The 55,445-nt window shown below is 56.1% G+C and carries 60 protein-coding genes, 3 tRNA genes and 2 pseudogenes (2 of these 65 running past the window's edge); 34 read left to right on the top strand and 31 right to left on the bottom strand.

The window, feature by feature from the left end:
* From K6117_RS07995 to K6117_RS07980, 4 genes are all read left to right on the top strand, one after another.
* Positions 1 to 286, top strand: partial view of a DUF2924 domain-containing protein gene (locus K6117_RS07995; RefSeq protein WP_221793667.1) — the 3' portion only. 155 nt of this gene lie to the left of the window's left edge; 286 of the gene's 441 nt are visible here — the last part of the coding sequence; the start codon falls outside the window, past its left edge; its stop codon occupies positions 284 to 286.
* Positions 287 to 449: 163 nt separating this feature from the next.
* Entirely contained in the window at positions 450 to 1,979 is a 1,530-nt protein-coding gene (locus K6117_RS07990) for a recombinase family protein (protein ID WP_221793665.1), read from the top strand.
* Positions 1,980 to 2,130: 151 nt separating this feature from the next.
* A protein-coding gene (locus K6117_RS07985) for an IS5 family transposase (RefSeq protein WP_221793663.1) occupies positions 2,131 to 2,888 on the top strand; the annotation gives its coding sequence in 2 pieces (ribosomal slippage) (positions 2,131 to 2,464 and positions 2,464 to 2,888; 759 coding nt in all).
* Between the two features lie 451 nt (positions 2,889 to 3,339).
* Positions 3,340 to 3,651 carry a glycine zipper family protein gene (locus K6117_RS07980; RefSeq protein WP_246604939.1) on the top strand — a complete coding sequence of 104 codons (312 nt, stop codon included), beginning with the start codon at positions 3,340 to 3,342 and terminating at the stop codon, positions 3,649 to 3,651.
* A gap of 183 nt (positions 3,652 to 3,834) precedes the next feature.
* On the opposite strand, the gene K6117_RS07975 is transcribed toward K6117_RS07980, so the two are convergent.
* The 10 genes and pseudogenes from K6117_RS07975 to K6117_RS14435 all read right to left on the bottom strand — a co-directional run.
* Positions 3,835 to 4,263 carry a hypothetical protein gene (locus tag K6117_RS07975; protein ID WP_221793661.1) on the bottom strand — a complete coding sequence of 143 codons (429 nt, stop codon included), beginning with the start codon at positions 4,261 to 4,263 and terminating at the stop codon, positions 3,835 to 3,837.
* A gap of 82 nt (positions 4,264 to 4,345) precedes the next feature.
* A complete protein-coding gene (locus K6117_RS07970; RefSeq protein WP_246604938.1) occupies positions 4,346 to 4,654 on the bottom strand; it encodes a hypothetical protein in 309 nt (102 codons plus the stop codon).
* 162 nt (positions 4,655 to 4,816) lie between these two features.
* On the bottom strand, positions 4,817 to 4,993 hold the full coding sequence (locus tag K6117_RS07965; RefSeq protein ID WP_221793659.1) for a YegP family protein: 177 nt from the start codon (positions 4,991 to 4,993) through the stop codon (positions 4,817 to 4,819).
* A gap of 48 nt (positions 4,994 to 5,041) precedes the next feature.
* A complete protein-coding gene (locus K6117_RS07960) occupies positions 5,042 to 5,401 on the bottom strand; it encodes a hypothetical protein (RefSeq protein WP_221793657.1) in 360 nt (119 codons plus the stop codon).
* Positions 5,402 to 5,472: 71 nt separating this feature from the next.
* A complete protein-coding gene (locus K6117_RS07955; protein WP_221793761.1) occupies positions 5,473 to 5,739 on the bottom strand; it encodes a GlsB/YeaQ/YmgE family stress response membrane protein in 267 nt (88 codons plus the stop codon).
* Between the two features lie 45 nt (positions 5,740 to 5,784).
* Positions 5,785 to 6,489 carry an aquaporin Z gene (aqpZ, locus tag K6117_RS07950; RefSeq protein WP_221793655.1) on the bottom strand — a complete coding sequence of 235 codons (705 nt, stop codon included), beginning with the start codon at positions 6,487 to 6,489 and terminating at the stop codon, positions 5,785 to 5,787.
* 1,165 nt (positions 6,490 to 7,654) lie between these two features.
* A tRNA-Arg gene (locus tag K6117_RS07945) sits at positions 7,655 to 7,731 on the bottom strand.
* A gap of 816 nt (positions 7,732 to 8,547) precedes the next feature.
* Positions 8,548 to 8,841 (bottom strand): annotated as a pseudogene (locus K6117_RS07940) (integrase core domain-containing protein); the annotation flags it as partial.
* Positions 8,783 to 8,929: a hypothetical protein gene (locus tag K6117_RS07935; RefSeq protein WP_221793771.1), complete on the bottom strand. Its 147-nt coding sequence runs from the start codon at positions 8,927 to 8,929 to the stop codon at positions 8,783 to 8,785. The pseudogene K6117_RS07940 and the gene K6117_RS07935, both read right to left, overlap by 59 nt.
* A gap of 118 nt (positions 8,930 to 9,047) precedes the next feature.
* Positions 9,048 to 9,356: pseudogene (locus K6117_RS14435) on the bottom strand (transposase); the annotation flags it as partial.
* Between the two features lie 347 nt (positions 9,357 to 9,703).
* On the opposite strand from K6117_RS14435, the gene rfbA reads away from it, so the two are divergent.
* From rfbA to K6117_RS07880, 10 genes are all read left to right on the top strand, one after another.
* Positions 9,704 to 10,588, top strand: coding sequence for a glucose-1-phosphate thymidylyltransferase RfbA (rfbA, locus tag K6117_RS07925; RefSeq protein WP_221793653.1), 885 nt, complete (start codon positions 9,704 to 9,706; stop codon positions 10,586 to 10,588).
* Complete coding sequence (rfbC, locus tag K6117_RS07920) at positions 10,585 to 11,130, top strand: dTDP-4-dehydrorhamnose 3,5-epimerase (RefSeq protein WP_221793651.1); 546 nt, start codon at positions 10,585 to 10,587, stop codon at positions 11,128 to 11,130. The genes rfbA and rfbC overlap by 4 nt, the downstream gene beginning before the upstream one ends.
* Positions 11,127 to 11,996 carry a dTDP-4-dehydrorhamnose reductase gene (gene rfbD / locus K6117_RS07915; protein ID WP_221793649.1) on the top strand — a complete coding sequence of 290 codons (870 nt, stop codon included), beginning with the start codon at positions 11,127 to 11,129 and terminating at the stop codon, positions 11,994 to 11,996. Before rfbC ends, rfbD begins: the two co-directional genes overlap by 4 nt.
* The gene (gene rfbB / locus K6117_RS07910) at positions 11,989 to 13,098 is read left to right on the top strand and encodes a dTDP-glucose 4,6-dehydratase (protein ID WP_221793647.1); all 1,110 of its coding nucleotides are present in this window, start codon (positions 11,989 to 11,991) and stop codon (positions 13,096 to 13,098) included. The genes rfbD and rfbB overlap by 8 nt, the downstream gene beginning before the upstream one ends.
* Positions 13,099 to 13,227: 129 nt before the next feature.
* Complete coding sequence (locus tag K6117_RS07905) at positions 13,228 to 15,012, top strand: ABC transporter ATP-binding protein (RefSeq protein ID WP_221793645.1); 1,785 nt, start codon at positions 13,228 to 13,230, stop codon at positions 15,010 to 15,012.
* A gap of 183 nt (positions 15,013 to 15,195) precedes the next feature.
* Positions 15,196 to 16,302, top strand: a complete 1,107-nt coding sequence (locus K6117_RS07900; protein WP_221793643.1) for a hypothetical protein — start codon at positions 15,196 to 15,198, stop codon at positions 16,300 to 16,302.
* 29 nt (positions 16,303 to 16,331) lie between these two features.
* Positions 16,332 to 17,426 (top strand): Gfo/Idh/MocA family protein, encoded by a 1,095-nt coding sequence (locus tag K6117_RS07895; protein ID WP_221793641.1) that lies wholly within the window; start codon positions 16,332 to 16,334, stop codon positions 17,424 to 17,426.
* Positions 17,423 to 18,565, top strand: a complete 1,143-nt coding sequence (locus K6117_RS07890; RefSeq protein ID WP_221793640.1) for an ATP-grasp domain-containing protein — start codon at positions 17,423 to 17,425, stop codon at positions 18,563 to 18,565. The genes K6117_RS07895 and K6117_RS07890 overlap by 4 nt, the downstream gene beginning before the upstream one ends.
* Before the next feature lie 77 nt (positions 18,566 to 18,642).
* On the top strand, positions 18,643 to 19,734 hold the full coding sequence (locus K6117_RS07885) for a DegT/DnrJ/EryC1/StrS family aminotransferase (RefSeq protein WP_221793638.1): 1,092 nt from the start codon (positions 18,643 to 18,645) through the stop codon (positions 19,732 to 19,734).
* Between the two features lie 581 nt (positions 19,735 to 20,315).
* On the top strand, positions 20,316 to 21,437 hold the full coding sequence (locus K6117_RS07880; protein WP_221793636.1) for an FkbM family methyltransferase: 1,122 nt from the start codon (positions 20,316 to 20,318) through the stop codon (positions 21,435 to 21,437).
* A gap of 166 nt (positions 21,438 to 21,603) precedes the next feature.
* On the opposite strand, the gene K6117_RS07875 is transcribed toward K6117_RS07880, so the two are convergent.
* Complete coding sequence (locus K6117_RS07875; RefSeq protein ID WP_221793634.1) at positions 21,604 to 22,395, bottom strand: hypothetical protein; 792 nt, start codon at positions 22,393 to 22,395, stop codon at positions 21,604 to 21,606.
* 705 nt (positions 22,396 to 23,100) lie between these two features.
* Between K6117_RS07875 and K6117_RS07870 the strand changes: the two genes are divergently transcribed.
* The 3 genes from K6117_RS07870 (at position 23,101) to K6117_RS07860 (ending at position 24,559) form a co-directional block, all read left to right on the top strand.
* Positions 23,101 to 24,192, top strand: coding sequence for an OprO/OprP family phosphate-selective porin (locus K6117_RS07870; protein ID WP_221793632.1), 1,092 nt, complete (start codon positions 23,101 to 23,103; stop codon positions 24,190 to 24,192).
* A 77-nt stretch (positions 24,193 to 24,269) separates the two neighbouring features.
* Positions 24,270 to 24,425 (top strand): hypothetical protein, encoded by a 156-nt coding sequence (locus tag K6117_RS07865; protein WP_221793629.1) that lies wholly within the window; start codon positions 24,270 to 24,272, stop codon positions 24,423 to 24,425.
* Positions 24,422 to 24,559, top strand: coding sequence for a helix-turn-helix domain-containing protein (locus K6117_RS07860; protein WP_221793627.1), 138 nt, complete (start codon positions 24,422 to 24,424; stop codon positions 24,557 to 24,559). The genes K6117_RS07865 and K6117_RS07860 overlap by 4 nt, the downstream gene beginning before the upstream one ends.
* Before the next feature lie 4 nt (positions 24,560 to 24,563).
* Here the strand turns inward: K6117_RS07860 and K6117_RS07855 are convergent, their stop codons facing one another.
* The 8 genes from K6117_RS07855 to K6117_RS07820 form a co-directional block, all read right to left on the bottom strand.
* Positions 24,564 to 25,577 (bottom strand): LLM class flavin-dependent oxidoreductase, encoded by a 1,014-nt coding sequence (locus K6117_RS07855; RefSeq protein ID WP_221793625.1) that lies wholly within the window; start codon positions 25,575 to 25,577, stop codon positions 24,564 to 24,566.
* 73 nt (positions 25,578 to 25,650) lie between these two features.
* The gene (gene hisF / locus K6117_RS07850; protein WP_221793622.1) at positions 25,651 to 26,412 is read right to left on the bottom strand and encodes an imidazole glycerol phosphate synthase subunit HisF; all 762 of its coding nucleotides are present in this window, start codon (positions 26,410 to 26,412) and stop codon (positions 25,651 to 25,653) included.
* Positions 26,413 to 26,482: 70 nt separating this feature from the next.
* Complete coding sequence (locus K6117_RS07845; RefSeq protein ID WP_221793620.1) at positions 26,483 to 26,875, bottom strand: hypothetical protein; 393 nt, start codon at positions 26,873 to 26,875, stop codon at positions 26,483 to 26,485.
* Between the two features lie 84 nt (positions 26,876 to 26,959).
* Positions 26,960 to 28,480, bottom strand: a complete 1,521-nt coding sequence (locus K6117_RS07840; RefSeq protein WP_221793618.1) for a malonate--CoA ligase — start codon at positions 28,478 to 28,480, stop codon at positions 26,960 to 26,962.
* A 54-nt stretch (positions 28,481 to 28,534) separates the two neighbouring features.
* Positions 28,535 to 30,100 carry a DEAD/DEAH box helicase gene (locus K6117_RS07835; protein WP_221793616.1) on the bottom strand — a complete coding sequence of 522 codons (1,566 nt, stop codon included), beginning with the start codon at positions 30,098 to 30,100 and terminating at the stop codon, positions 28,535 to 28,537.
* Positions 30,101 to 30,217: 117 nt separating this feature from the next.
* Positions 30,218 to 30,748, bottom strand: a complete 531-nt coding sequence (ssb, locus tag K6117_RS07830) for a single-stranded DNA-binding protein (RefSeq protein ID WP_221793614.1) — start codon at positions 30,746 to 30,748, stop codon at positions 30,218 to 30,220.
* A 33-nt stretch (positions 30,749 to 30,781) separates the two neighbouring features.
* The gene (gene feoB, locus K6117_RS07825; RefSeq protein WP_221793611.1) at positions 30,782 to 32,674 is read right to left on the bottom strand and encodes a ferrous iron transporter B; all 1,893 of its coding nucleotides are present in this window, start codon (positions 32,672 to 32,674) and stop codon (positions 30,782 to 30,784) included.
* Positions 32,671 to 32,940, bottom strand: coding sequence for a FeoA family protein (locus K6117_RS07820; protein WP_221793609.1), 270 nt, complete (start codon positions 32,938 to 32,940; stop codon positions 32,671 to 32,673). The genes feoB and K6117_RS07820 overlap by 4 nt, the downstream gene beginning before the upstream one ends.
* A 121-nt stretch (positions 32,941 to 33,061) precedes the next feature.
* Between K6117_RS07820 and K6117_RS07815 the strand changes: the two genes are divergently transcribed.
* From K6117_RS07815 to dcd, 3 genes are all read left to right on the top strand, one after another.
* Positions 33,062 to 33,544 carry a UPF0262 family protein gene (locus tag K6117_RS07815; RefSeq protein WP_221793607.1) on the top strand — a complete coding sequence of 161 codons (483 nt, stop codon included), beginning with the start codon at positions 33,062 to 33,064 and terminating at the stop codon, positions 33,542 to 33,544.
* Positions 33,545 to 33,584: 40 nt separating this feature from the next.
* Positions 33,585 to 34,265: a GH25 family lysozyme gene (locus K6117_RS07810; protein WP_221793605.1), complete on the top strand. Its 681-nt coding sequence runs from the start codon at positions 33,585 to 33,587 to the stop codon at positions 34,263 to 34,265.
* Positions 34,266 to 34,336: 71 nt separating this feature from the next.
* Positions 34,337 to 34,891, top strand: coding sequence for a dCTP deaminase (gene dcd, locus K6117_RS07805; protein WP_221793604.1), 555 nt, complete (start codon positions 34,337 to 34,339; stop codon positions 34,889 to 34,891).
* Between the two features lie 112 nt (positions 34,892 to 35,003).
* Here dcd and hisA read toward each other — a convergent pair whose 3' ends face one another.
* The 6 genes from hisA to K6117_RS07775 form a co-directional block, all read right to left on the bottom strand.
* On the bottom strand, positions 35,004 to 35,738 hold the full coding sequence (gene hisA / locus K6117_RS07800; protein WP_221793602.1) for a 1-(5-phosphoribosyl)-5-[(5-phosphoribosylamino)methylideneamino]imidazole-4-carboxamide isomerase: 735 nt from the start codon (positions 35,736 to 35,738) through the stop codon (positions 35,004 to 35,006).
* Positions 35,735 to 36,355, bottom strand: coding sequence for an imidazole glycerol phosphate synthase subunit HisH (hisH, locus tag K6117_RS07795; protein ID WP_221793599.1), 621 nt, complete (start codon positions 36,353 to 36,355; stop codon positions 35,735 to 35,737). Before hisH ends, hisA begins: the two co-directional genes overlap by 4 nt.
* Positions 36,356 to 36,357: 2 nt before the next feature.
* Complete coding sequence (gene hisB, locus K6117_RS07790) at positions 36,358 to 36,945, bottom strand: imidazoleglycerol-phosphate dehydratase HisB (protein ID WP_221793596.1); 588 nt, start codon at positions 36,943 to 36,945, stop codon at positions 36,358 to 36,360.
* A gap of 64 nt (positions 36,946 to 37,009) precedes the next feature.
* Positions 37,010 to 37,522 carry a S24 family peptidase gene (locus tag K6117_RS14430; RefSeq protein WP_343211756.1) on the bottom strand — a complete coding sequence of 171 codons (513 nt, stop codon included), beginning with the start codon at positions 37,520 to 37,522 and terminating at the stop codon, positions 37,010 to 37,012.
* A 130-nt stretch (positions 37,523 to 37,652) separates the two neighbouring features.
* Positions 37,653 to 38,366 (bottom strand): uracil-DNA glycosylase, encoded by a 714-nt coding sequence (ung, locus tag K6117_RS07780; protein ID WP_221793594.1) that lies wholly within the window; start codon positions 38,364 to 38,366, stop codon positions 37,653 to 37,655.
* Between the two features lie 15 nt (positions 38,367 to 38,381).
* Positions 38,382 to 39,242: an LD-carboxypeptidase gene (locus tag K6117_RS07775; RefSeq protein ID WP_221793592.1), complete on the bottom strand. Its 861-nt coding sequence runs from the start codon at positions 39,240 to 39,242 to the stop codon at positions 38,382 to 38,384.
* Positions 39,243 to 39,290: 48 nt separating this feature from the next.
* Here K6117_RS07775 and K6117_RS07770 point away from each other — a divergent pair, with 48 nt between their 5' ends.
* The 4 genes from K6117_RS07770 (at position 39,291) to K6117_RS07755 (ending at position 42,252) form a co-directional block, all read left to right on the top strand.
* The gene (locus K6117_RS07770; RefSeq protein WP_221793590.1) at positions 39,291 to 40,682 is read left to right on the top strand and encodes a UDP-N-acetylmuramate--L-alanine ligase; all 1,392 of its coding nucleotides are present in this window, start codon (positions 39,291 to 39,293) and stop codon (positions 40,680 to 40,682) included.
* A 46-nt stretch (positions 40,683 to 40,728) separates the two neighbouring features.
* A complete protein-coding gene (locus K6117_RS07765) occupies positions 40,729 to 41,391 on the top strand; it encodes an RluA family pseudouridine synthase (RefSeq protein WP_221793755.1) in 663 nt (220 codons plus the stop codon).
* Positions 41,391 to 41,801, top strand: a complete 411-nt coding sequence (gene arfB, locus K6117_RS07760) for an alternative ribosome rescue aminoacyl-tRNA hydrolase ArfB (RefSeq protein WP_221793588.1) — start codon at positions 41,391 to 41,393, stop codon at positions 41,799 to 41,801. The genes K6117_RS07765 and arfB overlap by 1 nt, the downstream gene beginning before the upstream one ends.
* 190 nt (positions 41,802 to 41,991) lie before the next feature.
* On the top strand, positions 41,992 to 42,252 hold the full coding sequence (locus tag K6117_RS07755; RefSeq protein ID WP_221793769.1) for a hypothetical protein: 261 nt from the start codon (positions 41,992 to 41,994) through the stop codon (positions 42,250 to 42,252).
* A gap of 439 nt (positions 42,253 to 42,691) precedes the next feature.
* On the opposite strand, the gene K6117_RS07750 is transcribed toward K6117_RS07755, so the two are convergent.
* A complete protein-coding gene (locus K6117_RS07750; RefSeq protein WP_221793586.1) occupies positions 42,692 to 42,949 on the bottom strand; it encodes a hypothetical protein in 258 nt (85 codons plus the stop codon).
* A 196-nt stretch (positions 42,950 to 43,145) separates the two neighbouring features.
* Here K6117_RS07750 and K6117_RS07745 point away from each other — a divergent pair, with 196 nt between their 5' ends.
* The 3 genes from K6117_RS07745 to K6117_RS07735 all read left to right on the top strand — a co-directional run bounded on the left by K6117_RS07745 (position 43,146) and on the right by K6117_RS07735 (position 45,440).
* On the top strand, positions 43,146 to 43,820 hold the full coding sequence (locus tag K6117_RS07745; protein WP_246604937.1) for an extensin-like domain-containing protein: 675 nt from the start codon (positions 43,146 to 43,148) through the stop codon (positions 43,818 to 43,820).
* 95 nt (positions 43,821 to 43,915) lie between these two features.
* Positions 43,916 to 44,797 (top strand): LOG family protein, encoded by an 882-nt coding sequence (locus K6117_RS07740; RefSeq protein WP_221793582.1) that lies wholly within the window; start codon positions 43,916 to 43,918, stop codon positions 44,795 to 44,797.
* Between the two features lie 40 nt (positions 44,798 to 44,837).
* Positions 44,838 to 45,440, top strand: a complete 603-nt coding sequence (locus K6117_RS07735) for a TIGR02466 family protein (RefSeq protein WP_221793580.1) — start codon at positions 44,838 to 44,840, stop codon at positions 45,438 to 45,440.
* Between the two features lie 27 nt (positions 45,441 to 45,467).
* Here K6117_RS07735 and K6117_RS07730 read toward each other — a convergent pair whose 3' ends face one another.
* On the bottom strand, positions 45,468 to 45,752 hold the full coding sequence (locus tag K6117_RS07730; RefSeq protein WP_221793578.1) for a hypothetical protein: 285 nt from the start codon (positions 45,750 to 45,752) through the stop codon (positions 45,468 to 45,470).
* A 166-nt stretch (positions 45,753 to 45,918) separates the two neighbouring features.
* On the opposite strand from K6117_RS07730, the gene K6117_RS07725 reads away from it, so the two are divergent.
* The 4 genes from K6117_RS07725 to K6117_RS07710 all read left to right on the top strand — a co-directional run bounded on the left by K6117_RS07725 (position 45,919) and on the right by K6117_RS07710 (position 48,801).
* Complete coding sequence (locus K6117_RS07725) at positions 45,919 to 46,764, top strand: methyltransferase domain-containing protein (RefSeq protein ID WP_221793576.1); 846 nt, start codon at positions 45,919 to 45,921, stop codon at positions 46,762 to 46,764.
* 48 nt (positions 46,765 to 46,812) lie between these two features.
* Entirely contained in the window at positions 46,813 to 47,856 is a 1,044-nt protein-coding gene (locus K6117_RS07720) for an alpha/beta hydrolase (RefSeq protein ID WP_221793574.1), read from the top strand.
* Entirely contained in the window at positions 47,843 to 48,544 is a 702-nt protein-coding gene (locus tag K6117_RS07715; protein WP_221793571.1) for an OmpW/AlkL family protein, read from the top strand. Before K6117_RS07720 ends, K6117_RS07715 begins: the two co-directional genes overlap by 14 nt.
* 101 nt (positions 48,545 to 48,645) lie before the next feature.
* A complete protein-coding gene (locus K6117_RS07710; RefSeq protein WP_221793569.1) occupies positions 48,646 to 48,801 on the top strand; it encodes a hypothetical protein in 156 nt (51 codons plus the stop codon).
* Between the two features lie 82 nt (positions 48,802 to 48,883).
* Here the strand turns inward: K6117_RS07710 and K6117_RS07705 are convergent, their stop codons facing one another.
* From K6117_RS07705 to K6117_RS07695, 3 genes are all read right to left on the bottom strand, one after another.
* Positions 48,884 to 49,429, bottom strand: coding sequence for a hypothetical protein (locus K6117_RS07705; protein ID WP_221793567.1), 546 nt, complete (start codon positions 49,427 to 49,429; stop codon positions 48,884 to 48,886).
* A 184-nt stretch (positions 49,430 to 49,613) separates the two neighbouring features.
* Positions 49,614 to 49,688: transfer RNA gene (locus K6117_RS07700), tRNA-Val, on the bottom strand.
* Positions 49,689 to 49,846: 158 nt separating this feature from the next.
* The gene (locus K6117_RS07695) at positions 49,847 to 50,119 is read right to left on the bottom strand and encodes an HU family DNA-binding protein (protein WP_221793565.1); all 273 of its coding nucleotides are present in this window, start codon (positions 50,117 to 50,119) and stop codon (positions 49,847 to 49,849) included.
* A 236-nt stretch (positions 50,120 to 50,355) separates the two neighbouring features.
* Here K6117_RS07695 and K6117_RS07690 point away from each other — a divergent pair, with 236 nt between their 5' ends.
* Positions 50,356 to 51,669 (top strand): replication-associated recombination protein A, encoded by a 1,314-nt coding sequence (locus K6117_RS07690; RefSeq protein WP_221793562.1) that lies wholly within the window; start codon positions 50,356 to 50,358, stop codon positions 51,667 to 51,669.
* A 45-nt stretch (positions 51,670 to 51,714) separates the two neighbouring features.
* Here the strand turns inward: K6117_RS07690 and purL are convergent, their stop codons facing one another.
* Positions 51,715 to 53,853, bottom strand: coding sequence for a phosphoribosylformylglycinamidine synthase subunit PurL (gene purL, locus K6117_RS07685; protein WP_221793560.1), 2,139 nt, complete (start codon positions 53,851 to 53,853; stop codon positions 51,715 to 51,717).
* A 176-nt stretch (positions 53,854 to 54,029) separates the two neighbouring features.
* Here purL and K6117_RS07680 point away from each other — a divergent pair.
* Positions 54,030 to 54,114: transfer RNA gene (locus K6117_RS07680), tRNA-Leu, on the top strand.
* A 66-nt stretch (positions 54,115 to 54,180) separates the two neighbouring features.
* Positions 54,181 to 55,445 carry the 5' portion of a trigger factor gene (gene tig, locus K6117_RS07675; RefSeq protein ID WP_221793753.1) on the top strand. Its footprint extends 316 nt past the window's final position, so the window shows 1,265 of its 1,581 coding nt (coding positions 1–1,265); the start codon lies at positions 54,181 to 54,183; its stop codon lies off the right edge, out of view.

Genomic DNA, 55,445 nt, shown 5'->3' with positions numbered 1-55,445 from the left:
GGGAGGGCTATCATCACCTCATAGTCGTGAACTGACTCGGTTGGAAATGCGTTTTGCGAAGACCGGTACCGTTAATGTCGATCGTGCTGCCACACTCAAGGTCGGGACGCTGTTGGTGCGCGAATGGCAGGGGAAAACCCATCAGATCCTGATTCAGGATGAGGGGTATCTATATCAAGATCAGGTTTTTGGTTCTCTCAGTCAGGTTGCTCGCCATATTACTGGGACTCATTGGTCTGGACCACGTTTCTTCGGACTCACGGGGAAGGGGCGTGTATATGGCTAAGCAGCCAATGATCACGACACAGGCTCGAATTAAGCCTGTTCGCTGTGCTATTTACACGCGCAAATCAACCGAAGAGGGGCTCGATCAGGCGTTCAACAGCCTTGATGCGCAACGCGAAGCGTGTGCGGCCTACGTCATGAGTCAATGTCACGAGGGCTAGACGTTGCTTCCAGATTATTACGATGATGGTGGTTATTCTGGCGGCAATATGGATCGTCCCGGCCTGAAAAAGTTGCTGGCCGATGTGAGCGCCGGCAAGGTCGACGTTATTGTTGTGTATAAGGTCGATCGCCTGACTCGCGCGCTGTCGGATTTTGCCAAAATTGTCGATATCTTGGATGCGGAGGGAGCGAGCTTTGTCAGTATTACCCAGACTTTTAACACGACCACCAGCATGGGCAGGCTGACGCTTAACGTCCTTCTTTCTTTTGCTCAATTTGAACGCGAGGTGATCAGTGAGCGCGTGCGCGACAAGATCGCAGCATCGAAGCGCAAGGGGATGTGGATGGGCGGCCGCGTTCCGCTTGGATATAGCGCCAAGGATCGAAAACTCATCGTGCATGAATCGGAAGCTGAAATCGTACGTTACATTATGCAGAGATATGTCGGGCTGGGATCTGTAAAGGCACTAAAGCTGGCACTGGATCGTGAAAATATGCGTACCAAGGTGCAAACTTGGTCCAACGGCAAAAGCTCCGGTGGGAACCGTTACGGTGTTGGGCAGTTATACCATATTCTCTCCAATCGCATTTATCGCGGAGAGATTGTGCACAAGGGCGAAGTCTATCCTGGCGAGCATCAGGCAATTGTACGGGAGGACCTTTGGGCGGCAGTTCAGGCCAAGCTTTCTTGCAACAAGGTCGAGCGGCGTAATCAAGTGTGCGCCGAGCAGCCAAGTATATTGGCGGGAATGATCAGCGACATTTATGGTCGCCCGATGACGCCAAGCCATGCGAGCAAGGGGCCAATCCGCTATCGTTATTATATTTCGATGACGGAAGTGGGGCGCGCTGCAGGTTCATCTCGAGCAGTCCGCTTGTCAGCGGGGGAACTTGAGCCTGTAGTCATTGCTGGGTTCAAGGCGCTGTTAGATGATCGTGCGGCGTTAGTCCTGAATTTGCAGGTGTCAGACGGGGTGTCGTCGATCGTGCATGCAATTGATCAGTTGCGCGCGGAGATCGATGTGATGCCACCTTCGGCGTTGCGAGGGGTGTTGTTCGACTTAGGTCTCAAAATCGAAGCCGGGCGCGATGAAGTGGCGGCCGATGTCGATACGGTCATGTTTGCGCGTAAAATTGGGGTGGTAATCGCGGCAAATACACAGATCCCAAGTCGAATTCCGCTCCCAATTGCCAATGTGATTAAACGGCGTGGTCATGAATTGCGGATGGTTGTGTCAGGTGATTCTGATGGCCCATCAAAACGCGATGGCAGACTTGTTGCGTTTATCCTAAAAGCGCAGCAGGCGAAACGAAAATTGATGGAACTGAACGCTGATGAGATTCAGTGTGCAGACGAGTATAGCCTCAAACATCTCGCTCGGATGGCACGAATCGCCTATCTTGCACCTGACATCATCGCAGCCATACTCGACGGGACACAGCCGCAAACGCTCAATGCGCGTGGATTATTGCGGGCTGCCGAGGTGCCTCTTAGCTGGAACGATCAGCGTCGCATGCTGGGTTTCGGCTGATTTTGCGCAGCGTTAACATTTCATTGGATTTGTAACGTAAAATAATTTTTATGATGCCAAAGGTGGGGATGAATTCCGCATGGGCGATTAGGGTCAGGACCTATTGATTGAGTGACAGTGATGTGATTCAGCCTCCGCGAGGAGATTGATCATGAGCGACCTGTATTGGCTTACGGACGAGCAACTGGCGCGGCTTGCCCCGTATTTCCCCAAAAGCCATGGCAAGCCCCGGGTTGATGATCGGCGGGTTTTGAGCGGGATTATTTTCGTCAATCGTAATGGGCTGCGCTGGCGGGATGCGCCGCGCGAATATGGGCCGCACAAGACGTTGTATAACCGTTGGAAACGCTGGAGCGAGAAGGGCGTGTTCGGGCGGATGATGGCGGGCCTGGCCGCTCAGAGTACCGATCCCAAGACCGTCATGATCGACGCGACCTATCTCAAGGCGCACCGCACGGCCTCGAGCCTGCGGGTAAAAAAGGGGATATTGGGCGCCTGATCGGGCGCACGAAGGGCGGCATGAACACCAAACTTCACGCCGTGACGGACGCCGATGGCCGCCCCTTGAGCTTCTTCATCACCGCAGGCCAGATCAGCGATTACACCGGCGCGGCGGCCTTGCTGGATGATCTGCCAAAGGCGCAGTGGATGCTGGCCGACCGAGGCTATGACGCCGATTGGTTCAGAGATGCGCTTGAGCAGAAGGGCATAAAACCCTGTATTCCGGGCCGGAGATCCCGATCCTTGCCGATCAAATACGACAAGCGCCGATACAAACGGCGCAACCGCATAGAGATCATGTTCGGCCGATTGAAAGACTGGCGCCGCGCAGCGACCCGTTACGACCGCTGCCCAACCGTCTTCTTCTCCGCTCTCGCCCTCGCTGCAACCGTCCTCTTCTGGCTGTGATTAACGAGTCCTGACCCTAGGTAGGTCCAGACCAATGTACCTACCCAACGCGCCCCAACCACTTCCCAAACTGGGCGAAAATTAGATTTCGGTCGCAACCTAGTCAAAGCACTTTGGTAGGATAGCACATGGAAAAGCGACCTCCTTCATACCCATGCAGCGTCTCTGAAACGCGGACCATTTTCCTGACCCACTACTCACAAATCATCTGAAGTAGTGCAGGGCTTCATTCGACAACCATAACAATGAAAATGGCACCTCTCTTCAGTGAAAACCCTCTTAATCAATATGATGTCTAAATGTTCACATGGAGAATTAAGTTTGAAATATTTCATGTTTTAAGCTATTATTGCGGGCTTAACGTTCATTGCATGCATCCCTGTTATAATCGAACCTCATTCCCGGTCGATTTCAACACGTGCATGTCAAGCCTGAAAAAAGGAGAGACGTCATGCAAACATCTAGAATCGTCGAAGTGGCAGTCGTGATGAGCATTGCTCTCAGCGGATGTTCAACCAATGACCGTACGTTGCGAAATACAGCTGTCGGCGCTGGTGTTGGCGCTGCGGGCGGCGCAGTGGTTGGCGCTGTCGTCCCGGGTGTGAGCACCGTTGAAGGTGCTGCCATTGGGGCGTTGGCCGGGGCTGTGATCGGGGCTGTGTCGTCAGATGGACGCCGTTACTATTGGGATGATCGCGGCGATTGTTTTTACGTCAAAGACGACCGACGGATGTATGTTGATCGCAAGTATTGCCGCAACTGATCCCAACCACGTTCGTCATTCGCAAAAGCCCTCGGCCGCATGTCTCGGCTTTTCCTAGCCGAAGAAGCACAAATGTGAATGGTGTCGTTTGCATCCATTCTCAATCCATCAAAGCCCTGACCGGCATGAACAGGGCAGAGCGTTAACGAGTTGTACCTGCCTCCACGACAGTTCAGCAAAGCATCATGGTCCAGAAGCGACAACTTTAGCAGCCGACTTTTTCGTTTCCCGAGGCGGGATCGTGTGGATCGTGGAGGCATATTCAGCCGTCAGCACGAATAGCCAAAACTCGGTCCCCAGCCAGTTACCAGTCTTTGCCCCCTTGATGAGATCAAGGACCAAAAATCCAAGCGACAACATCCTGAATAAGACAGAGCTATAGGTCGGCATATCTGCACGCATCGAAGCCGTCACCATCAAGATGATGCTCATTCCGCCGAACATGATTGAGGAAAGAAGATTATCTGCGCGGTAAAACCCGTCCAACGCGGCAATGAACCATAATAGGCGAGATACTGCAAACTGGCTTTGACCGGTCACCTGACAGAGTTTGATGATAGGTGGCAGGAAAAATGTCTTGCCAATCCATAGGTCGATTTGTGTGAGGTTCATCTGCTCACATTAGTCGCGACGAACCTTGGATACTAGTATCGCCACTCCCCGGATCGGGGATAAGTATGTCGGTGTAGTCGGGTCACCTATCAACTATCGCGCTGACGCGGTGGAAAAATGGCTGATGCGGGGTCGGGCCGCGCTGGATATCATGGAACAAACCCGCCCCCAGTGTCGGCAGCATAGCCTCAATACCCATCACACTCTCCATATTCCGAACATCGATATGAAGATGGAGTTTACCGTCAAAATGTAAGCTGATCGCCGCATCGACAGGGCAAACCTCCCTCAGGGTACTGGTTATTTTGCTGAGTTCGTCAGTGACAAAGGATGAGCGCGTCTGGACCGGGAATGGCTCGACGCTGCTGGGCTGAATATTTTTGTGATTCATTGCATCCCCTCCCCCTTAAGTTTCAGGATAACTGAGCATAGTTTCCCCTAATTACCAGCATTTACGATGCTTATGCGGATTTGAGCACTTATTCAGACCTATCCCATCAAGCCGATCGACGGGGAGCAGTTCCCTGTCACACCGGCTTGACGTGATCCGCCGTCAGCTATTGTCTTCGACAGGCGCGCTCGGGCCATTTTTCTTGAAGGATTCAATCGCATTTAAGGCAGACGCCTTGCTCGCATAGCCCTCAGTCGCGAACATTGTTTCCGTGTTATATTTGAAACGAACGCGGAACTCTCCTGCCTTGTCCTTATATATCTCGAATTTATGCGCCATGTTCGATCCTCCTTTGCTTTGACAGACAATGTCAGCCTATCGCATCCATCAATTTTTCCCGAACAACCCTTTGGCCATGCCCAGCACGTCATTCAGCGGATTGCCATCACCATCCCGGTCAAGCTTTCCGAGCAACCCAGCCGCTTGCGGGTTGTTCTGCAGAAGCTCACTAAACTTGGCGAGAACGCCTTCGCCGCCGAGGCGATCGACGATTTGGGTCAACGTGCCGCTATCGATACCACTCGCTGCCGCAGCGGCGGTTACAGTGTCGCCGGACTGAGGATGCGCCGTAGACAAAGCGGTAACCGCCTTCTCCGCAAGCGCGGGATCAATACCGACTTTGGCCGCAAGACTTGCGATATCGACGTTGTTGCCGACTTGCCCCAAGATTCCATCCAACATACTCATTTCAATCTCCTGCTGATTACTTCGGCCTAAGCATTCCGACGAAGCTAGTCTCAAATTTCTCTCAATAGCGATCAGCGCACGCTGCCGCGCCGGAAGAAATTAACGATTCCGAGCAGGATGACCGCACCGACAAAGGCAATGATCAGTCCCGTCAGCGAAAATGCTTGCACACTGCCTCGGATACCGAACAAAGGCCCTGATAATGCGTTGCCGATCAGCGATCCGACGCAGCCGACCACGATATTCCATAAGATGCCCATCGAAGCGTCTCGATTCATGACCAAGCTTGCCAACCAGCCCGCGATACCGCCCACAAGCAATGCAATAATCCAGCCCATCATCGTTCTCCTTTTGAGATCAAAATCCTAACTCATTGAAGCGCCCTATGCTCGCTCCCACGTTTCATCTGCCTGCAACATATGGCGCCAGATCAACGCACCGACTGCCGCGCCGACCAATGGGGCAAGCCAGAACAACCAGAGCTGGCTCAGCGCACCTGTTTCAGCGAAAATAGCGACCCCGGTCGAGCGCGCAGGGTTCACTGACGTGTTGGTCACAGGTATCGAGATCAAGTGAATCAGCGTCAGTGCCAGTCCGATCGCGATGGGCGCAAATCCAGCTGGTACGGCCTTCGATGTCGATCCAAGTATCACGATCAGAAAGCCCGCTGTCAGAATGACTTCGATGATCAGCGCTGCCTGCATCGAATAGCCGCCGGGCGATAGCGTCCCGAAACCATTCGATGCGAACCCACTAGTCTGGAAGTCAGCCTTGCCCGATGCAATGGCATAGAGCACTGCGCCCGCAACGACGGCGCCCGCGACCTGCACGATCCAGTATGGCAGCAATTCCTCCCAGCTGAACCGATTGGCCAAGGCCAGACCCAACGAGACCGCCGGATTGAAATGTCCACCCGATATGCCGCCAACGGCATAGGCCATCGTCAAAACGGTCAGGCCGAATGCGAGCGCTACGCCCGTAAAGCCGATGCCCAACGCCGGAAAGGCGGCCGCCAGAACCGCCGATCCACATCCACCAAATACAAGCCAGAATGTACCAAAGAACTCTGCTGCCAGCTTTCTTGCCATTTGCCTCTCCATCACTTTTTAGAGTGCAGTGCACCCCACATTCACGACAAACTAAATCGTGTAAAAATAGATTGGAAGATGATTCCAATGCCGGCGCACGGTCAGTAAAACATACTTCATTTATGTAAAAAACAAAGTTTTTTATAGTATAGTATCGGCATGTTCTATTTACGAATATAGATAAAAAAAGCCCAGCCTAAATCTTGACTGGGCAGTTTGAACTCTCAACTATGGCCAAGAGCTTCGGGGAGAGGATAGGTAAAAATCTACATAGTGCATCCTCATCTCCGTAATCTGTAGGTGAATACCCTTAACTGCTTGGCGAGTTCCCGAGCAGCATGGATATCGATGCATGCACAGATCAAAACAGTGACTCGATCATGCTTGCTGGCCTTGGGACCACATGCCCAATCCAGTTAATCCAGTTCGTCGAACAGGGCAGCCATCTCAGCAGCGGTCTTGTCAGTAGTTACGAGTTTCAGGTGGTCATCATATCCTTTTAGGTAGCCCGGACCGCACGACGCTGGCGCACGGCCCGGAGAGTGAAATTTGAGATTTAAAATGTAAGATGTGTGGAGGACCTATCAGGCCCGCTTTAACGTGACGAATGGCTTGCGGGTTTCCAGGTTAGGCACAAGCCAAGGGCAGTTATCCCAGCGCGGCAGCTGCTCGATGATATCGATCGCCGCTTGAGCGTATGGCGGCTGTCCTTGGCGCTTTGGTTGAGCGGAGCGCAGCAAAAGAAGCCGCGGTTGATGAGCGGCTGCGTACACTGATTACGGAACTGAACCAGATAAGAGAAAAACTTAGTCGTCTCTATCAGGCGATCGAAGACGTAATTGTCGAAACGGATGAGGAGGTGAAAGAGTGTATTAATAACCTCAAGGCGAGGCGCGACGTTATCGACGCTTCACTTGGCCGCATTGCGGAGCAGGCATCTGTCAGCGCCGTCATTACACCCGATCGAATCTTTGTGTTTACTCTGGTGCGGCAAAAGCTTGATGACGGTGAGATCCTGGCGCGGAAGGCGTATCTTCGCGCCATCATCGCTCGCATTGAAGTAGATGACGATGAGGTAAGAGTTTTAGGCGACAAAACGGTGCTTGCCGAGACTGTTACTGGGCGCAGGGGTACCACAGGCAATGTTCGCGGTTTTGTTCGCAAATGGTGCACCCGAGAGGATTCGAACCTCTGGCCTCTGCCTTCGGAGGGCAGCGCTCTATCCAGCTGAGCTACGGGTGCGTGGCACGTTGCGGTGCTTGGGAAGGCGCTTAGCAAAGGCTGCGAAGGGATGCCAGCGGCTTTTTGTTTTTCTAGTGTGCAAATGATCTTGCCCGGTATGGCCATAGCCTCAATCGCGGCCTTACATATGGGCAGGGGCGGAATATGCGGGGCCGCCACGAGATTGTTGCGATCAAAGGCGGTGATGATCTCTTTGCCGAACTTCTTCGAGATTACATCCGATAACAGAAATGCAGCGTGTATTAACCCGTCGGGCGATCATTCTTTAGCAGTTGAACATGATGCGTGGCGAAGTTCTGTATGAGGTCCATCTTCACATAGCCATTGACGGCATAGGCGCCCGCTTTGATAGGGTTGGCATGCAACAGGTTTCAATTACTCTTTTCGCCCACGATCAGCACGAAGTTAAAATGCAGGTCGCACGGGTCCAGCAAGATCACGCGGCCGCCCGTACCATGCGGCGTGAAAATCAGGATGCTCTCGCGCCCCAGAAAATACTGCAGGACGGTCGTGGTGCTTTAGGGGGCGACGATGGGAGGCAAGGCTGCGCAAATAGGATAGATTCGCTAGCAATGCCCCGACAACAGCCCCCATTCCATGAAGGAAGTGCAGTAGCGGGGCCTTTCAGATTGCGGATCATAGGCTAAAATCGGGATAGGTGGACAGGACCTGCTGTACCTATGACCTGTGAGCCTTGCCCGGCGAGTTGCGGACTGCGCTAGGGTGTGGTCTCATTGCGTGGTGCACCAGAGGTGTGTGCAAATGAGTTTGATGGCAGCAAGTGACCGGCCCCCACTGAGTAGTCCGAGTTGATTGTTAGTGCATTTGCGCCTCCATCGCCAGTGTTGGCCGAAGGTGGAGCGTAGCGTAACCGGAGGGCGGCACTGGCGATGGAGCGGCTTCTGGTGCCGGTGGCCGGTAGCCCAGAGAGCTATGCGGGCGCACAGTGTTGTAATGTCGCCGCCAAGCTTCGATCAATATTTTAGCTTCGGCGAGGCTGTAGAAGATTTCGCCATTCAGCAGTTCGTCGCGAAGCGATCCGTTGAAGCTTTCATTGTATCCGTTCTCCCACGGCGATCCCGGCGTGATGTAGAGTGTGGTCACGCCGATCTCCGACCGACGCACCCTGCGCCAGTGCAATTTCTGCCTCACGCAGCTTGCCAATAATCTCTTCCGGCTTGTGCTTCTTGAACGGCATTCCTTGTCTCCTTCATGGTCCAAAATAACAGATATTTTGGACCACTCAGAAGGGGGAAGATCAGCTGGCGGATGTCCCTCAGCATGGACAAGAGTTGGTGAGACCGCCCCGGGAACGTCCCAGGCTGGTGGATGCGCACGCAGGGGGAATCGATCATCATCAGTTCGCCGTTGAAACCCTCAGAAACCGTCGCCAGCAGCAGGTCTCATGCCCCGACTGCACCAGCGGGCAAGTCGGTTGTCGTAGGTGGTCGGTGGTCCATAACGCTCAGGAATCACCGCCCATGATGAGCCAGATCGAAAGCGCCAGAGAATACCTTCAGCACCCGCTGATCATCCACCTGGGGCACGCCGCGTGGCTTGTTGGGTAGCAAGGGTTTAATGATGTGCCATTCTCTGCCTGTTAGTTCATACCGTTGCCGTGACATCCGCTCCTCTATTCATAAGTTGAGTGAATCACGCTGAGGCTTCGAATTCAATCTGCTTTTATAAGTTCACGCCCTAGTACTTTCTTTTTCGAAAGGCCGTAACGCGTGTTCTGCGCCATGGCATGAAAGATGGTGGTGTCATGTATAGATGCTGGCAAATCGATGATTTTTGATGTCCATGCCAAGGGGGGGGGTATTAAGAATTCTGTACTGATAGTTAACATGTAGGTCATATTACTACTTTTATAATGAGTTGATATTGTCGATAGAGTCAGTATATGCGTGGTCCATATAGTATCGGCCGATAGTTGGAATTGAAACTAGTTGTGATAAACTCTGGAAAAAACGTGTCGGCGCGTCGCGGCATCATCCTTGCGGGTGGGTCGGGCACTCGTTTGCACCCCTTGACGGTCCCGGTCAGCAAGCAATTGATGCCGGTCTATGACAAGCCGATGATCTATTATCCATTGTCGGTGTTGATGCTGGCGGGGATCAGAGAGGTGCTGGTGATCTCTAACCCGCATGATCAGTCCGCCTTTCGCAAATTGTTGGGCGATGGGTCGCAATGGGGCATGAGTATCGAATATGCGGTTCAGCCCAAGCCGGAAGGGTTGGCTCAAGCCTATCATATCGGGGCGGATTTTGTTGGCAATCGTCCATCTGCCCTGATCCTCGGCGACAATATATTTTACGGCCACGGCTTGCCGGAAATGTTGCAGACTGCGGATGCACGGCCTAGTGGGGCGACGGTGTTCGGCTATTATGTCAAGGATCCTAAGGTCTATGGCGTGGTATCCTTCGATGAGAACGGGCGCGCGGAAACGATTGAGGAAAAGCCCGAAGCACCTATGTCCAATTATGCCGTGACGGGCCTGTATTTCTATGATGGTCGGGCGGTCGAATATGCCCGTCAGGTGCAGCCTTCGGCCCGTGGCGAACTGGAAATTACCGATCTCAATCGCATGTATCTTGGACAGGGCATGCTGAATGTCGAACTGATGGGGCGCGGCTTTGCCTGGCTTGATACTGGGACGCATGGTTCACTATTGGATGCGGGCCTCTATGTCCGAATCACTGAAGAGCGTCAGGGCTTGAAAATCTGCTGTCCGGAGGAAATCGCCTGGCGCAAGGGCTTTATCGACGATGCCCAGTTTGAGGAGATTGCAGTGCCTTTGTGCAAAAGCGGCTATGGCGAATATCTGCTCGACATGCTGCGTAGGGGGGGGCGGTGATTGTTGAGTCGACCCGCATTCCCGATGTGAAACTGATAACGCCGCGTGTGTTTAGCGATGATCGCGGTTTTTTCATGGAGACATGGAATGCCGCCGCTTTTGCAGAGGCGGGTCTGGATGCGTATTTCGTGCAGGATAACCACAGCCGTTCGGTGCGCGGCGTATTGCGCGGTATGCATTATCAATTGCACCAGCCGCAGAGTAAATTGGTGCGAGTGACGGCGGGCCGGGCCTATGATGTGGCGGTCGATCTGCGCCGATCCTCCCCTTATTTCGGGCAATGGGTTGGGGCGGAATTATCGTCTGTTAACAAGAAGATGATGTGGGTGCCGCAGGGATTTGCCCATGGTTTTGTCACGCTTGAAGACGATACTGATTTTCTTTATAAATGCACTGCGTTCTACGACCCGAAGGATGAGTATTGCGTGCGGTGGAACGATCCAGTCTTGGGCATTGACTGGCCGCTGGGCGATATGACCCCAATTTTATCCGCAAAAGACGTATTGGGCCGTTCGCTGCAAGATGCGGTGACATTTTCATGAGAATAATGCTGACGGGCGCGGGCGGGCAGCTTGGTCATGCATTATGTCGGGCGCAACCATCGGGTGAAGACATCATTGCGCTCGATCGGGCAGGGCTTGATGTCGGCGATGCGGCGGCAGTGACGGCCATGATGGAGACGCTGCGGCCCGATCTCATTGTCAATGCGGCTGCCTATACTGCCGTCGATCGTGCTGAGCAGGAGTTGGAACTGGCCGAAAGGATCAACCATCAGGGGGTACGGTATCTGGCCAATGCAGCGCGCGCAATTGGCGCGCGATTGGTGCAGGTGTCGACAGATTTCGTGTTCGATGGAGCGAGTACCCGACCTTATCGAATAGATGACCTGCCTCGGCCCCTGAGCGTTTATGGCCGCACCAAATGGGCGGGTGAGCATGCGGCGCTGAGCGCGCCAGGCAGCCTGATCGTGCGTACTTCATGGCTCTATGGTGTGCAGGGCACCAATTTCGTCAAAACTATGCTACGCCTGATGGCAGAACGCGATGAAGTGCGGGTGGTGGCGGACCAGATCGGCACCCCGACCCATGCGGACTCGCTGGCGCGCGCTATCTGGGCATTGGCCATGCGGGGAGCAAGTGGCATTGCCCATGTGAGCGATGCAGGCGTTGCGTCTTGGTATGATTTTGCCGTCGCCATTCAGGAAGAGGCTTATGCAATCGGCTTACTGGATCGCATGATCCCGGTTCTCCCGATCGCGACCAGTAATTATCCCACCCCTGCAACTCGCCCGGCCCTGAGCGTTTTGGATAGGGATGCAACCTGGGTGCAACTGGGCAAGCCTGCTGCGCATTGGCGAGTTGAACTCCGTCTTATGCTGGCTCAATTGAAAGACATGACCTGTGGCTAATCTTCTCGTGACCGGCGCGGCCGGTTTTATCGGCGCCAATTTTGTCCGTTACTGGCGAGAGCAGAATCCCAAGGACGGGATCGTTGCGCTGGATGCGCTGACCTATGCGGGCAATGCCGCCAATCTGGATGGTATAAATCAGGTCGATTTCATCCATGGAGATATTCGCGATCAGGCGCTGGTCGCCCGGCTGATGGCGGATCATCGCATTGACACCTTGGTTCATTTCGCGGCGGAAAGCCATGTAGACCGATCCATCAAGGGGCCAGATGTCTTTATCGAGACCAATGTGCTCGGCACCCACGCTCTGTTGAAAGTGGCGCGGCGGCATTGGCTGGATAGTGGTTCCGGCCAGCCGCACCGTTTCCACCATGTATCGACTGATGAGGTCTATGGAACCTTGGGCAGGGACGATCCGGCCTTTACCGAAACCACGCCTTATGCGCCCAATTCGCCTTATGCCGCGTCCAAGGCTGCATCGGATCATCTAGTGCGCGCCTACCACTATACCTATGGGCTGGAGGTCACGACATCCAATTGCTCGAATAATTATGGGCCCTATCAGTTTCCCGAAAAGCTGATCCCGCTGTTTATCGCCAATGCCCTGCATGGTCGCGCCTTGCCGATTTACGGCGATGGGCAGCAAGTACGGGACTGGCTCTATGTCGAAGATCATTGCCGTGGCATTGAGCAGGTTCTGCGAAAGGGGCGGGTCGGTGAATGCTATAATATCGGCGGCGGGGAAGAACTGGCCAATCTCGTCGTGATAGACACTTTATGCGCTGCGATTGACAAGGCATTTGCGCATGACCCCATGCTGGCAGCTCGTTTCCCCGACTCCCCAGCGGCCGAGGGGAAGGCGACAGCATCGCTCAAGATCAATGTGGCGGACCGTCCTGGCCATGATCGGCGTTATGCTATTGATGAAAAGAAGATCCGGGATGAACTGGGTTATGCACCCGCCCATGGCTTTGCAGACTGGTTTGCCCAGACATTGCAATGGTACCTCGCCAATGAGAGTTGGTGGCGATCCATCATGGATGGCAGCTATCGCAGCTGGATAGCTGACAATTATGGCCACAGGGCCGGGGTGGCGGTCTGAAGCACATCTGCATTCTGTGTCCGGGATGCAGCCCTTCGTCAGTATCCATTAGAGCGGTTCTTTTGTGGCTTTTCCCGCGCGTCGTGACCGAGTAATGGGTGCAGGAATGCCGATGGAGCAAATTGATCAATGTGGAATACCCTCACTCGGACCATCGCCCTCATGACGCGTGAGGAAAAGCGACGCGGCGGGCTGTTGTTGATTCTCGTGGTCTTGATGGCGATGTTTGAAACTTTCGGCATTGCAGCACTTCTGCCCTTTTTCCAATTGCTCAGTGACCCCGATGCGCTTGAAACGAACAAGTTGGCGAAAAATGTCTATGAATGGAGTGGGCTTGACGGGCGGCACAATTTTTTGACGGCGGTCGGCTTTTTCGCCTTTGGCATCATCATCAGCGCTGCGACAATCCGCATCGTCACCACCTATGCTATGAACCTCTATGCGCAGGTGGGAGGGCATCATCTCGCGGAACGGTTGCTCTCCATGTATCTGCGCCAGCCCTATGAGTTTTTTCTAGAACATCACAGCAGCGACCTGACGAAGAAGATCATGCTGGATTCCCAGTCCTTGGTCTCCCAGATACTTCAACCCGGAATGTATGTGATTGCCTATACGCTTGTGCTGATGATCATGACGAGCATGATGCTCGCGCTTGATCCGGTGTTAGCGCTTGCGGTTGGCGGGGTAATTGGCAGCCTTTACGTGCTGATATACCAGACGATCAAGCGGTTGCTGTCACGACTGGGTCGTGATTTGGAAGTCGCGACCAAGGAACGATTTTCCGCCATTGACGTGGCCTTTGGCGGGATCAAGGACATAAAGCTATTGGGCCGCGAAAATGTCTATCTGGACCAGTTTCGTCCGGCCTCCCTGCGCTGCGCGCAACATCAGGCGACCAATGCGACCCTTGGTGAATCCCCGCGTTATCTGATTGAGGCTGTGGCGATTGGTGGGGCGCTGGCGCTGGCGCTGGTCCTGCTGGCTACTAGCAGCGGGTCCGGCATCGTCCTGCCGGGCTTGAGCGTTTATGCCTTGGCTGGATACAAGCTGATTCCGGCGGCGCAGCGGATATATAGCGGATTGAGTAACCTGCGCTTTGGTGAAGGCACACTGGATTCTATCACGGCTGATTTCAATGCCGAGATTGCCTTTACCCCTTTGCAGGAAGTCACGACTACCGCCATTTTGCCAAAGCTGGAAATCGTGCTCGATAATGTGGTCTTTGCCTATCCCAAGGCCAAAAAGAACGCCTTGAATGGAGTGGAATTGATTATCCCCGTGGGCGCCTCCATCGGCCTTGTCGGCGGTACGGGGGCAGGTAAGACGACTCTGGTGGACATCATTCTTGGCCTGTTGCGGCCGACGGATGGGCAGTTGATTGTCGATGGACAGGCGATTGACGATCACAACCTTCGGGCTTGGCAACAGGCGCTGGGCTATGTGCCGCAGTCAATCTTTCTGGCTGATGCATCTGTAGCGGAGAATATCGCTCTTGGCGTGGCGAAGCGCGACATCGACATGGTCAAGATCGAGGAATGTGCCCGCATGGCCCAGATCCACGATTTCGTCATGAACGAAATGCCTGACCAATATTACACCACCGTCGGCGAGCGCGGCGTGCGCCTTTCCGGCGGTCAGCGCCAGCGCATCGGCATCGCGCGCGCTCTGTATCATAACCCTTCCGTGCTGGTGCTGGACGAAGCTACGAGCGCGCTCGATTCCATCACCGAACAGGCGGTAATGGAATCCGTGCAGGCGCTGAGCCACCAGAAAACGATCATTATGATCGCGCATCGTTTGAGCACTGTGCGCGCCTGTGACACGATCTTCATGCTCGACCATGGGCGGTTGAGCGATCATGGGACGTATGACGAACTGCTGGCATCGAGCAAGAAATTCAAGGCGATGGTTTGAATGCTATTTTCAAACCCATTCAATGTTTGGATTCCTCTATAAGGAATGATATCAAAATTTCGAGATGTGAAATTCTAGAGATGTTAATTTATGATAATGCGCAAAATATATAAACTGTATGTGAAGCTTGTTTCGTTGTCTGGTAAAACAAAAGAGGAGAGGCGTCGAATTAAAAGGAGATTAATGTGGAAATACGATGAAAAAATATATAATTTCTCTGAAGAGCATATTTGCTCTTTAATGCAGAATATATCATTTCCAAATGAAGTTCGTGTCTCGAAAAAAATAATCGTAATGGTTGTGCCGGAGCATAACGCAATGAGTGGAGGGATATTTTCCTTCTTTTCTATTGTGGAGCAAATGCGTCGGCTTAAACGACATCATGGGTGTGAAATCATTATGATGACGCGTCCCACTGGGACTGGCGTAACCTATTATCGGAATACGAACTTTAGAAATTCTGAAAATGTATATCGTTTTTCTCAAATAACACTTTGTAAGGATGCAGAAGAAGTCTATCTTCATATTCCTGAATATGCGACGAAATATTTTTATAATGATTTGACCGGTGAGGAGTGTGAATATTTATTGAATCCAAAAAGAAAGATTTATATAAATATTATGAATCAAAATATTAAACTCATGCCTGATCGCAACAGTTTTGCGCCATTGAGGATAATATCCCACGATATCACTCAGTCGGTTGCGCATCACGCCTATTTCAGTCAGGAAATGACGGATCGTTATTGTCTGCCTACTCTATTGCTTCCGGCTTATACTGATTTGAGTGCTTATGCTCCTTCTCATTTTACTGAAAAAGAGAAGATAATTATCTATTCACCAGATAAGGCCCCGCACAAGCGGCAGATTCTTAGCAAGATTTCACGCGCTTTTCCAGACTTCAAGCTTATTGAGATTCGTGATATTACTTTTGATGCGTTCATGGACCTGGCAACTCGCTGCATGTTTTCGATTACATTTGGTGAGGGGTTCGATGGATATCTGGCGCAGCCTATACATCAGGGCGGGATAGGATTTTCGATTTACAATAGGGATTTTTTCCCTTCACCAGATTACCTGCGGTATAAAAATATTTTTCCGGACAAGGATAGTTTCATAGAAAATATATGTGATAGAATATATGAATTTTCTCATAGTGAAAAACTCTATGTTGATACAAACAAAGAGTTGGTAGACAGATATGATGACTTGTATTCAAAAGATGAATACATTGAAAAAATCAAGAGGCTAACTTTGCGTCAATTTGAGCTAATGCCGTCCAGAGGTTAGCATGTGAACTATTGGGTTATGGTGTAAGGATGAGTGAGAAGCTGAAATTTTTAGTTGTCGGAGCGGGCCTGATCGGCAAGCAGCATGCTCATTTGGTTCTTGGGCGGGAAGATTGCGCCCTTGCGGGCATAGTGGGGCCCGATACAGAGGATAATCGGCATTTTGCGCAATTCTGCGGCACGGATCTGTATGAGGAATTGTCAACGGCACTTTCCGAAAAAAAACCGGATGCAGTGGTGATCAGTTCGCCAAATCAATTCCACTTTGATCAAGCCATGGCTTGTATCGAAAATGGGGTGCCGGCGCTTGTCGAAAAACCGATGACCGATAATCTTGTTAGCGCGCAGAAACTGATGGAAGCATCTGAGGCATCTCAAATACCTGTTCTGGTGGGGCACCATCGAACCTATAGCCCTTTGCTCAATGTAGCCGACACTTTTTTAAAGGATAAACGATTTGGCCGACTAGTGGCGATGCAGGGCAGGGCTCTGTTTTACAAGCCGGCGCATTATTTCAAAGAGGGGGCTTGGCGCACCAGGATCGGTGGAGGCCCGATCTTGATAAATCTCATCCACGAAATAGGCTTGATGCGATATTTTTGCGGTGATATCAAAAGCTTGGTCGCCATTTCAGGTAATCACATTCGTAATTACGAAGTTGAAGATACGGTCGCGATATCGTTTGAATTTAACAATGGTGCGCTTGGTTCATTTCTGCTTTCCGATGCTGCTGCAAGTAGCAAGAGCTGGGAAATGACAAGTGGCGAAAATCGGTCATATCCTTATTTTCCTATGGGAAATTGCTACCATTTTGCCGGCACGAATGGGTCCTTGGACTTTCCCAGCATGCGCGCGAAATATTACGCGGATGGCGTGGATCCGTCCTGGTGGTGTGATTTTGAAGAAGTTGCATTCCAGCGTAACCCCGCTGATCCGCTCGCTCTACAGCTTGAGCATTTTATAGACGTAGTGCGAAATTTTACTCGTCCCAAAGTATCTGCGCGAGATGGTTATCTCAACATGCTGGTAGTGCATGCCATACAGAGGTCAATTGCGACCAACTCCATCATGTATATGGATCGCTTAATGGCTGAAACCCCTTCTCAATGCATGGATAACGCATGAAGATATTGCTTCTGGACGCCGCATTTTCCGCATTGCCCATCTATAAATCTCTAAAAGATTCTGGCCATGATGTCTGGGTCATGGGCAATCGGCCTACTGATATTTTGGCCGTAAAAGCCAGAGATAAATGGATTCAGCAAGATTACAGCAAAGTTGACGCTGTTTCTAAGATTATAGACCATCATGGTTTTGATTATGTTGTGCCGGGGTGCACGGATATCTCGATGGCGACATGCGTTAATCTTCAATTGAGCACGGGGCTCATGGATTCGCCCCAAAGCAATGAGGCGATCTCCAACAAATTCGCTTTCAGGCGCCTCTGCAAGGAGTTGGACCTGCCTGCGCCGAAATCTTTTATTGAAGCCGATTTTCCGATGAAGGGGCGCTATATATGCAAGCCAGTGGATGGGTTTAGCGGGCGAGGGGTTACTGTATTTTCTGGAGAGGACATTTGCGCCCTTCAAGAAGCTGTGCGATTGGCGAAAAACTCCACCCCATTATCAGATGTAGTTATTGAAAGCTTTATTGCAGGAGAGCTGCATAGCTGCAGCGCTTTTGTCGAGTCCGGTCGTCTGGTCAAGGTCTTTTATGTGCGGGAGGGGAGTTCAGCCAACCCATATGCTGTGGACACCAGCTATGTGGTTCATGATTTGCCATTGACGTGTACAACTGTATTGGAGGCTGGAATAATAAAGCTCTGTAGTTTTTTGAAGTTGAAAGATGGGCTTATCCATACTCAATTCATCATATCGGATGGGTGCCCGATGATTGTGGAGATGACCAGAAGGTGCCCGGGTGATTTATATTCAATGCTTATAGAATATAGTACGGGATATCCTTATGCATCTAAATTTTCTTCATATTTTATAAATAAACATGTCGAATTTTCCGCGAATGACATGCATAATTTCGTATTGCGGCATACGGTCACGTCAGATGTTCATAATGTTTATGAGGCTATTTATTTTAAAGAAAAAGTATGTGTAAAATCATTTTATCCGTTAAATTCTATCGGTGAGATTATGTTACCAAGACAGGGAAGTAGAGCTGGAATTTTGTTTGCAGAATATGATGGCTATAATATGATGCGTGATGGTTATGATGATTTTTTAAATAGAAATGTATACATTCTATCATAAATTTGTGAAATTATATATAAAATAAGTGCACATAATAGGGGTTTTTAATGTCCAGGCCGTTATATGTAACTCAGCCAATGCTGCCGGATTTGAATGATTTTCATCGGATGCTGGGCGATATTTGGCAGAGCAAGGCGCTGACGAATTGCGGCCCGTTGCATCAGCAGCTTGAGCGCGAGTTGCAGTGTTATCTGGATGTGCCCACGGCAATGCTGTTCAACAATGGCACCATTGCATTGCTGGTGGCCTTGAAGTTGTTCGACCTGCCCATAGGCAGTGAAGTGATTACGACGCCTCTCACCTTTGCGGCCACTGCGCATGCGATTACATGGAATGGCCTGAAGCCTGTTTTCGTGGATGTTTTGCCGCACACGTTGACACTGGATCCCGCTGCGGTGGTAAAGGCTATTACGCCACGCACTTCGGCCATTCTGGGCGTGCATGTCTATGGCAATGTGTGTGAGATTGAGGCGCTGGAGTGCATTTCCAAACAATATAATCTACGATTGTTCTTTGACGCGGCCCATGCATTCGGCGTCACCGTCAATGGGCGCTCTATTGCTTCTTATGGCGATGCTTCTGCATTTTCTTTTCATGCCACCAAGCTGTTCAATACACTTGAGGGGGGATTGCTGGCCACGAATAGGCCGGAAGATGCCGAGATCATTTATCATCTGCGGAATTTTGGTATCAAGAACGAAGAGGAAGTGGTTTCAGTTGGCATTAACGGGAAGCTAAATGAGATGCAGGCGGCGATCGGCTTGCTGAACCTTCCTTTGGTGGAGGAGGAAAAGCGTTCTCGCGCCGGGTTGAAGCAAAAATACAGAGAGTTGTTGAATGACCTCCCCGGCATACAACTGCCTCCCGAACAGCAGGGCGTCACAAGCTCGGAGCAATATTTCCCTATCGTGGTGGATCCAGCTACTTTTGGATGCACACGCGACGATCTTTATGACGAGCTAAAGGCGCGCCAGATTTTTGCGCGGAAATATTTCCACCCAATTTGCACGGATTTTGATCCCTATAAGGGGTTTCCCATATATTCTGTCCGGGATACGCCTTTCGTTGATATTATTAAAAATCGAGTTTTGTGCTTACCATATCACAGCGGTGTGGATGATACGGATTTAAGTGATATAATTTCTGTATTTTATAATAAAAATATATAATCTTATATTCTCGAAATGGTGATGCCGTGGTCAATTGGATGTTCAGTAAGCTGCAAGTGAAAATGAGAAAAATGCGCTTGTCTTACCGTATACGATTACCGATAGGGGGCTTCTTAAGACGCTGCTGGGCATGATGGGGGCGCTATAGTAGGTGGCGCGGAGCTAATATTGGAACGAGTAGGGTTTAATGTCGTTGCCAAGGGGAAATAAATATCCTGTCCCGATGCAGGTAACAGGTATATGCAAGATCTTTGTATGGGCCGAATATATTTCTATAAATTGATAATAATGGTGGATGATTGTGCGCGGTTATAGATTGAAAATCTAGTTAATATTTCCCATTTTTTTGAGATAGTGGTTGCGCCTCCTGCGTTTTTTTAACAAAGTGGTGATGGTGCTGCAAATACAATAGGATATATACATATCCGAATTGCATTGACTGTGCGAGATGTTATTCTATCTAACTATTTTTTAATGCCAAAAAAATTAAGCTAGGCAAGAGTTTTCGTGAAAAGCGGATAGTATTTTCTATGGGGAATGGGTAATATATATAATATTTTAAATAAGCTAAAGGAAGTTGCATGTTGCATCCGCACAGGGCCTATGAAGATGATACATTGAGCGTTCTGGCCAATGAATCAAGAGGCTCGTTCATTTTCAATTATGAAAAGACAATCAAATACTTGATGAAAAATCCATCAGGGTTGACGGATCCCCGTGTCAGGCTAAACATGCGCCCCGAACCATATCGGCCCTCTGCCGAAATAGAAAGCGATTCAACGCTTCTCTGTAAGCACGCACTGGCTATGGTGTCGTCAAATATTCAAAAGTGGGAATGGTTATATGACAATCTCGGTGATGCGGCGTCGCAGCGTTTGTTGCTGTTGGTGCTTGCTTATCGAGCATTGGGCTGGAAATATGTTCGCCTTCCTCTTGATAATGACAATTTTTGGAATGCAGTTTCTTCGCTTGGCCAATTAGGCGAACCAAATCGTATCCCTGAAGATTTTTCCAACAAAGATCTACAATATGCGAACTTGCGTCCTATTGGGCGGGATGTTGCAGTCTACAGTGATGCATTTGGTCTATTTAACGAATTTCTTTATCCGCAATATAGCTATCGAGGTCTCACAGAAATTCATACGGTTAAAAATGGTGATTATGTTATAGATTGCGGGGCTTGCTATGGCGGGACCAGTCTGAATTTTGCAGATTTGGCTGGCCCTACGGGGCGGGTTTATTCATTCGAGTTTATGCCGGAAAATTTGCTTGTTTACAGGCATAATGTAAATGAAAATATTAATCTGCAAAATAGAATTTCTTTAATCGAAAAGGCTGTATGGTCGCAATCAGATAAAATCATGTCGATTACCGGTTCCGGTCCGGCGGCACAGGTGCATCTTTCTGATATCGAGGGTGCAGCTAATATAAAATCCATAAAAATTGATGACTTTGTCAAAGAAGCAGGACTTCCGACAGTTAATTTTATCAAGATGGATATTGAGGGTTCTGAAATTGAGGCACTAAAAGGAGCAATGAACACAATTGAACGATTCAGACCTGTAATGGCGATATGCGTATATCATAATATTTCGGATTTCTATGAAGTTCCAAGGTTACTCAAGGGAATTCATGAAGATTATAAAATATATTTTGGCCATTCCACTATGCACGGGGATGAGTCCGTTATTTTTGCCGTCTAAACATGAGGGCATGTAAATTTCATATTGGTGACGAACTCTGTGCGTGTGACAGATTAGAGATGGATGGTGACGTGTCTGGTTCAATCTCCAGACACGTTTGTCCAGAACACTGTTATTCTACCCAGTATAATAGAAGCACCGGTTACATCAGGGCAATATAAGGGAGTTACTTAATAAAATTCAGAACCTTGAATTTTGCCTTTTTCAGACAGTCGCTGACATATTCCAGCCAATAGAGCATTTTGGAATAATGTTTTCGCCGCTGCATGTGCCTGCGCAGTGATACATAGGCTGCGTGTTCTTCCTGCAATAGTTGCGTGCTGAGAAATACTTGTTTCTGCGCACGCGCTTCGCGGGAGGAATAGCCTCTCGATAGCTGGTGGTGGACGAGGACGGACTCGTCGAGCACGGCAATCTTGTTTCGGGCATAGGCGGCGCAGATGAAGAGCCAGTCGATGCCCAAACCATAGAAGTTCAAACTGTAATCAGCTTCACGCATTCGTTGGGCGATGGCGGGAATCATGGAAAAGACAATGCCGTCCGTCTGGGCAACGATGCTCCAATCACTGTTGTTGATGCGCTCCATCCGGGTTTTTTCAAGCCGCCATGGAGTGCCCCGCATTTTCGGTGACCATATCGCCATATTGTCTAAACTGGCATGTGCATTCCGGCATTTGCGCAGGAGATCGCCCCAATCTTCACAGGCGCAATCGGCATGGATTACGAGCATGATCTCCTGCGGTGCACAATGATCGAGACAGGCGCGGAATTTATCTGACCAGAAAAGGCGGTCGTCGCGGTAGATGCGTTGGCAATCCAGCCCATCGAATGCTCCTGAATCCGGCCCGGAATAGACGATTGAGATCTTGTTCAGTCGGTTTGATAGGCATTGGGCAATATGGGCAGCGCGATCATGCTGGCCTCGCCAGGATATGATGAAAACATGGATGTCGCTCATTTCAATCCTTGTTCTCGGTCACTCATAAATGCTGGATTCTATCTGATCCATTGGCATCTAGCCATGCGAAAGGCCGGTTACAAGTCCTGAAAACTGTCGCCGAGCTGTCTGTAATGCATGTTTGATTGCTGTATCGGCCTGCGCTTTCTCTCGATATTGGGGGGGGGCAGCTCTTAGACGCGTATGATGGTATCCGATCAGCGAAGGGAGCCGCACAGCGATTGGTGGCTCGGCGGTTTGCCCAATTCAGCTTTGCGTCACAGGCGCTGCTTCCGCTATGAACTCCGAAGGTCCGGCGGACTTTATCAGTAGCACTACTAGGACAGATTAGGAAATCTAAAGGGTGATGACATTATGAATTATGCGCATAAACTGCCGACATTGTCGCTTTGCGTTTATCTTATGCTCTCCACGACGTCGGGGTTGGCGCAGGCAGTAGTTCCGGTACCACATTACGCTGCGGAGGACCTGCTACTACAACGGCTGGAGGCGTTAGAGGTGCGGGTTCGGCAGTTGGAAGCGCGCAATGTTGCTCTGGAAGCCGCTCAAACCGTAAAGCCCGCTGCTGCGGCCTCCGTGGCAGCGACCTTAGAATCCCCTCCGATCTCGGTAGCAATGAAGGCCGCTGTGCCCGTCGTATCCCTACCTGTACCTTCAGTGGCGCAAGTCCCTCTCGCAGCCGATTTCACGATCGGGCCCAAGGGCATGATTCAGGTTGATTATGCGGGCTATAATGCGCGCGCGGGCGGCTATGATTATAGCAATGGCACCGATATTCGTCGTGCGCGCTTTGGATTTGATGGCTCGGCTTATGACGCTTTCAAATGGCGCTTGTCCGCCGAATATGTCAAAAATAATGTGACGTTGCTGGATGCCTATCTCCAATATGCGTTGACGCCCAATTGGTCGGTTACCATCGGTCATGTGAAGACACCCTATGGCTTAGAGGGCGTGACCTCGGATGCCAATCAGACATTCCTGGAACATGGGATGGCAGGTAATGCTTTTACCGCCGTCGGTGCGGATCGACGGGTGGGCGCGATGGTCAGCTATCAATCGCCAAGGCTGAATGCGGCCCTAGGCCTGTTCGGATCGGGTGAGGCGATCAAGCGGTCTGAGGCAACCCCGGATGAGGGCTATGGCGTGAATGGCCGGGTGGCCTATGCCCCGATCCTGACCAAGGGTCGGCTATTGCAAATCGGCGTTTCAGGTTTCCATGCGACCAATTTGGCGGGGGGAACGGTTTCGATCGGGGATCGGCCCAATGTGCGGGTTGATGATGGAAAGTTGATCGAGGTGAAGTCGATCACGGGTATCGCATCGGCGGATTCCATCATGGCAGAGTTGATCGGCGCGCAGGGGCCTTGGGCGGTGCAGGGCGAATATGGGCGGTTAAAGCTGAACCGCGATGCGGGGCTGGCCGATCTCGATTTCGATGGTTTTTATGTTTTCGGTAGCTGGATTGCGACGGGGGAAACGCGCCGGGTGAAAAATGGCGTGGTAGAGCATATCAAGCCTAATGCCGATTTTAATCCCGATGCGGGCCATTGGGGCGCGGTTGAACTGGCGCTGCGTTATGATCAGCTCGATCTAACGGATCGCGGCCTTTCGCCGCTGAAGCGCAAGGCGGTGAGTTGGACCGGCGCGATCAACTGGTATCTGAACGCGCGGGCGACGCTGCTGTTCAATTATATCCGGTTCCGGGGAAGAAATTCATTGTTGGTCGTGACGCCATTGGTCAATGGCACAACAGCGCGGGGTGAGGCATTTGCCACAAGACTACAGTTCGACTTTTAGCGCACGGGCATCATCATCGGTTCCCCGGCGAAATGTTGAACGCATATGATCTCGAGGGCCTGATCGGCCAGTAGGGGATGCGCCTGACCAGCGGCAGCGCGTTGCGCGCGCGGGTGACACAGGATGACCTGCCTGACGCCGTCGCTATTCTTCCTGCGCCGCCGCCCGTTAGCTTTCACCCTCAGGCCCCGCGCGATGACGATCCGTTGATGCCGATCAACTGCTGGAGATGATGGAATTGGAGCGTATTCAGATGGCGCTCGATATGGTGGATGGCGTGATTTCCGAAGCTGCGCGCTTGCTGATGCTCAAGCGCACAACGCTGATTGAGAAAATGCGGAAATATGGGGTGGATCATCAGGCCTGATTGATCAGGCCGCCGCCTGCAATGTCCCTATATTGCGGGCCGCAGCGGCCACGATCTGCAACGACCGTCTGCGCGCGGCCTGATCATAGATGCTGCCGCACAGCACGACTTCATCCACGCCGGTGCGGGTGATGAAAGCGGCAAGGTCGCGTTCGATATCTGCCTGTGTACCGATGCTGATGCAGCGCAGCATCGAATGCAGCACCCCGCGCCCCATGGGGTCAAGGCTATCGACATAGCCCGGCACCGGGGGCGGCAGCTTGCCCGGCGTGCCAAAGCGGATCGAGACGAAATTCTGTTGCATCGACGAGGCGATCAATTGCGCCTCCTCCAATGTATCGGCGGCGAATGTATTGAACGCAGCCGCCGCATAAGGGCGATCCAGCGTCGGTGAAGGACGGAACTGGGCGCGATAGATGTCGAGCGCCTCTTCCAGCAAATCAGGCGCGAAATGCGAGGCAAAGGCATAAGGCAGGCCAAGGGCCGCCGCCAGTTGCGCGCCGAACAGGCTGGACCCAAGAATCCATAGATCGATCTTCGCACCCGCGCCCGGCGTCGCGGTGATGCCCAATTGGGGATTGCCCTCGAAATAGGCCTGCAACTCCATCACATCGCGCGGGAATTGGTTGGCGTCGCTGTTGAGGTTACGGCGCATCGCCTGTGCCACGCGCCCGTCCGAACCGGGGGCGCGCCCCAAGCCCAAATCGATCCGTCCCGGAAACAGCGCGTCCAGCGTCCCGAATTGTTCCGCGATCTGCAACGGACTGTGGTTCGGCAGCATGATCCCGCCCGATCCGATGCGGATGCGCGAGGTCGCATGGCCGAGATGGGACAGCACGACCGATGTCGCCGCGCCGCCGATCCCCGGCATGCCATGATGTTCGGCCACCCAATATCGGTTGAAGCCCAATTCTTCTGCCAGCGCCGCCTGTGCCGCGGCATTGGCCAGCGCATCGGCGATGTCATGGCCTTCGCGGATGGGGATCAGATCGAGAATGGAAAATTTTGTGTTCTTCATGCGGCCATCTTCGCCAAACGCGCTGTGGGCGCAAGCGGAAAGAAAATGGGGCTTAAGCTTCAGGCCCAGATCTTCAGGCGCGAACCGGCAGGCCCGCCGCGCGCAAGGCGGCGCGGGCTTCGGCGACGCTATGCTGGCCGAAATGGAAGATCGAAGCGGCCAGCACGGCGCTCGCATGGCCCTTGGTGACGCCAGCGACCAGATGATCGAGCGTACCGACCCCGCCCGAGGCGATCACCGGCACGGCAACCTGATCGGCGATTGTGCGGGTGAGTTCGAGATCATAGCCATCGCGCGTGCCATCGCGGTCCATTGAGGTGACGAGCAATTCGCCTGCGCCAAGTTCGGCCAGCCGCACAGCATGGGCGACGGCATCGATCCCGGTCGGACGCCGCCCGCCATGGGTGAAGATTTCCCATTTGCCTGCTGCTACCTGTTTGGCATCGACCGAACCGACGATGCACTGGCTGCCGAAGATATTGGCCATGTCCGCCACGATTTCCGGCTTGGCGACGGCGGCGGAATTGACCCCGACCTTATCGGCACCGGCGAGCAGCAATGCGCGGACATCTTCCGGCGTGCGGACACCGCCACCGACGGTGAGCGGCATGAAGCAGACGGCGGCGGTGCGCGATACGATGTCGAGCAAGGTTCCGCGCGCTTCATGGCTGGCGGTAATATCGAGGAAGCAAAGCTCATCCGCCCCGGCGGCATCATAAGCGCGGGCGATTTCGACCGGGTCCCCGGCATCGCGCAGATCGACAAAATTGACGCCCTTGACCACACGGCCATTGGCGACATCGAGACAGGGAATAATGCGGGTGCGGACGGTCATGAGGGGGCTTTAGAGTGATTTCGCGTGAAATGGAACATTGCGCGGCGCGGAAAATGCGTTGCGGGATGGATTAGGGGGCTGGGCTTGCGAGCGGCCCGCCATCTTCGGCCAGCGCCTGTTCGACTGCGCTTAATTGCTGGCCGCGTGCCGCCAGTTCCGCGCCGCATTCACCCGCCAATGTCTCGAGCTTTTCCGCGTCCAATCTGGGGAGTTCCGCTTTGACCGCCTGTGGTAGATCGATGGTCGGATTGCTGCCGAACAATTGGCCCGCGAAGAACAAAGAGGCCATATAGGCATTGCGGCTGAGGTCCGGGTCTTCGCTGCCGGTCAGGGTGACAGTGGCGATCAGACATTGGACATGATGCTGACGAGTGAGAGCGGCATCTCGCGCATGTGCCGCGCCCATGGGCAGCATCCCAGCCACTGCCGTCATCATCAGGCCGATGGCCATGTTACGCATCATTCATGCCCCTTTGCCGATGATATTGCGGTCTATGCGGTGGCTGGGCAATGAGATCGACCAATTTGGCGAGAATAAACCGGGCATTCAGGCGAACAGGCCCCGATATTGGTCGCGCAACGCGTTTTTCTGGACCTTGCCCATCGTATTGCGCGGCAGTTCGGGGACGAATTGCACTGATTTGGGCTGTTTGAACCGGGCAAGCCGGTCTTGCAGGCCGGTGATGATGTCCGCCTCGGTGAGTTCTACCCCGGCCAAGGGGACGATCACCGCAACCACGGCCTCGCCAAAATCGGGATGGGGGACACCGATGACTGCGCTTTCATTGACGCCGGGCAGGTCGTCGATTTCGGATTCGATCTCTTTCGGATAGATGTTGAACCCGCCGGAAATGATCAAGTCCTTGCCGCGCCCGATGATCCGGACATATTTCTTGTCGTCGATCATGCCGAGGTCGCCGGTGATGAAGAAACCGTCATCCCGCATGTCTTCGGCGGTTTTTTCCGGGTTGCGCCAATAGCCGGAAAACAGGTTCGGCCCGCGTACTTCGATCATGCCGATCTCGCCTTGCGGCAACGGGGAGCCGCTGGCCGGATCGGTGATGCGCAGATCTACCCCCGGTAGCGGGAAGCCGACTGTGCCGGGCTCGCGCGTGCCCTCATAAGGGTTGGACGTGTTCATCTGGGTTTCGGTCATGCCGTAACGTTCGAGGATGCAATGGCCGGTCTTGTCCGCGAACGCGCGATGCGTTTCGGCCAATAAGGGCGCAGAGCCGGAGATGAACATGCGCATGCCCTTGACCGCATCGGGCGTGAGGCCGGGAAGGGTGAGGAGCCGGGTGTAAAAGGTCGGCACACCCATCAGGCTGGTGGCGCGGGGGAAGAGGTGCAGCACCTCGGCGGCATCGAATTTCGGCAGGAAGATCATGCTGCCACCCGCCGAAATCAGCGTGTTGGTGGCGATGAACAGGCCGTGGACATGGAAGATCGGTAGCGCATGGATCAGCACATCATCCTTGGTAAAGCGCCATGCATCGACCAGAATCGCGGCGTTGGACGACAAGGCGCGGCGCGGGATGACCGCGCCCTTGGGCTTGCCGGTGGTGCCGGACGTATAGAGCATCGCCGCCGGGGCTTCCGGATCGTGACGGGGCGGGGCTTTGGATGTGGTGGTGACATGGGCCAGCAGGTCGGTCCAACTGCCCTTGCCCGATCCATCCAGCGTTTCGATCCGCAGGCTATCGGGTAAATTATCGAGCCGGTCACGCCAGAGCGGATCGACGATCAGCAGTGATGGTTCGGCATTATCGATGAACCATGCGACTTCCGATGCGGTATAGCCGCTGTTGAGCGGCATATAGACCGCGCCATGCCACAGGCAGCCGAGATAGAGCAGCATGGCGGGGACGGACTTTTCCACCTGCGCGGTGACGCGATCGCCGGGTTGGATACCGAGTTCGGCCAAGAGCGCGGCAATCCGGGCGGATTCACTGCGTAACTGCCCATAATCGAGCAGGATGTCGCCCGCCGCATTGCGCAGAAACGGGCGGGCCGGATCGGCATCGGCCAGTGTACAGATCGTATCGATGATATCAGTATAGGTCGTCATGCCGCTTTTCTTAGGAAATCGCGGGATGAAAAACCATCTGTTCTTCGCCAGAAATCAGCGCGGAATTCCGAAGCTGAGGAAGCTCGGCACCGGTCCTGCCCAATCGCCGGGGGCGAGGGTTTCGTCCACCGGCTGAATGCCTTGCGGTGCAGGATAACGCTGCGTACCACCAATGCCGGACGATGTGTCGGCTTCGGACTGACGACCGCGCGGGCCGCGCTCACGGCCAGATTGCTCACGACCGCCACGCTCACGGGCGGGCTTTTCACGGCTGCGTTCCGGGCGTGGAGCCTGTTCACGCGGGGCTTGTTCGACAGCCTCTGCGACCTCTGCGACGGGCGCAGCTTCTAGCGGTGTCTGTTCGCGCTCCACCTGTTGACGGGGCGCGCGTTCGCGCGGGGCGCGTTCGCGTGCTGGTCTGGCCCGGTCGCCGCGCGCTTTGCGGGCGCGGGGTTCGGCTTCGCTGGTTTCGCGATCATTCTTGTCACGGGGGGAGGCTGCGGTATCAATATCGGTGATCCGTGGGATCGGGCCGCCAGTCAGCTTTTCAATCGCTTCGATGGCTTCCTGATCGCTATCGGTCGCGATGGTGATCGCAATGCCGGTCGCGCCGCCACGGCCTGTGCGGCCAATGCGGTGGACATAATCATCGGCATGCCAAGGCACGTCGAAATTGAACACATGGCTGACACCCTTGATGTCGAGGCCTCGGGCCGCCACGTCGGAGGCGCACAGAATGGCGATCTCGCCCGCCTTGAACTTGTCGAGTTCCTTGATCCGCGATGGCTGGTCCATATCGCCATGGATCTGCCCGGCGGCCATGCCATGACGGTTCAGGCTTTCTGCCAACTCGCGTACGGTCGTCTTCCGATTGCAGAAGACGATGGCGTTTTTGATATTTTCCGACGCGATCAGGGCGCGCAGCACTTCGCGCTTTTTACGCGGGTTGGTGATCGCCAGCTTTTGCTCGATCATGATGTTGGTCGTGGCGGGGCGCGCGACCTCAATCGATTTCGGGCTGCTCAGGAATTTGTCGGCCAGCTTTTTGATCGGCGGCGGCATGGTGGCGGAGAACAACAAGGTCTGACGCGAGGTTGGCAGGCGCGAACAGATTTCCTCGATATCGGGGATGAAGCCCATGTCGAGCATGCGATCCGCCTCGTCGATGACAAGCAGGCTGCAACCGGTCAGCAGGATCTTGCCGCGTTCGAACAGGTCCTTCAATCGGCCCGGCGTCGCGATCAGGACATCGACGCCCTTTTCCAGCGCGGCCAATTGGTCGCCCATGCTGACGCCGCCGATGAGCAGCGCCATGTTGAGCTTGTGATATTTGCCGTATTTCTCGAAATTTTCGGCGACCTGCACCGCGAGTTCGCGGGTCGGTTCCAAAATCAGCGAGCGCGGCATGCGGGCGCGGCTGCGACCTTCGGCCAGAATATCGATCATTGGCAGGACGAAGCTGGCCGTCTTGCCAGTGCCGGTCTGGGCGATGCCGACGATATCCTTGCCCATCAGGACAGAAGGAATTGCCTGCTTCTGGATCGGAGTCGGGATATTATAGCCGGAGTCCTCAACGGCCCGCAGCAGGGAATCAGATAGGCCGAGATCGGCAAAACTCATCTATAACATCCGGAAATAGCGCGATCGGCCCCATTGGCTGATACGCTCGCGGCCATGGCGTGCATCCGGCATAATGTCAAGAAATACCCGGAAAGGCACGCCAAAGGGCCGAAGGTTTTAGAAGGGCACATCGTCGTCAAGGTCGCTGTCGAACGCGCGGCTGGGGGCCGAAGCTCCACCGCGTGACGCGCCGCCACCCATTGAACCGCCGCCAAAGCCGGTGTCGCCACCGCTATAGCCGCCGTCATTGCCCCAATCGCTGCTGCCGCCACCGCTGCTGCGGCCTGCGCCGCCTTCCGGCTTGTCGAGCAGGGTGAGCGTGCCGTCAAAGCCTTGCAGCACGATTTCGGTCGAATATTTGTCCTGACCGGACTGGTCCTGCCATTTGCGGGTCTGGAGCTTGCCCTCGATATAGACCTTCGAGCCCTTGCGGAGATAGCGTTCGGCAATGTTGGCAAGGTTCTCGTTAAAGATCGCGACCGAATGCCATTCGGTCTTTTCCTTGCGCTCGCCCGTGGCGCGGTCTTTCCAGCTATCGGTGGTTGCGATGCGCAGGTTCACGACCTTGCCGCCGTTCTGGAAGCTGCGGCTTTCGGGGTCGCGGCCCAGATTACCAATCAGGATGACCTTGTTGACGCTGCCTGCCACCGATTCGCTCCCCTTAGATGTGAAAATGCCGTCTTACAGGCCAAATGCCGTTGCCGACCAATAAGTGATACCAGCAGCGACATAAGCGAGCGCGAACAGATATGCCAGCAAGAATCCGGGCCATTTCCACCCGTTTGTTTCGCGCCGGACCACGGCGATGGTCGAGATGCACTGTGGCGCGAACACGAACCATGCGAGAAACGCGAGCGCGGTCGGTAGCGGCCATTTGCCGCGCAGCCGTTCGACCAGCGAATGTTCGTCGCCGCCATCGGATTCAATCGCATAGACGGTGGCCAGCGCCGATACCGCCACTTCGCGCGCGGCCATCGCGGGGATCAGCGCCAAGGCGATGTCGCGATCAAAGCCGATCGGTTTGAGCACTACCGCCAGCCCGTTCGCGACATTGGCGGCGATGCTGTAATCCACAGCCGGAATGGCCGGATCTGCATCGGCGGGGGGCTTGGGATAACTCAGTAACAGCCACAAGATGACAGTCGAGGTCAGGATGATCGTCCCGGCGCGTTTCAGGAAGACTTCTGCACGCTGCCACAGACCGAGCAGGAAATCGCGCAGCACCGGCATTTGATATTTCGGCATTTCCATCAGAAAGCCTTGGTCCGGCCCCTTGGTCACTGTCCGGCGCAGGACCAAAGCCACGATAAAGGCCGCAAGAATGCCGACGATGTAGAGGGTGAACAGCACTAGGCCTTGAAGACCGATGCCGGGGCCAACCGAGCTTGCGGGGATGAACGCCGCGATGATCACTGCATAGACCGGCAGGCGGGCCGAACAGGTCATCAACGGCGCGATCAGGATGGTCGTCAGCCGGTCGCGCGGTTCGGCCATGGTGCGGGTCGCCATGATGCCCGGCACGGCGCAGGCGAAGGAGGACAAGAGCGGGATGAAGGCACGGCCCGAAAGCCCCGCCCGGCCCATCAGCCGATCCATCAAAAAGGCGGCGCGCACCATATAGCCGCTGGCTTCCAGCAACAGGATGAAGCTGAACAAGATCAGGATTTGCGGCAGGAAGACGACGACCGAGCCGACGCCCGCGATCACCCCTTCAAGGATGAGATCGCGCAGGAAGCCAGCGGGCAACAGGTTCTGGATGGCATCGTGCAATGCGGAGATCAGCGATTCGATCATCTCGACCGGGCCTGTCGCCCAGGCGAAGACTGCCTGAAACATCAGGAACAATATGCCCGCGAGCATGATCGGGCCGACCACCGGATGCAGCGCGACATTATCGATCCTGCGGGTGATGCTGCGGCGCTTGTCCGTTTCGGTGGTGACGGCATCTGCGATGGCGCGGGCCTGTTTTTGCAGCGCGCGAATGTCGAGCGGGGGGAGCTTGCGGGCTTCATCTGCCGCATTTTCGACATGTGCCGCCGGGGCGACCTCGGCTAGCAAATCGCGCAGGCGATCAAGGCCGTGCCTGCGCACCGCAATGGTCGGGGCGACCCTGATGCCAAGCTGTTCGGACAGGGCGGCGATGTCGATTTCTAGCCCATCGCGTCGAGCAAGATCGACCATGTTGAGGGCGAGCACCATCGGCAGGCCCAAAGACTTCAGCTCAAGGATGAAGCGCAGGTGATTATCGAGATTGCCCGCATCGACCACCGCAAGGATGATGTCGGGCTTTTGTTCGCCCAATTGGCGACCCAGCAGCACATCGCGGGTGACGGCTTCATCCGGGCTGTGCGGGGTCAGGCTATAGGTGCCGGGCAAATCGATCAGTTCCGCCGGGCGGCCATCGCCCATCATGATCTTGCCCGCATGGCGTTCGACCGTCACGCCGGGATAATTGCCGACCTTCTGCCGCGCGCCGGTAAAGGCATTGAACATCGCGGTTTTGCCCGCATTGGGATTGCCGACCAAGGCGATGACGGGGGCGGATTCTGGGGCCGATGCGGGTGTCGGGGTCATGCTGTCACCTCTTCCGCTACGACCTTGATGAAATGGGCGAGTTCGCGCCGGATGGCCACGGTCATGCGGCCCACCTGACACGCCAAAGGATCGCCTCCATAGGGGCCTTGATGCAGCAATTCGACGGTAACGCCTTCGTCAAAGCCCATTTCGCGCAAGCGTCGCGCCTGTTCAATGCTGAGCAATTGCCAATCGACCGCAACGATGCGGGCGGGTTGGCTCATCTGGAATTGATCAAGTGCGATGGGGGGCGTGATTTGGGTCATTGGTGCGAGTCATTATCAATAAGAGTGTTGGAATGCCAGAAGAGATTGAAACAGAAGATCGTGTCAGATTGAATCGGGGTAGATTGATCTGCCACCCTGTTTGCCCCTATGGCTGATCCTTATGGCCGACCCCCGCATCATCGATGTTCAACTGGATGACCAGACGATTATCTGGCGCAATGCCGATGTCGAGCAAGAGCGGCGTATCGCTATTTTCGATTTGCTGGAAGGCAATTTCTTCAAGCCGTTGCGCGATTATCCGCAAGATTATGCCGGACCGTTCCGGTTGATGCTGCGGGTGATCGAGGGCAGGCTCGCGCTGGATATTTCGGCGGAAAATGGGGAGTTGCTGGAGACGCTGGTTTTGTCGCTGACCCGGTTTCGGCGGCCGATCCGCGATTATTTCGCCATTTGCGACAGCTATTTTCAGGCGATCCGCCAAGCCACCGCCCAGCAGATCGAAACCATCGATATGGCGCGGCGGGGAATTCACAATGAGGCAGCGCAATTGTTGATTGATCGGCTGGAAGAGAAGATCGAAGTCGATTTCGACACGGCGCGGCGGCTGTTTACCCTGATTTGCGTGCTGCATATTCGCGGTTGATTGAGGGGCTTGGGGCCGGAAGATTTGGGGGGAGTTGTGTATGCGTAGGATTGATGCACGGGCCTTATTGGCGGCAATGGCGGGGCTGTTATTTATCCTTGCCGTGTGGTTTTACGCGATGGGCTGGACGCCGTCGCGCGATAAATATCCGGTGCAGGGCGTGGCGATCACCAGCGATGCGGGCGATGTCCAATGGCCGACGGCACAATCGGCGGGCGTGGATTTCGCCTATTTGCGGGCGACCTATGGCGTGACCGGACGGGACGCGGGCTTTGCGACCTATTGGGCGAATAGCCGCACGGCAAAGGTGCGGCGCGGGGCGTGGCATGCCTATTCATTGTGTCAATCGGCGGATGCGCAGGCGAATAATTTCGTCGCCGCTGTGCCGCGTGAAAAGGTGGCGCTGGCCCCGGCTATCCGTCTCGATTTCATGGATGATTGCCCTGCAAGGCCCGGCAAGGCGGCGGTGCTGGATGAAATCCGGTTGTTGGTGAAGGCGGTTGAACAGCAATCGGGCAAGCCGGCGATTTTGTGGATCAGCGCCAATTTTGACGATGTCTATGGCGTGTCGGCAGAGATCAAGCGCGAGCTGTGGCTCGATAATGGCTTTTTCCAGCCCAATTATGGGGCGCGGGGTTGGGCAATCTGGCGGGCGAGCGATCGCCGCCGGGTCGATGGCATGCAGGGCAGCGTTGCGTGGAATGTGGTGCATCCCCATTAAGATTGGGGGTTTGCCATCGCGAGCGGCTAGGTTAGGACGCTTCGACGAAATTGAAGGGGGAAGACGCAGCAATGGCGATCCAGTCGGACCGTTGGATCAGGGAGCAGGCGCTCAACAACGGCATGATCGAACCGTTTGTCGAGGCGCAGCGGCGCGGGGATTCCATCTCCTATGGCCTGTCCTCTTATGGCTATGATGCGCGGGTAGCGGATGAATTCAAGATCTTCACTAATGTCGATTCGGCAACGGTGGACCCGAAGAATTTCGATTCGAACAGCTTTGTCGACCGCAAGACCGATGTCTGCATCATCCCGCCCAACAGCTTTGCGCTCGCCCGCACGGTCGAATATTTCCGTATCCCGCGCGATGTGCTGGTGATCTGCCTTGGCAAATCGACCTATGCACGTTGCGGGATCATCGTGAATGTGACGCCGTTGGAACCGGGTTGGGAAGGGCATGTCACGCTGGAATTTTCCAACACGACGCCGCTACCCGCCAAAATCTACGCCAATGAGGGCGCGTGCCAGTTCCTGTTCTTGCAGGGCAATGAGCCGTGCGAGGTCAGCTATGCCGACCGCGCGGGCAAATATATGGGCCAGCAAGGGGTGACGTTGCCGCGGTTGTAAAGTGTTTGTTGAGCCGCAGTCGCCGGCGACAGCATCCGCTGCCTTAGGCTTTCGCGCCGTTGGTGGCCATCTCTAAGGACTGCGCGTTACAACTGCCATCAACGGCAGGGCTTCACCCCTTGGCGGCGATTTCCAAGGCGGTGGCCAGATCAAGCCGTCCATCATAGAGCGCGCGGCCGGTGATGACGCCTTCGATGCCGTCCTTGGCGTGGATCGCGAGCATGTGAATGTCGCTCACCCCTGCGACGCCGCCAGAGGCGATGACCGGAATGTCGGTCGAACGCGCCAGATCGACCGTGGCTTCGACGTTGCAGCCCTTAAGCAGGCCATCGCGGCCCACATCGGTGAACAGCAACGCGGCGACGCCTGCATCCTCAAAACGATGGGCCATGTCGATGATCGACACGGTCGATACATCTGCCCAGCCCTTGGTTGCGACCATGCCATCGCGCGCATCGACGGCGACGACGATGCCGCCGGGGAAGTCGCGGGCGGCCTCGCGCACCAGATCGGGGTTTTCCAACGCCGCCGTGCCGATCACTACACGCGATACGCCAAGGTCGAACCAGCGTTCAATCGCGGCGCGATCACGGATGCCGCCGCCCAATTGAACATGGCCGGGGAAGGTTTTGACGATGCTTTCCACCGCCTCGGCATTGACCGCGCGGCCCGCAAATGCGCCATCGAGATCGACGCAATGGAGGTGCTGTGCGCCAGCCTGTGCAAACAGCATCGCCTGTGCGGCGGGGTCGTTGCCATAGATGGTGGCGCGGTCCATATCGCCCTCGGCAAGGCGCACGACTTGGCCGCCCTTCAAATCAATGGCGGGGAAGATGATGAGGCTCATGGTTGCCACTCCAGAAAACGCTTGAGAAAGGCGAGGCCATAGGCCTGGCTCTTTTCGGGATGGAATTGCGCGCCGATCATATTGTCGCGCCCGATAGCCGCGATAATCGATCCGCCGTGATCGGTCGTGGCCAGCACATGTTGGTCCGGCACACCCGTCACGGCAAAGCTGTGGAGGAAATAGGCCTCGCCCGCCACGATCAGCGGGTGCGGGGTGGTCGGGACGACATCGTTCCAGCCCATATGCGGGACTTTTACCGAGGGATCGGTCGGCTCGATCAGCTTGACCACGCCGTCGATCCAGCCCAGCCCCTTGTGGCTGCCGAGCTCTTCGCCATGATCGGCCATCAACTGCATGCCGACGCAAATGCCGAGGAACGGGCGGGCGTTTTTCAACACCGCCTGTTCGAGCGCCTCGACCATGCCGTCGATGCCGGACAGCGCGTTCATGCACGCGCCGAACGCGCCAACGCCGGGCAGGAGAATGCGGTCGGCGCTGACTACCGTTTCGGGATCCGAGGTGACGAGCACCTGGGTCGCACCCGCCGCGAACAGCGCGTTTTCGACCGATTTCAGATTGCCCGCCCCATAATCGACGAGCGCCACCTTATCATGCACGGTCAGAGCATTCCCTTGGTCGAGGGGATGCTATCGGCTTTGCGCGGATCGATTTCGACCGCGACGCGCAGTGCACGGGCGAGCGCCTTGTAACAGCTTTCGACCACATGGTGATTGTTGCTGCCATAGAGATTTTCGACATGCAGCGTGATGCCGGCGGCACCGGCAAAGCTGTGGAACCAATGTTCGATCAGTTCGGTATCCCATGCGCCCAATTGCGGCATGGTCAGATCGACCTTCCACACCAGATAAGGCCGCCCGGAAATGTCGAGCGCGACGCGGGTCAGCGTTTCGTCCATCGGGGCATAGCTATGGCCATAACGGGTGATGCCCTTGCGATCACCCAAGGCTTTGCTCAATGCCTCGCCAATGGCGATGCCGGTGTCTTCGGTCGTGTGATGTTGATCGATGTGGAGATCACCATCGCACGCGACCTTGAGGTCGATCAGCGAATGGCGGGACAATTGTTCCAGCATGTGATCGAGAAAGCCGATGCCGGTCGAGACTTCATACACGCCGGTGCCGTCGAGGTTGAGTTCGACCCGGATGCTGGTCTCGGAGGTTTCGCGAGTGATAGTGGCGGTGCGCATGGCGTTTCCTATAGCGTGATTGGCGATTTGCGCAATGTTGTGCGCGGGATTTTGACCCGGTGCTTCAGGAAATGCGACGACCGGACCAGATCACCCGGCCAACGATATGGATATCGGCGGCGGCGCAATCGGGCCAGACCGGATAGGCGGAATTGTCGCTGCGGATCGTGAAGCGGCCATTTGCGGGGTTGAGGGCGAGGCGTTTGACCACCAGCACATCATCGCTGCGCAGGGCATAGACGCCATCGCGCGCCCGATCTGCCGCATCGCCGCGATCAACCAGCATGTCGTCGCCGTCGATCAAGGTCGGCACCATGGAAGCGCCCTCGACCCGGATCATCGACAATTGCCCCGCGCGCGACCCAGTGAGCTGGCGCAGCCATGTCGGGCGAAAGGCCATATGACCTTGCGCGGCCTCCCCTGTGTGTACCGCGCCGGGGCCGGCGGACGCACGAACGTCATAGCGGGGGACGAGGATCAGGTCGTTGGCGGGCTTTGAGGAGGCTGGAGTATAGGAATTTTCCTTTGAAGGGGCGGGGGGCTGTGCATCGCCCTGCGCCAGCCAGCTTTCCGGCACGCCGAAATATTCCGCGAGGAGTCGGCGGTCGACCTTGTCCAGCTTACGCGGCGCGGCGCGTTTGATAAATTGTTGGATAAAGTCGCTTGAATCATCGATGCATGCTGCCGTTGTTGGATATAGGCCGATTCTAAATCAGCGGGCCGCATTCTTCCGGCAATTTCCAGTCAATCGGTGCCATGCCGTGCGCTTCCAGAAAGGCGTTGGTTTTTGAGAAGGGGCGGCTGCCGAAAAAGCCATTGTGCGCCGATAAGGGCGATGGATGGGCGGATTTGAGGACGAGGTGAGGGCCGCCTTTGTCGATGCTATGCACAAATGCCGCTTTTTTCTGGGCGTAATTGCCCCAGAGGATGAACACGACCGGGTGATCAAGGTCGTTGACCGCGCGGATGATCGCGTCAGTGAATTGTTCCCAGCCCTTGCCCTGATGGGATGCGGCCATGCCCATTTCGACAGTGAGCACCGCGTTCAGCAATAACACGCCCTGCTGCGCCCAATGTTCGAGCAGGCCATGGGAGGCGGGTCGGATGCCGAGGTCGGTTGCCAATTCCTTGTAGATATTCTTCAGCGATGGTGGGAGGCGGGTGCCCATCGGCACGCTGAAGCTCAGGCCATGGGCCTGGCCCTCGCCATGATAGGGGTCTTGGCCCAAGATCACGACCCGGACCCTGTCGAGCGGGGTGAGATTGAGCGCGCGGAACCAGTCGGATTCCGGCGGGAAGATGCGCTTGCCCTGTGTCTGTACCGACTTGAGGAAGTCGCTCAACGCCTGCATCTGCGGGGTTGCAAAGGCCGGGGCCAATGCAGTGCGCCAATCGGGGTTGAGCGTATCAGGCGGGGTCACGGACAGTGCGGGCCGTTAGAGTTTCAGGCCGAATGGCACGATGCGGTTGTCCGGATCATGGCCGATGTCGGCGCGGCCCAGATAGGGGATGCCTGCGCGGGCGCACCAATATTTGACCATGTCCTCCGCCTCTTCACCAAAGGGAATGTCGTTTTCCGGAATGTCGCTGACCCGGCCCAGCATGATGCCGCTTGCGCGCCGCACATTCGGGCTGGAGGTGATGTGGAACAAGGCGCGGTCGATGGCGTAGAGATGTTCGGAGACTTCCTCGATCATCAGCACATGGCCGGTGAAATCGGGTTCGAGCGGGGTGCCGAGCATTTCGCTCAATATCGCGAGGTTGAACGCGAGATAGGCCGTGCCGGACTGCATTGCCGGATCGGTCGCGCTCGGATCGCCGGAGTTGAGCCAGTTGAGCGCGCAGCGGAGCGCCTTGTCGCCGCCGATGCGGGTGATGTCGGCGACCATCGGGCCATGGGCGACATGGCGAAAACCACGGGCATAAAGGCCGCCCAGCAGGAAACCGGCGTCGCTATAGCCGAGCCATGTTTTCTTGCGCGCGGCGAGGCCGAAGCGGTCGATGGCTTGTTCGGCGATGCGGCACGCCCCATAGCCGCCGCGTGCGATCCAGATCGCGTCGATGGCCGGATCGTTCGCCATTTCGACCAAGGCTTCCAAGCGCACCTCATCCGGCCCGGCAAAATGGCCGTAATCTTCCAGACATTGCGGATGGAACAATAATTCCGGGGCGGATGCGCCGAATGTCTGGCGGGCGAGGCTGGTCGCCTTTACGGCCCATTCCTCTTCCAGCCGACGGCCAGGGGCGATGATGCCGATGCGCCGGGTGGCGGTGGGTGCGTCTGATTTTGTGGTCATGATGGGCTGCGACTTGCTGTTCACGGGAAAAACGTCAATAGCCAGCCTATGGATCAGGACAAAGGCTATTTTTTCTGCGGAATCGGCGGCAGCGGGATGCTGCCCCTTGCGTGCATCATGCAGGGCCGTGGATTTTCCGTGGCGGGATCGGATCGGGCGCTGGACCAAGGGCTGGTCAGCGGCAAATTCGCGTTCCTGCGTGATCGTGGCATCGCGCTGTTTCCACAGGATGGCAGCGGGTTGACGCGTGCCGATCAGATATTGGTGACCTCTGCCGCCGTTGAAGACAGCGTGCCGGATGTGGTGGCGGCGAAAGCCCTTGGCGCGCCGATGATGCGCCGGGCGAATTTGCTAGCGGAACTGTTCAACGGATCGAAGATCAGCATCGGCGTGGCCGGGACGAGCGGGAAATCGACCGTTACTGGGATGATCGGCTGGATGCTGCATGCCTTGGGCCAAGACCCGACGGTGATGAATGGCGCGGTGATGAAGAATTTCGTCACGCCCGATATTCCTTTTGCCAGCGCGCTTGTCGGCAAGGGCGATCATTTCGTGGCGGAGGTCGATGAGAGCGATGGCTCGATTGCGCTCTATCGCCCGACGGTGGCGGTGCTGAACAATGTCGCGCTTGATCACAAGAGCATGGAGGAATTGCGCGCGCTGTTCGCCGGTTTCCTTGGCCGCGCGCACAAGGCGGTGGTGAACGCCGATCATGATGAGGTCGCCCAATTGGCTGCCGAACTGTCGCAGGATCATGTGGTGAGTTTCGGCATCGAGAATGCGACGGCCAGCCTCAATGCGACCGATGTGGTGGAGCGGCCCGATGGGGTGTCGTTCCGTGTCAATGGCATCGCGACCAATTTGAAGGTGCCGGGTCGGCATAATGTCGCCAATGCGTTGGCGGCGTTGGGGGCGATTGTGGCGTTGGGCCTGCCGCTTGATCGGGCGGCGGCGGCTTTGGGTGATTTTGCCGGGTTGAAGCGGCGGCTGGAATTGGTTGGGACGGCGCAGGATGTGACCGTCATCGACGATTTTGGCCATAATCCCGATAAGGTGACGGCGACGCTCAACACGCTGCACGCGTTTCCGGGGCGGTTGTTGATCCTGTTCCAGCCGCATGGCTATGGCCCATTAAAGCAGATGGGCGAGGAACTGGCCGCGACCTTTGCGCGATTGCTGACGGATGAGGATCGGTTGGTTATTCCCGACCCCGTCTATTTCGGCGGCACGGTGGACAAGAGCCGGGGCAGCGATTGGCTGGCGCAGATGATTGCGGGGTTGGGTAAATCGGCGCTGCATATCGCGGACCGCGAGGCGGCGGGCGCGGCGTTGGTGGCGGAGGCAAGGCCGGGCGACCGGATCATCGTGATGGGCGCGCGCGATGACCGCTTGTCGGAGCTGGCGGTGCAACTGCTGCGGGAGATTGATGCGCGGGGGTGAGCGTGAAAAGATGGACGTACGGCCCACCAACTGGCATGGCGACCGCATGATCCTTGCTGACCGAGTCCTGTTCCTTGATGGCGAGGCCATCATTCTCGATAAACCTGCCGGTTTACCGGTAGATCGCCCGCGCGACGGCACATTGTCGCTCGAAAACTTTCTCGAGTCGTTGACCTTCGGGTTCAAGCGCTGGCCTGCGGCGGTGCATCGGCTCGACCGCGATACCTCGGGTTGCCTGTTATTGGCGCGCAATCCCAAGGCGCTGGGGAAATTCGGGCAGGCGTTCGAACAACGGCGCGTGGGCAAGCGTTACCTTGCGGTGGTCGATGGCCAGCCGGAGGGCGATGAAGGCACGATCGATCTGCCGTTGTTCAAGGTCAGTTCCGAAGCCAATGGCTGGCGGATGATCGTCGATGCGCGTGGCAAATCGGCGGTGACGCATTGGAAGGTGCTGGACCGCAAGGGCGACCGCGCCTTGGTGCAGTTCGAGCCGGAAACGGGCCGTACCCATCAGATTCGCGCCCATGCGGCTTATGGCCTGCATTGCCCGGTGGCGGGCGATCCGGTCTATGCATCGCACAAGCCCGCTACGGGTGAGCCGATGCTGTTGCACTCCGCATGGCTGCGGATCGAACGGGACGGCAAGCCGCCGGTCGAAGCGACTGCGCCCTTGCCCGATAGCTTTGCCAAGGCCGGTTTTTCCATCTGATGACCCAGCGGGGTTCGCCCTTGCCGGAAGATGCGCTGGAAGAAAAATTTCTGGCCGCGACCGGACCCGGCGGGCAAAATGTGAACAAGGTGGCGACGGCGGTACAACTGCGGCTGGATGTGTACGCGCTGCGGCTGCCGCCTGCCGTTTATCACCGCCTGAAAATCGCCGCCGGGAGCCGGTGGACATTGGAGGGCGAGATCGTGCTGGTCGCCCGCAATTCCCGCACACGCGAGGCCAATCGCCAAGACGCGCGGGCGAGGATGCAGGCGCTGGTCGATGCGGCGTGGATCGCGCCGGTGAGAAGGATTGCCACCAAAGTGGGCCGGGGTGCGAAGGAGCGGCGGCTGGAAGGCAAGGCCAAGCGCAGCAATGTGAAGCAGGGGCGCGGGCCGATCCGTCTCGACTGATCATGAGCCTGCCATTCTAAGCATCAGTAATATTGATCATTTGTTGTGATTAAGCTTAGGTTAGGCTAAATGTGTATAGTTTTGCGATTTCTTTTTTGGTTAAGATTTGGGATGGCTGGGCCGGGACGAGTTTGACGCTTAATCATTTGATCGATGTGTTGATCGCGTTCCGGGTGTTAAGTGTGAGTATGTGTCTGTGCGTATGGCGTTGGCGAAACTTTGTGCATGTGCTTGTGGTGGCGCCCTGATCGGTGGCGGCGCAGCGCAGGTGGTGCAGCCACCGAAACCGGCTGGATATGCCGTGGTCAAGTCGCATCATGCCACGCCGCGCAAGCGTGTTTTGATCAAGAATCCTCAAATTCTTCAAGCAGCCTATCGGACATCGGCGGCGGATGATCGCAAGGGTGTCGATCCGCATTGCGGTGATCGCTTGACGGGCGGCAAGGGGTAGCGATGGTCGCACGTGCTGCCTTGGCTAAATTATGCGCCTGCGCCTGTGGCGGTGCCTTGATCGGCGGCGGTGCCGCGCAGGTGGCGCATCCCCCGAAAGCAGGGACGCATGCGGTGGCAAAGCCGAAGCTTGCCAAGCCGCATCATGCACAGCGCAGGCTTACATCCGCTACCAAACCGCCAACGCCGCGCGTGCGTAAATTAAAGCGCGGTTTGAGTTTTGCCCAAACGCATTGCGGGGTCGGCAATATTGCCTTGAACGGGCAAGAGATACCGGCGTTCGAGAGTTCATATTACTCACCCCAGACTTTGATCGGGGCGGGTGGTGGCGGTGGCAAGTTCGCGAATGTGATTGGCGGCAGGACTGGCCATATTGCCGCGAGCAGCGGTGGTTCCATAACGGGTGGCACGACCAGCGGCGGGGTGTTTACCACTGCCGGTCAGATTATTCCCGCCACGTCCACCTCCACTAGCGGGTCAAGTTCATCAAGCGGAAGTAGTTCGACGAGTACGAGCACGACTTCGACGGGTGGCACGACGAGTTCGAGCACGTCCTCGACAGGAGGCACGTCGAGCACGAGTACGTCTTCGACGGGTGGTTTGACGAGTACGAGCTCTTCCTCGTCTGGCGGTTCTTCATCAAGTGGAGGCGAGGAGATTGATGTGCCTGCGCCGCCGGTGACATTGCTGTTCGGCATTGCGGCGATGGCGCTGCTGGCGCGGATTCGGTTGGGCAGGCGTGAACGCGCAAGGGGGTGATTTGTGCCTCGCTCCCGCACGGCTTCACAATATTGCCTGCCAGAACATGGCCGCCGGATGGATGTGCGCCAGATAGATGGGCATGGGGAACTTTTTCATTCGCGACAAATATGCGATAGCGTTGCCATGAACCGGATGCCGCCTTTTATAGTCGCATGGGCCTTGGCGTCGCTGTTGATTCTGGCGGGCTGTGTGGGATCGGGGGAAAAACGGGATGCCCATTCCCCTCGATCCGGCGCAGATGAGGTGACAGCGGGGCGCTTGCCGTCCAATTCGCCGCAGACACGCCAATGCCTGACGCAGTTGCGACGGCTTGGCGCGGCGTTCGAGCCATTGCCCGACCGTCGGTTTGGCGGGGGGTGCACGGCGCTTTCCAGCGTCAAATTGCTGGATATTGGCGCTTCATTTGCCAATTTGACGGCGATTACCTGCCCGATGGCGACCAATTTGATCGCGTGGAATCGGTCGATTGCCCAGCCTGCGGCGCGGCGGTTTCTGGGCGCGGACATTGCGCGGATCGACACGATGGGCAGCTATTCCTGCCGACCGGTGAACGGGCAGGCGGGCAATCAACTGTCGGAACATGGCCGGGCCAATGCGATTGATATTGGCGGATTTACGCTGGCTGATGGCCGTCGCATTTCGGTGTTGAACGACTGGAATGGCCGGGATAATCGCGTGCGTCAGTTTCTGCGCGAAGTGCATCGGGGCGCGTGTCGGAATTTTCAGATCGTCTTAGGGCCAGATGCCAATCACTGGCATGCGGATCATCTGCATTTCGATATGGGAAAAGGGCCTTATTGCCGGTAAGGCGCGTGATCACGACAGGGTAATAAGTGAGTATGGGCGGTGGCCAATTGGCACGGTTCATGTGCCTGTCACGTATATTGGATATGAAGGGCAGTATGACAGAACCGATTTCGACCCCGCCAGAGCGGCTTTTTCCCGATGCCCGTACCGATGTACAATCTGCCCGACTGGAAACCATCACCCCGCAGACCGCCAGCCCGGCCTATCAATTGGCGTTTCAGGACAAGGATTTCCTGCTGCGCGAAGATTTGCGGCCGGTGCGGTTTCAGCTTGAATTGTTGAAGCCGGAATTGCTGTTGGATGAAGCGGGGATCAAATCGACCCTCGTTTTTTATGGGTCGGCCCGGATTCCTGCGCCGGATGAGGCGGATGCGCTGATCGCAGTTGCCCCCAATCCCACTGCGCGCGCGATTGCCGAGCGGTTGAAGGCCAATGCACGATATTATGATGAGGCGCGGAAATTGGCCTTTATTGCCAGTTCGCAGCCGCCGCTCGATCAAAATGAGCGCCATTATGTGGTCTGTTCCGGTGGCGGGCCGTCGATCATGGAGGCGGCCAATCGCGGCGCGGCGGAGGCAGGGCAGCAAAGCATCGGCCTCAATATCGTGCTCGCGCATGAACAGGTGCCAAACAGCTATGTCACGCCGGAACTGAGCTTTCGTTTCCATTATTTCGCGCTGCGCAAGATGCATTTCCTGATGCGCGCGCGGGCGGTGGCGGTATTCCCCGGCGGCTTCGGCACGCTGGATGAACTGATGGAATTGTTGACCCTGGTGCAGACCGGCAAGATGGAGGCGCTGCCAATCGTTTTGTTCGGCAAGGCGTTCTGGGATCGGATTGTCGGTTTTGATGCCTTGGTGGAAGAAGGGGTGATTAGCCCCGACGACCTGAACTTGTTCCGCATGGTCGAAACGGCGGACGAAGCCTGGGCCTATATCGCGGATTTTTATGAATCGGACGGCGCGGACTGCAATTGAGCGATTTGCGCCCTGACCCTGAATTAAGGTGGTTAAGCACATGACGACACGCACCCTGTTCGTGACCCGATTTTATGAAGACCAGATCGCCGATGCGCGGTTACTGGAGGAATTGGCGCATAGCTGCCGCATGCTGGCCGAGGATGATCGGGCGGGGCGCGCATGGGCGAAGGAAAATGCCTATCAGGGCTATACATCTTATGCGTCGTTGAATGATCTGCCGATGCGCGATCCGGTGTTTGCGGACCTTAAGCGGAAAATCGATGCCCATGTCCGCCAATTTGCCAGCGACACGCATATGGAATTGCATGGGCGCAAGCTGAAGCTCGATAGCCTCTGGGTCAATATTCTGAAGCCGGGCGGCAGCCATAGCAGCCATATCCACCCCCATAGCGTGGTGTCCGGCACGGTCTATGTCGAGGTGCCGCCGGGGGCCGGGCGGTTGAAGCTGGAAGATCCGCGGTTGCAATTGATGATGGCCGCGCCGCCGCGCCAAGTCGATGCGCCGGAGGAAGAGCGCAGCTTTTTCTATGCCGAACCGAAGCCGGGGACGATTTTCCTGTGGGAGAGCTGGTTGCGTCATGAAGTGGTCGCGAGCAAGGCCAAGACCGACCGGATCAGCATCAGCTTCAATTATAGCTGAGGCGAGGACTTGGGGTGGCGCGCAGGATCAGCGCCGCCATCCCCGATATTGTAAGGCACCGCAGCGCGGGCAGCGCAGCGAACGGGCGAGAATTTTCTCCCCGCATTGACGGCAGTTGCGGCTCGCATGTTGATCGAGATAGGGGCGGTCGAATTCGTCATAGGCGGTCGGGATCAACAAGGCGATCACCAATGCCAGCGGGCCGGTGAATGCGCCGAGCAAAAAACCGTCAAAGCCGCTGCGGCCCTTGCTACACCAGATGATGACCGCGATGACGCCAGTGGTAATCCATATGATGTGGAATAAATGCATAATCAGAAGTTCACCATGTTTTCTGGCGAGAAAGCTATACGGGTTTTCCGAATAACTGAATAAAAAGCAATGTTTATTAATTGTGTGGGCCGGATAAGAGGGGGCATGAAATTACATATTGCGATATGGCCGCTGGCGACACTATGACCTGTTCGACTTATTTATCATGAGGAGTTCCATTTTGTCCGGTGAAAGCAACAAGACACTTGATCGGCAATTGGGAGCCTTTGCTAATGTCGATAATACCGATCACGCGGATTTCATCGAACGTCTCGATGAAATGCACGGGCTGGATTCATTCAAGGCATATAAATTAGAGACGTTTCGGCTGATGCGGGTCGCTCCCGGCATGGCCGTGGCCGATGTCGGCTGCGGTACGGGGGAAGATGCGCGGGGCTTAAGCAGCTTTGTTGGCGAGACGGGACATGTGACCGGATTTGACCTGAGCGAAGCGATGATCGCCAGTGCCAAGTCACGCCATGCCGAGGTGACGGGCCTTGGGTTTCAACAGGCGTCTGCGGATGCGCTGGGAATCGCGGACAATAGCCTTGATGCGATCCGCGCCGATCGCGTGTTGATCCATGTTCCCGATCCGTCAGCCACCATTGATGAAATGATTCGCGTCACGCGACCGGGTGGCCGGATCGTGATCAGCGAACCGGATATGCCGGGTTTCTGGGTCGCGAGCGACGATCATGCGACCACCGGCGTGTTGGTGGGCGCGATTTCGAAATCCTGTCGCCATCCGTATTTGCCGCGCGATCTATGGGCCTTGTTCCGTGACAAGGGGTTGAAGGACCTTGAAATAACGGTGCGCACGATCACATCGAATGAAATCGGGGCCATTGCCAAAGTGCTTGATTTGCAGGCGGTGATGACGCTGGCGACCCAGGCGGGCTTGGTCGCACCGGCCACTGCCGAGGCATGGATGCAGGATGTAATGGAGCGGGCGCAGACCGGCAGATTTGTCGCCGCGCTGAGCATTGTCATGATGTCGGGAACGAAATCTTAACCAATTTTCACTTAGGTTAATGGGATGCAAACGCATTCTAAACCTAAGTTGGCCAAATCGAAGTCGGCCAGACCTAAGTCTGATGGTTACGCCATCGGGTGGAAAACCCTGTCTGCATATGAGCTTGCGCTGCGTGCGTTGACCCGCGATCCGGCGCCGGATCTGGATTTCACTTCATTTGCGCGCATTTCTGCAATCAACAGCCGGCAATTGCCAACCGTACGGCAATTGCCGGTCGCGAATGGCAGTCTTGGCTATCGTTGTTATGATGCGGCGACCGATGTGTCCTTGATTCTGGTCCATGGCTCTGGTGGGTTTGGCGATCAGTTTCATGCACTGGCGCATGCGATTGCCGAAGCCGGACTGGCGCGGGTCTATACGCTCAATATGCGCGGCCATGGCCAGTCTTCCGGTGAACGCGGCCATGCGGTCGACTATCCACGGCAGTTGCTGGATGATGTGGCGGAGTTCGCACATTATGTCCGTCACCAATATCCGACCGGGCGAATTATCCTTGGCGGCCATTCGGCAGGGGGCGGGCTGGTGCTCGGCTTTTCGCGCAGTGCGGCGGCATCGCTGATTGACGCTTATGTGTTTTTCGCACCGTTTCTGGGACTGGGTTCACCAACGGTGCGCCCGCATTTCGGCGGATGGGTACAGGTGCATAAGCCGAAGCTGCGTGAAACGGCGATGGCCAATTTGCTCGGGGTTCAGAAATTCAACAATCGCACGGTGCTCGATTTCAATATCGAGGCCTGTTTGCACGACCCACGTTATGTGCGGAGTTGGTCGTATAATACGATGCTCGCCTTTGGGCCGGGGCGATGGCTCCCCAAGGCGGCGCCGATTTCGTCTGGATGCCCGGTGCTGTTGGTGGCGGGCGGGCGTGATGAGTGTTTCACACCATCGGCCTATCCCGATGCGCTGAAGATCGTGGCGCCGCATGGCGATGTCGCCCTGTTCGACGGTGCCGGCCATTGGGATATTCTCGCCGATCAACGGGTGATTGAACGCATGTTGGACTGGTTGCGTAACGAAGTAAAAACAAAGATTGTTTCACTACAGGGGTTCGCAAACCATGAAGCCGCATAATTACAACCGGTGGGTTTCCCATCACGGGGGCGTGTTCGCCGCCCTTATTTCGGGTGGCCTAGTGGCTGCCGTCACCGTTGCCCAGCCCGTCATGGCGCAAGGCTTTGCCCCGGAAAAGGGCGACCTTGTGTTGCGCGCAGGTCCAAGCCTTGCCAAGTTCAACTCATCCGGCGACTTCAAGATCATGGGTAGCCCGATGGTGGGCGCTGATCTGAAAACGGATACCAATTACACCGGCTCGTTCGAGGTTGATTATTTCCTGTCGCGCCAGTTTTCGGTGTCGGTGACTGCCGGTATTCCGCCCGTCAATCACATTGATGGCGCAGGCACGCTGGCGCCGGTCGGGCGCTTGGCGAATGTCCGCTATGGGCTGGGCGCGATGCTCGGCAAGGTGCATTTCAACGGCGAAGGCCGGGTGCAGCCGTTCATCGGCGCGGGCGTGGGCTATTTCACCGCGTTCAAGGTCAAGAATGTCGCAGTGGCCGATCTGAAGGTAGACGACAGCTTTGGTCCGGCATTGCAGGCCGGGGCAGATGTCATGATCACGCCCAAGATCGGGGTGCATTTCAGCGTCGCCAAGGCATTTATGAACACCAAGTCGCGGGGCAGCTTCATGACCTTGCCCGTCACGGCGAAGATCACGCTTGATCCGTTGATCGTCCAAAGCGGCCTTGTTTTCCGTTTTTGACGATCATGATGGCCGTTGGTGTTTGATGTCGAATGATCTGGCCGGGCCTATCGCTTGTCGGCATCGCCCCTTATAGGCGGGGCTGACATCATGGAGACTTTATGGCTGATCTATATCTGAAGGCGCTCGAATCCGAGCGCAGGCGCTTGTGGGCGGAATGCCGTTTGAAGGGCCTTCCCAGCGATACACCCGAACGCCAGCGGATTGCGGAACTGGATCGGCTGTTGAAAGAGCATAAGGCCAAAAAGGGCGCTTGATCGCTACATCGCCCCGACACCGCGTCTGATGGAAGGCGCGATGTCGGGGCGATGTGTGCCCTGCCGATGCGCGATCCGCCCGTTATTCCGCAGGCATTTCTGCTGCGCGGAGATCCTTATTGGCCTGCCGTTTGGCGGCGCGTGCCTGCGCCTTGGCATCGGCATCGGGCTTTAATTGGTGAATGGCCGCGCCGAGACTGAGTTTGTCGCCGCTGGTCATCGCGCCCTTCAATGCATCAAAGCCGCCGGGGACGTCGAGATTTTTGGCGACATGCAAAGCCGATACGCATTGCCCCAGATTTTGAAAGCCGCCACATGCGGCGGTCAGTCCGCCAACGGGCAAAGCGACACCGCTGCGCACCAAGGAACTGGTCAGCGCATGATCGAGCTTGCTATTACTGAGCAACGACGTGGACGAATGGGCGGATAAAGACGGGCGGGAGGCTGTGTTCATGCCATTGGCGCCCATGCCATGCGACATGGAGGGCATATCGCCCATATGGCCATAGCCGCCGCCCATACCACCACCCATACCACCACCCATGCCGCCGCTACGGCCTTGACCAAGGCTGGGGGTGGCGGTGAGCAACGCAACCGCGAACATGCCGATAAGATGAGATTTGTGCATCATCGCCTCCGACTGGCTGTGATAATCATTGGTTCATGCACAAGTAGCGCTTAACCAATACTGAATTATCATGAAGGCGCGCGTCCATATGCCCGAGCAAACGGGTGTTCGTGGAAATACGAGGGCTGCGGGCTTTGGCTGGCCCGGCGTTGTGCGGTGGCGATGTTGGAATAAAGGGAAAGCGTGGTGGGCGCGGCAAGGATTGAACTTGCGACCCCTGCGGTGTGAACACAGTGCTCTACCACTGAGCTACGCGCCCACGCTTTCACAGGCGAATCCTGATTGCGATTGTGGTTGATCGCGGATGTCGTCTGATTCTTTTGGTGGAGTGCTTTTCAGCATCACCAAAATCACGGGCGGCGTTTGCGTCCGCCGCCCGGATTTGTCAACCCGACTTCGCAAGAAGTCGAATGTTATTTAGTTGACCGCGTCCTTCAGGCCCTTGCCGGGCTTGAACTTCGGCTGCGTCGAAGCGCTGATGTTCATTGGTTCGCCCGTGCGCGGATTGCGACCGGTCGAAGCCTTGCGCTTGGTCACAGCGAACGTGCCGAAACCAACGAGACGAACTTCGTCACCCTTTTTCAGGGCACCAGTGATGGCGTCGAAGACACCTTCCACAGCCTTGCCAGCGTCGGTCTTGGTCAAGCCAGTCGCTTCTGCAACCGCGCCGATAAGTTCCTGCTTGTTCATGCCTCCAGAACCCCCTTGTCGTATCATAAAATCCCGGCAGTAGTGCCGTGGCGCATTAAGAGCAGATTGATTCCCCCTGTCAAACCAAAAAGCGTTCAAAAAGCCGTAAAACCACTGGAAATTCGCCATATTTCGGCTGGAAGGGGGTTGCTGACCAGCTTAACCATGATGCGCCCCTGCGAAATCGACCGTTTGAACGCTTGATCGGCTTGGCCAGAGGGGGGACAATGGCATTTATGGCTGATCTGTTTGTTCCCGATTCCCGACGCTCTTTTGATGGTGAAGCTGTGGCGGCAGGACCGCTGGCGGATCGGCTGCGGCCACGCACTTTGGAGGAAGTGGTCGGCCAAGACCATCTGACCGGGCCTGATGGCACGATCGGGCGCATGGTCGCGGCGGGCAGGCTGTCGTCGCTGATCCTGTGGGGACCGCCCGGCACCGGCAAGACGACGATTGCGCGTTTGCTCGCGGATGCGGTCGGGATGCGGTTTGAAGCCGTATCGGCGGTATTTTCCGGCGTGGCGGATTTGAAAAAGGTATTTGCGGCGGCGGCGGAGTATCGTCATCTTGGCCGCACGACCTTGTTGTTCGTGGACGAGATCCATCGCTTCAACCGCGCCCAGCAGGATGGTTTCCTGCCCTATGTCGAAAATGGCACGATCACCCTTGTCGGCGCGACGACGGAAAATCCGAGTTTTGCCCTCAATGCCGCCTTGTTGAGCCGGGCGCAGGTGTTGATCCTCAAACGTTTGGATGAGGCAGCGCTGGAGCAATTGTTGCATCGCGCCGAGATGCTGGAGCATCGCGAACTGCCGTTGACGTCAGAGGCGCGCGCGGCACTGATCAACAGCGCGGATGGCGATGGGCGGTTCCTGCTCAATCAGGCTGAAACCTTATTTGCGGTGGATATCGAGGCAGCGCTGGACCCGGAAGCACTGGCGGCGCTGCTGCATCGCCGGATGGCGGTCTATGACAAGGACCGGGACGGCCATTATAATTTGATCTCGGCATTACATAAGTCGTTGCGCGGATCGGACCCGCAGGCGGCGTTATATTGGCTGGCGCGGATGCTGACGGCGGGGGAGGAGCCGCTCTATGTCCTGCGCCGGATTACGCGCTTTGCCTCGGAGGACATTGGCTTGGCCGATCCGCAGGCATTGGTGCAGTGCTTGGCCGCGAAAGATGCTTATGAGTTTCTCGGTAGCCCGGAAGGCGAATTGGCGATTGTGCAGGCCTGCCTTTATTGCGCGACCGCGCCCAAATCCAATGCCGCTTATGTCGCGCAAAAGGCCGCATGGAAGGCAGCGCAGGATACCGGCAGCCTTGCGCCGCCCGCGAATATCCTGAACGCCCCGACCAAGCTGATGAAGGATATCGGCTATGGCAAGGACTATGCCTATGACCATGATGTGGAGGGCGGTTTTTCGGGGGCCAATTACTGGCCGGACGGGATGAAGCCCGCCCGCTTTTATAAGCCGGTCGAACGCGGCTTTGAGGCCCGGATCAGCGAGCGGCTGGCCTATTGGGACAAGAAGCGCCGGGAAGGGTGAGGGGGGGCTGGCCGAACAGGTCTCCCTGTCCGGCCAGCGATCCGATTAATTCCCCATCAAATTCGGGAAGAAGCCCTCATGTGCGGCGCGCAGATCGGTGAGGGTTGCGCCCATCACCTGTTCGCCGCCGGTAATGCCGATATGGATCGCGTTCGGGATGACCACGCCATCCGGTGCCGTCACGACATAACGGCCCTGATCTTCGCCAAAGGCGCGCGCGGTGGTCAGCAGATCGAGCTGTGCGCCGATATTGCCGGCCAGCGCCATTTCTGCGACCGCGACGAGCACGCCGCCATCGGACACGTCATGGACTGCAGTCAGCGTGCCGTCGAGGATCAGGCCGCGGACGAGATCGCCATGGGCCTTTTCCTTTTCCAGATTGACCTGCGGCGGCGGGCCTTCTTCACGGCCACGGCATTCGCGCAGCCAGATCGTCTGGCCGAGATGTTCGCCATGACCGCCGACCAGCCAGATCGCTTCGCCCTCGGCCTTGAATGCGATGGTCGCCGATTTGGACCAATCGGCCAGCAAACCGATGCCACCAATAGCCGGGGTCGGCAGAATGGCGCTGCCGCCACCCGTCGCCTTGCTTTCATTATACAAAGAGACATTGCCCGACACGATCGGGAAATCGAGTGCGAGGCAGGCTTCGGCCATGCCTTCGATGCAGCCGACGAACTGGCCCATGATTTCCGGGCGCTGCGGATTGCCGAAATTCATGCAGTCGGTCGTCGCCAGCGGCTTGGCGCCGACAGCGGTGATGTTGCGCCAGCATTCGGCAATCGCCTGCTTGCCGCCTTCAAACGGATCGGCATAGCAATAACGCGGGGTGCAATCGGTGCTGATCGCCAGCCCCTTTTGCGTGCCATGAACGCGGACAACCGCCGCATCGCCGCCCGGACGCTGCACCGTGTTCGCGCCGACCATGTGGTCATATTGTTCCCAGATCCAACGCCGCGAGGCGATGTCGGGCGAGCCCATCACGCGCAACAGATCGGCGGCGAGGTCCGCGCTTTCGGCCAAGGGCGCAAGCGCGGGCTGGGACGGGGTTTTCACCCAGGGACGATCATAACGCGGGGCATCATCGGCCAAAGGCGCAAGCGGAATGTCGCACACGGTTTCGCCGTTGAACTTGAGCACCATATGGCCGGTGTCGGTGACATGGCCGATGACGGCGAAATCGAGTTCCCATTTGTGGAAGATTGCTTCGGCCATGGCTTCGCGGCCCGGCTTTAAGACCATCAACATGCGCTCCTGCGATTCGGAGAGCATCATTTCATAAGGGGTCATGCCGGTTTCGCGGCACGGCACCATGTTCATGTCGAGTTCGATGCCCACGCCGCCCTTGGACGCCATTTCGACCGAGGACGAGGTCAGGCCTGCAGCCCCCATGTCCTGAATCGCGACGATCGCATCAGAGGCCATCAGTTCGAGGCAGGCCTCGATCAGCAGTTTTTCCGTGAAGGGATCGCCGACCTGCACGGTCGGGCGCTTGTCTTCCGATTCTTCGGTGAAGTCGGTCGAAGCCATGGTCGCGCCATGAATGCCGTCGCGGCCAGTCTTGGAACCGACATAGACGATCGGATTGCCGACGCCGGACGCGGCGCAATAGAAGATCTTGTCCGTTTCGGCGATGCCGACGGTCATGGCGTTTACAAGGATGTTGCCGTCATAGGCCGGGTGGAAATTCACTTCCCCGCCGACAGTCGGCACGCCGACGCAATTGCCATAGCCGCCGATGCCGTGCACGACGCCTGCGATCAAATGGCGCATTTTGGGATGATCGGGACGGCCAAAGCGCAAGGCGTTGAGATTCGCAATCGGACGCGCGCCCATGGTGAACACGTCGCGCAGGATGCCGCCGACGCCGGTCGCCGCGCCTTGATAGGGTTCGATATAAGACGGGTGATTGTGGCTTTCCATTTTGAAAATCGCGGCCTGACCGTCGCCAATATCGACGACGCCCGCATTTTCGCCGGGGCCGCAAATCACTTGCGGGCCGGTGGTCGGCAGTTTTTTCAGGTGGATGATGGAAGATTTATAGGAGCAATGCTCCGACCACATGACCGAAAATATACCGAGTTCGGTCAGATTCGGTTCGCGGCCAAGCGCGTTCAGGACGCGCGCATATTCTTCCGGGGACAGGCCGTGTTCGGCCACGATTTCAGGCGTGATCTGGGTCATGCGTGCCCCTTTAGCCTCCGCTTTCCGAATCGCCTAGAGGAGAATTGGCGGCGGATTGGTGCAATTTGCCGTGCCGCACTCAATAGCGCAAGGCAGCAGAAACACCGTTTTGCAGGCATCACTTGCCGTTTGATATACTATTGGTATAGGGCATCCCCGACCGACGGTCCTATCATGCGGGCGTGGCGGAACTGGTAGACGCGCTGGATTTAGGTTCCAGTATCGCAAGATGTGGGGGTTCGAGTCCCTTCGCCCGCACCAGTTTTCGCCCGTGGCGGGGAGGGCCATCCCAAGAGAATTTTTGGAACATAGAGGCTGATAATGTCGATCAAGACTGTTGAAACGCTGAATGAAGGCCTGAAGCGCGCGTATACTGTGACGATCGCCGCTACGGAAATCGAAGCCCGTGTCGAGGCTGAAATCAAGACCGTCGCGCCGCAGATCAAAATGCCCGGCTTCCGCCCCGGCAAGGTGCCTGCCAATCTCGTGCGCAAGATGCACGGTGAAGCCATCGCTGCTGAAGCCCTGCAAAAGTCGGTGCAAGACAGCGTCCAGAAGGTGCTGGCCGATAACAAGCTTCGTCCGGCGATTCAGCCGTCCGTCGAGCTGTCGGAAGGCTATGCCCATGGCCAGGATGCCGAAATCAAGGTCGCGCTTGAAGTGCTGCCTGATGTTCCAGCCCCGGCGATTGAAGGCATCACGCTCGAACGCCTGACGGTCGAAGTGCCGTCGGAAAAGATTGACGAGCAGCTTCAGAACTTCGCCAAGCAGATGAAGAAGTTCGATGATGCTCCGGCCAAGCACAAGGCGAAGACCGGCGATCAGGTCATAGTCGATTTCGTCGGCAAGGTCGATGACGTCGCCTTTGATGGCGGCACCGGCGAAGGCATGGCGGTGGAACTGGGTTCGGGCAATCTGATCCCGGGTTTTGAAGACCAGCTCGTTGGCGTGAAGATCGGCGACGAAAAAGTCCTGAACGTCACCTTCCCGGAAGATTATGGCGCGGCGGAACTCGCTGGCAAGCCAGCGACTTTTGAAGTCAAGGTCACTGCCGTCAAGGTGCCGGTCGAAGCCGCCATCGATGATGATTTCGCCAAGAATCTCGGCCTTGAAAGCCTTGAAAAGCTGCGCGAAATCTTCAAGGGCCAGTTCGAACAGGAACTGAACGGCCTGACCCGCACGCACATGAAGCGCAAGTTGCTCGATCAACTGGCCGACCGTCATGATTTCGCCGTGCCGCCGACGATGGTTGAAATGGAATTCAACCAGATCTGGCAGCAGCTTGAACATGAAGCCGGTCATGAAGCCGATCCAGAAGCCGCCAAGGCGGAGCTGGAAAGTGATCGTGACGATTATCTCAAGATTGCTGAACGCCGCGTGCGCCTTGGCCTGTTGCTGTCGGAAATCGGCCAGCAGAACAATGTCGAAGTGAGCCAGCAGGAAATGAGCCGCCTCGTGATGCAGGCTGCCCAGCAGTATAACCCGCAGGATCAGCAGCGCTTCATCCAATATATCCAGCAGGATCCGATGGCCGCTGCTCAGCTGCGCGCCCCGCTGTATGAAGACAAGGTTGTCGACTTCCTGTTCGACAA

This window comes from Alteraquisediminimonas sediminicola (assembly GCF_019740335.1).
GTDB classification, from domain to species: Bacteria; Pseudomonadota; Alphaproteobacteria; order Sphingomonadales; family Sphingomonadaceae; genus Alteraquisediminimonas; species Alteraquisediminimonas sediminicola.
Note: the sequence above shows the minus strand (reverse complement) of the source record. Positions and strands in the feature narration are given on the sequence as shown.

What these genes read in the sequence shown, in the direction of transcription:
- K6117_RS07980 (WP_246604939.1), top strand. Translation starts at nt 3,340, where the DNA reads ATGCAAACATCTAGAATCGTCGAAGTGGCAGTCGTGATGAGCATTGCT.
- K6117_RS07975 (WP_221793661.1), bottom strand. Translation starts at nt 4,263, where the DNA reads ATGAACCTCACACAAATCGACCTATGGATTGGCAAGACATTTTTCCTG.
- K6117_RS07970 (WP_246604938.1), bottom strand. Translation starts at nt 4,654, where the DNA reads ATGAATCACAAAAATATTCAGCCCAGCAGCGTCGAGCCATTCCCGGTC.
- K6117_RS07965 (WP_221793659.1), bottom strand. Translation starts at nt 4,993, where the DNA reads ATGGCGCATAAATTCGAGATATATAAGGACAAGGCAGGAGAGTTCCGC.
- K6117_RS07960 (WP_221793657.1), bottom strand. Translation starts at nt 5,401, where the DNA reads ATGAGTATGTTGGATGGAATCTTGGGGCAAGTCGGCAACAACGTCGAT.
- K6117_RS07955 (WP_221793761.1), bottom strand. Translation starts at nt 5,739, where the DNA reads ATGGGCTGGATTATTGCATTGCTTGTGGGCGGTATCGCGGGCTGGTTG.
- aqpZ (WP_221793655.1), bottom strand. Translation starts at nt 6,489, where the DNA reads ATGGCAAGAAAGCTGGCAGCAGAGTTCTTTGGTACATTCTGGCTTGTA.
- K6117_RS07935 (WP_221793771.1), bottom strand. Translation starts at nt 8,929, where the DNA reads ATGCCGTTCAAGAAGCACAAGCCGGAAGAGATTATTGGCAAGCTGCGT.
- rfbD (WP_221793649.1), top strand. Translation starts at nt 11,127, where the DNA reads ATGAGAATAATGCTGACGGGCGCGGGCGGGCAGCTTGGTCATGCATTA.
- K6117_RS07905 (WP_221793645.1), top strand. Translation starts at nt 13,228, where the DNA reads ATGTGGAATACCCTCACTCGGACCATCGCCCTCATGACGCGTGAGGAA.
- K6117_RS07900 (WP_221793643.1), top strand. Translation starts at nt 15,196, where the DNA reads ATGTGGAAATACGATGAAAAAATATATAATTTCTCTGAAGAGCATATT.
- K6117_RS07895 (WP_221793641.1), top strand. Translation starts at nt 16,332, where the DNA reads ATGAGTGAGAAGCTGAAATTTTTAGTTGTCGGAGCGGGCCTGATCGGC.
- K6117_RS07890 (WP_221793640.1), top strand. Translation starts at nt 17,423, where the DNA reads ATGAAGATATTGCTTCTGGACGCCGCATTTTCCGCATTGCCCATCTAT.
- K6117_RS07885 (WP_221793638.1), top strand. Translation starts at nt 18,643, where the DNA reads ATGCTGCCGGATTTGAATGATTTTCATCGGATGCTGGGCGATATTTGG.
- K6117_RS07880 (WP_221793636.1), top strand. Translation starts at nt 20,316, where the DNA reads ATGTTGCATCCGCACAGGGCCTATGAAGATGATACATTGAGCGTTCTG.
- K6117_RS07875 (WP_221793634.1), bottom strand. Translation starts at nt 22,395, where the DNA reads ATGAGCGACATCCATGTTTTCATCATATCCTGGCGAGGCCAGCATGAT.
- K6117_RS07870 (WP_221793632.1), top strand. Translation starts at nt 23,101, where the DNA reads ATGATTCAGGTTGATTATGCGGGCTATAATGCGCGCGCGGGCGGCTAT.
- K6117_RS07865 (WP_221793629.1), top strand. Translation starts at nt 24,270, where the DNA reads ATGCGCCTGACCAGCGGCAGCGCGTTGCGCGCGCGGGTGACACAGGAT.
- K6117_RS07860 (WP_221793627.1), top strand. Translation starts at nt 24,422, where the DNA reads ATGATGGAATTGGAGCGTATTCAGATGGCGCTCGATATGGTGGATGGC.
- K6117_RS07855 (WP_221793625.1), bottom strand. Translation starts at nt 25,577, where the DNA reads ATGAAGAACACAAAATTTTCCATTCTCGATCTGATCCCCATCCGCGAA.
- hisF (WP_221793622.1), bottom strand. Translation starts at nt 26,412, where the DNA reads ATGACCGTCCGCACCCGCATTATTCCCTGTCTCGATGTCGCCAATGGC.
- K6117_RS07845 (WP_221793620.1), bottom strand. Translation starts at nt 26,875, where the DNA reads ATGATGCGTAACATGGCCATCGGCCTGATGATGACGGCAGTGGCTGGG.
- K6117_RS07840 (WP_221793618.1), bottom strand. Translation starts at nt 28,480, where the DNA reads ATGACGACCTATACTGATATCATCGATACGATCTGTACACTGGCCGAT.
- K6117_RS07835 (WP_221793616.1), bottom strand. Translation starts at nt 30,100, where the DNA reads ATGAGTTTTGCCGATCTCGGCCTATCTGATTCCCTGCTGCGGGCCGTT.
- feoB (WP_221793611.1), bottom strand. Translation starts at nt 32,674, where the DNA reads ATGACCCCGACACCCGCATCGGCCCCAGAATCCGCCCCCGTCATCGCC.
- K6117_RS07820 (WP_221793609.1), bottom strand. Translation starts at nt 32,940, where the DNA reads ATGACCCAAATCACGCCCCCCATCGCACTTGATCAATTCCAGATGAGC.
- K6117_RS07815 (WP_221793607.1), top strand. Translation starts at nt 33,062, where the DNA reads ATGGCCGACCCCCGCATCATCGATGTTCAACTGGATGACCAGACGATT.
- K6117_RS07810 (WP_221793605.1), top strand. Translation starts at nt 33,585, where the DNA reads ATGCGTAGGATTGATGCACGGGCCTTATTGGCGGCAATGGCGGGGCTG.
- dcd (WP_221793604.1), top strand. Translation starts at nt 34,337, where the DNA reads ATGGCGATCCAGTCGGACCGTTGGATCAGGGAGCAGGCGCTCAACAAC.
- hisA (WP_221793602.1), bottom strand. Translation starts at nt 35,738, where the DNA reads ATGAGCCTCATCATCTTCCCCGCCATTGATTTGAAGGGCGGCCAAGTC.
- hisB (WP_221793596.1), bottom strand. Translation starts at nt 36,945, where the DNA reads ATGCGCACCGCCACTATCACTCGCGAAACCTCCGAGACCAGCATCCGG.
- K6117_RS07775 (WP_221793592.1), bottom strand. Translation starts at nt 39,242, where the DNA reads ATGACCACAAAATCAGACGCACCCACCGCCACCCGGCGCATCGGCATC.
- K6117_RS07770 (WP_221793590.1), top strand. Translation starts at nt 39,291, where the DNA reads ATGGATCAGGACAAAGGCTATTTTTTCTGCGGAATCGGCGGCAGCGGG.
- K6117_RS07765 (WP_221793755.1), top strand. Translation starts at nt 40,729, where the DNA reads ATGATCCTTGCTGACCGAGTCCTGTTCCTTGATGGCGAGGCCATCATT.
- arfB (WP_221793588.1), top strand. Translation starts at nt 41,391, where the DNA reads ATGACCCAGCGGGGTTCGCCCTTGCCGGAAGATGCGCTGGAAGAAAAA.
- K6117_RS07750 (WP_221793586.1), bottom strand. Translation starts at nt 42,949, where the DNA reads ATGCCGAACAGCAATGTCACCGGCGGCGCAGGCACATCAATCTCCTCG.
- K6117_RS07745 (WP_246604937.1), top strand. Translation starts at nt 43,146, where the DNA reads ATGCCGCCTTTTATAGTCGCATGGGCCTTGGCGTCGCTGTTGATTCTG.
- K6117_RS07740 (WP_221793582.1), top strand. Translation starts at nt 43,916, where the DNA reads ATGACAGAACCGATTTCGACCCCGCCAGAGCGGCTTTTTCCCGATGCC.
- K6117_RS07735 (WP_221793580.1), top strand. Translation starts at nt 44,838, where the DNA reads ATGACGACACGCACCCTGTTCGTGACCCGATTTTATGAAGACCAGATC.
- K6117_RS07730 (WP_221793578.1), bottom strand. Translation starts at nt 45,752, where the DNA reads ATGCATTTATTCCACATCATATGGATTACCACTGGCGTCATCGCGGTC.
- K6117_RS07725 (WP_221793576.1), top strand. Translation starts at nt 45,919, where the DNA reads ATGAGGAGTTCCATTTTGTCCGGTGAAAGCAACAAGACACTTGATCGG.
- K6117_RS07715 (WP_221793571.1), top strand. Translation starts at nt 47,843, where the DNA reads ATGAAGCCGCATAATTACAACCGGTGGGTTTCCCATCACGGGGGCGTG.
- K6117_RS07710 (WP_221793569.1), top strand. Translation starts at nt 48,646, where the DNA reads ATGGCTGATCTATATCTGAAGGCGCTCGAATCCGAGCGCAGGCGCTTG.
- K6117_RS07705 (WP_221793567.1), bottom strand. Translation starts at nt 49,429, where the DNA reads ATGCACAAATCTCATCTTATCGGCATGTTCGCGGTTGCGTTGCTCACC.
- K6117_RS07695 (WP_221793565.1), bottom strand. Translation starts at nt 50,119, where the DNA reads ATGAACAAGCAGGAACTTATCGGCGCGGTTGCAGAAGCGACTGGCTTG.
- K6117_RS07690 (WP_221793562.1), top strand. Translation starts at nt 50,356, where the DNA reads ATGGCTGATCTGTTTGTTCCCGATTCCCGACGCTCTTTTGATGGTGAA.
- purL (WP_221793560.1), bottom strand. Translation starts at nt 53,853, where the DNA reads ATGACCCAGATCACGCCTGAAATCGTGGCCGAACACGGCCTGTCCCCG.